The 51,344-nt window shown below is 71.1% G+C and carries 46 protein-coding genes and 1 pseudogene; 19 read left to right on the top strand and 28 right to left on the bottom strand.

Going from position 1 to position 51,344, the window contains the following annotated elements:
- The first annotated feature begins 293 nt into the window (after positions 1 to 293).
- Positions 294 to 710: a hypothetical protein gene (locus ABGB14_RS33790; RefSeq protein WP_347647902.1), complete on the top strand. Its 417-nt coding sequence runs from the start codon at positions 294 to 296 to the stop codon at positions 708 to 710.
- Positions 711 to 767: 57 nt separating this feature from the next.
- On the opposite strand, the gene ABGB14_RS33785 is transcribed toward ABGB14_RS33790, so the two are convergent.
- The 12 genes from ABGB14_RS33785 to ABGB14_RS33730 all read right to left on the bottom strand — a co-directional run bounded on the left by ABGB14_RS33785 (position 768) and on the right by ABGB14_RS33730 (position 13,329).
- Positions 768 to 2,189 (bottom strand): aspartate aminotransferase family protein, encoded by a 1,422-nt coding sequence (locus tag ABGB14_RS33785; RefSeq protein ID WP_347647901.1) that lies wholly within the window; start codon positions 2,187 to 2,189, stop codon positions 768 to 770.
- A gap of 23 nt (positions 2,190 to 2,212) precedes the next feature.
- Positions 2,213 to 2,842, bottom strand: a complete 630-nt coding sequence (locus ABGB14_RS33780; protein ID WP_347647900.1) for a TetR/AcrR family transcriptional regulator — start codon at positions 2,840 to 2,842, stop codon at positions 2,213 to 2,215.
- A gap of 120 nt (positions 2,843 to 2,962) precedes the next feature.
- Positions 2,963 to 3,433, bottom strand: a complete 471-nt coding sequence (locus tag ABGB14_RS33775) for a hypothetical protein (protein WP_347647899.1) — start codon at positions 3,431 to 3,433, stop codon at positions 2,963 to 2,965.
- A complete protein-coding gene (locus ABGB14_RS33770) occupies positions 3,430 to 4,062 on the bottom strand; it encodes a nucleotidyltransferase domain-containing protein (protein WP_347647898.1) in 633 nt (210 codons plus the stop codon). Before ABGB14_RS33770 ends, ABGB14_RS33775 begins: the two co-directional genes overlap by 4 nt.
- A 76-nt stretch (positions 4,063 to 4,138) precedes the next feature.
- The gene (locus tag ABGB14_RS33765) at positions 4,139 to 5,317 is read right to left on the bottom strand and encodes an ABC transporter permease (protein WP_347647897.1); all 1,179 of its coding nucleotides are present in this window, start codon (positions 5,315 to 5,317) and stop codon (positions 4,139 to 4,141) included.
- A complete protein-coding gene (locus ABGB14_RS33760; RefSeq protein ID WP_347647896.1) occupies positions 5,317 to 6,018 on the bottom strand; it encodes an ABC transporter ATP-binding protein in 702 nt (233 codons plus the stop codon). Before ABGB14_RS33760 ends, ABGB14_RS33765 begins: the two co-directional genes overlap by 1 nt.
- Positions 6,011 to 7,798 (bottom strand): peptidoglycan-binding protein, encoded by a 1,788-nt coding sequence (locus ABGB14_RS33755; RefSeq protein WP_347647895.1) that lies wholly within the window; start codon positions 7,796 to 7,798, stop codon positions 6,011 to 6,013. Before ABGB14_RS33755 ends, ABGB14_RS33760 begins: the two co-directional genes overlap by 8 nt.
- Before the next feature lie 7 nt (positions 7,799 to 7,805).
- Entirely contained in the window at positions 7,806 to 8,705 is a 900-nt protein-coding gene (locus ABGB14_RS33750) for a hypothetical protein (RefSeq protein ID WP_347647894.1), read from the bottom strand.
- 33 nt (positions 8,706 to 8,738) lie between these two features.
- The gene (locus tag ABGB14_RS33745; protein WP_347647893.1) at positions 8,739 to 9,650 is read right to left on the bottom strand and encodes a hypothetical protein; all 912 of its coding nucleotides are present in this window, start codon (positions 9,648 to 9,650) and stop codon (positions 8,739 to 8,741) included.
- Positions 9,647 to 9,970, bottom strand: a complete 324-nt coding sequence (locus ABGB14_RS33740) for a PadR family transcriptional regulator (protein ID WP_132511346.1) — start codon at positions 9,968 to 9,970, stop codon at positions 9,647 to 9,649. The genes ABGB14_RS33745 and ABGB14_RS33740 overlap by 4 nt, the downstream gene beginning before the upstream one ends.
- 48 nt (positions 9,971 to 10,018) lie before the next feature.
- The gene (locus ABGB14_RS33735; protein WP_347647905.1) at positions 10,019 to 12,517 is read right to left on the bottom strand and encodes a glycoside hydrolase family 9 protein; all 2,499 of its coding nucleotides are present in this window, start codon (positions 12,515 to 12,517) and stop codon (positions 10,019 to 10,021) included.
- Positions 12,518 to 12,684: 167 nt separating this feature from the next.
- Positions 12,685 to 13,329, bottom strand: coding sequence for a TetR/AcrR family transcriptional regulator (locus ABGB14_RS33730; protein WP_347647892.1), 645 nt, complete (start codon positions 13,327 to 13,329; stop codon positions 12,685 to 12,687).
- Between the two features lie 131 nt (positions 13,330 to 13,460).
- Here ABGB14_RS33730 and ABGB14_RS33725 point away from each other — a divergent pair, with 131 nt between their 5' ends.
- Positions 13,461 to 13,883, top strand: a complete 423-nt coding sequence (locus ABGB14_RS33725) for a Dabb family protein (RefSeq protein WP_347647891.1) — start codon at positions 13,461 to 13,463, stop codon at positions 13,881 to 13,883.
- Between the two features lie 45 nt (positions 13,884 to 13,928).
- On the opposite strand, the gene ABGB14_RS33720 is transcribed toward ABGB14_RS33725, so the two are convergent.
- Entirely contained in the window at positions 13,929 to 17,192 is a 3,264-nt protein-coding gene (locus tag ABGB14_RS33720) for a BTAD domain-containing putative transcriptional regulator (RefSeq protein ID WP_347647890.1), read from the bottom strand.
- A gap of 170 nt (positions 17,193 to 17,362) precedes the next feature.
- On the opposite strand from ABGB14_RS33720, the gene ABGB14_RS33715 reads away from it, so the two are divergent.
- A complete protein-coding gene (locus tag ABGB14_RS33715; RefSeq protein ID WP_347647889.1) occupies positions 17,363 to 17,839 on the top strand; it encodes a hypothetical protein in 477 nt (158 codons plus the stop codon).
- Between the two features lie 56 nt (positions 17,840 to 17,895).
- Here the strand turns inward: ABGB14_RS33715 and ABGB14_RS33710 are convergent, their stop codons facing one another.
- Positions 17,896 to 18,492: a GNAT family N-acetyltransferase gene (locus ABGB14_RS33710; protein ID WP_347647888.1), complete on the bottom strand. Its 597-nt coding sequence runs from the start codon at positions 18,490 to 18,492 to the stop codon at positions 17,896 to 17,898.
- A gap of 153 nt (positions 18,493 to 18,645) precedes the next feature.
- On the opposite strand from ABGB14_RS33710, the gene ABGB14_RS33705 reads away from it, so the two are divergent.
- Positions 18,646 to 19,449 (top strand): N-acetylmuramoyl-L-alanine amidase, encoded by an 804-nt coding sequence (locus tag ABGB14_RS33705; protein WP_347647887.1) that lies wholly within the window; start codon positions 18,646 to 18,648, stop codon positions 19,447 to 19,449.
- A gap of 238 nt (positions 19,450 to 19,687) precedes the next feature.
- Here ABGB14_RS33705 and ABGB14_RS33700 read toward each other — a convergent pair whose 3' ends face one another.
- The gene (locus tag ABGB14_RS33700) at positions 19,688 to 19,873 is read right to left on the bottom strand and encodes a hypothetical protein (RefSeq protein WP_347647886.1); all 186 of its coding nucleotides are present in this window, start codon (positions 19,871 to 19,873) and stop codon (positions 19,688 to 19,690) included.
- Between the two features lie 328 nt (positions 19,874 to 20,201).
- Between ABGB14_RS33700 and ABGB14_RS33695 the strand changes: the two genes are divergently transcribed.
- Positions 20,202 to 21,041: an SAM-dependent methyltransferase gene (locus ABGB14_RS33695; protein ID WP_347647885.1), complete on the top strand. Its 840-nt coding sequence runs from the start codon at positions 20,202 to 20,204 to the stop codon at positions 21,039 to 21,041.
- Positions 21,042 to 21,059: 18 nt separating this feature from the next.
- Here ABGB14_RS33695 and ABGB14_RS33690 read toward each other — a convergent pair whose 3' ends face one another.
- Entirely contained in the window at positions 21,060 to 22,577 is a 1,518-nt protein-coding gene (locus ABGB14_RS33690; RefSeq protein WP_347647904.1) for an MDR family MFS transporter, read from the bottom strand.
- 180 nt (positions 22,578 to 22,757) lie between these two features.
- Positions 22,758 to 23,942, bottom strand: coding sequence for a transposase (locus ABGB14_RS33685; protein ID WP_347647884.1), 1,185 nt, complete (start codon positions 23,940 to 23,942; stop codon positions 22,758 to 22,760).
- Between the two features lie 179 nt (positions 23,943 to 24,121).
- Here ABGB14_RS33685 and ABGB14_RS33680 point away from each other — a divergent pair, with 179 nt between their 5' ends.
- Both ABGB14_RS33680 and ABGB14_RS33675 read left to right on the top strand, forming a co-directional pair.
- Positions 24,122 to 24,700 (top strand): TetR/AcrR family transcriptional regulator, encoded by a 579-nt coding sequence (locus ABGB14_RS33680; RefSeq protein ID WP_347647883.1) that lies wholly within the window; start codon positions 24,122 to 24,124, stop codon positions 24,698 to 24,700.
- 115 nt (positions 24,701 to 24,815) lie between these two features.
- Positions 24,816 to 25,532: a hypothetical protein gene (locus ABGB14_RS33675; protein WP_347647882.1), complete on the top strand. Its 717-nt coding sequence runs from the start codon at positions 24,816 to 24,818 to the stop codon at positions 25,530 to 25,532.
- Positions 25,533 to 25,545: 13 nt separating this feature from the next.
- On the opposite strand, the gene ABGB14_RS33670 is transcribed toward ABGB14_RS33675, so the two are convergent.
- Together ABGB14_RS33670 and ABGB14_RS33665 are read right to left on the bottom strand one after the other, a co-directional pair.
- On the bottom strand, positions 25,546 to 26,562 hold the full coding sequence (locus ABGB14_RS33670; RefSeq protein ID WP_347647881.1) for a LacI family DNA-binding transcriptional regulator: 1,017 nt from the start codon (positions 26,560 to 26,562) through the stop codon (positions 25,546 to 25,548).
- Between the two features lie 90 nt (positions 26,563 to 26,652).
- Positions 26,653 to 27,687, bottom strand: coding sequence for a LacI family DNA-binding transcriptional regulator (locus ABGB14_RS33665; protein ID WP_347647880.1), 1,035 nt, complete (start codon positions 27,685 to 27,687; stop codon positions 26,653 to 26,655).
- Positions 27,688 to 27,863: 176 nt separating this feature from the next.
- On the opposite strand from ABGB14_RS33665, the gene ABGB14_RS33660 reads away from it, so the two are divergent.
- Positions 27,864 to 30,224, top strand: coding sequence for a glycoside hydrolase family 2 TIM barrel-domain containing protein (locus ABGB14_RS33660; RefSeq protein ID WP_347647879.1), 2,361 nt, complete (start codon positions 27,864 to 27,866; stop codon positions 30,222 to 30,224).
- On the opposite strand, the gene ABGB14_RS33655 is transcribed toward ABGB14_RS33660, so the two are convergent.
- Together ABGB14_RS33655 and ABGB14_RS33650 are read right to left on the bottom strand one after the other, a co-directional pair.
- On the bottom strand, positions 30,213 to 31,694 hold the full coding sequence (locus tag ABGB14_RS33655) for a long-chain fatty acid--CoA ligase (RefSeq protein ID WP_347647878.1): 1,482 nt from the start codon (positions 31,692 to 31,694) through the stop codon (positions 30,213 to 30,215). The genes ABGB14_RS33660 and ABGB14_RS33655 overlap by 12 nt on opposite strands.
- Positions 31,681 to 33,051, bottom strand: coding sequence for a helix-turn-helix domain-containing protein (locus tag ABGB14_RS33650; protein WP_347647877.1), 1,371 nt, complete (start codon positions 33,049 to 33,051; stop codon positions 31,681 to 31,683). Before ABGB14_RS33650 ends, ABGB14_RS33655 begins: the two co-directional genes overlap by 14 nt.
- A gap of 178 nt (positions 33,052 to 33,229) precedes the next feature.
- Here ABGB14_RS33650 and ABGB14_RS33645 point away from each other — a divergent pair, with 178 nt between their 5' ends.
- The 5 genes from ABGB14_RS33645 to ABGB14_RS33625 are packed head-to-tail and all read left to right on the top strand — an operon-like array spanning position 33,230 to position 37,888.
- The gene (locus ABGB14_RS33645) at positions 33,230 to 33,988 is read left to right on the top strand and encodes an ABC transporter ATP-binding protein (protein WP_347647876.1); all 759 of its coding nucleotides are present in this window, start codon (positions 33,230 to 33,232) and stop codon (positions 33,986 to 33,988) included.
- Complete coding sequence (locus tag ABGB14_RS33640) at positions 33,985 to 34,701, top strand: ABC transporter ATP-binding protein (RefSeq protein ID WP_347647875.1); 717 nt, start codon at positions 33,985 to 33,987, stop codon at positions 34,699 to 34,701. The genes ABGB14_RS33645 and ABGB14_RS33640 overlap by 4 nt, the downstream gene beginning before the upstream one ends.
- 3 nt (positions 34,702 to 34,704) lie before the next feature.
- Positions 34,705 to 35,586 (top strand): branched-chain amino acid ABC transporter permease, encoded by an 882-nt coding sequence (locus ABGB14_RS33635; protein ID WP_347647874.1) that lies wholly within the window; start codon positions 34,705 to 34,707, stop codon positions 35,584 to 35,586.
- On the top strand, positions 35,583 to 36,611 hold the full coding sequence (locus tag ABGB14_RS33630) for a branched-chain amino acid ABC transporter permease (protein ID WP_347647873.1): 1,029 nt from the start codon (positions 35,583 to 35,585) through the stop codon (positions 36,609 to 36,611). The genes ABGB14_RS33635 and ABGB14_RS33630 overlap by 4 nt, the downstream gene beginning before the upstream one ends.
- Before the next feature lie 5 nt (positions 36,612 to 36,616).
- Positions 36,617 to 37,888 (top strand): ABC transporter substrate-binding protein, encoded by a 1,272-nt coding sequence (locus tag ABGB14_RS33625; protein ID WP_347647872.1) that lies wholly within the window; start codon positions 36,617 to 36,619, stop codon positions 37,886 to 37,888.
- A gap of 4 nt (positions 37,889 to 37,892) precedes the next feature.
- Here the strand turns inward: ABGB14_RS33625 and ABGB14_RS33620 are convergent, their stop codons facing one another.
- Positions 37,893 to 38,852 (bottom strand): NAD-dependent epimerase/dehydratase family protein, encoded by a 960-nt coding sequence (locus ABGB14_RS33620; RefSeq protein ID WP_347647871.1) that lies wholly within the window; start codon positions 38,850 to 38,852, stop codon positions 37,893 to 37,895.
- 90 nt (positions 38,853 to 38,942) lie between these two features.
- Between ABGB14_RS33620 and ABGB14_RS33615 the strand changes: the two genes are divergently transcribed.
- Complete coding sequence (locus ABGB14_RS33615; protein WP_347647870.1) at positions 38,943 to 39,866, top strand: AEC family transporter; 924 nt, start codon at positions 38,943 to 38,945, stop codon at positions 39,864 to 39,866.
- Between the two features lie 17 nt (positions 39,867 to 39,883).
- On the opposite strand, the gene ABGB14_RS33610 is transcribed toward ABGB14_RS33615, so the two are convergent.
- Positions 39,884 to 40,525, bottom strand: coding sequence for a maleylpyruvate isomerase family mycothiol-dependent enzyme (locus ABGB14_RS33610; protein WP_347647869.1), 642 nt, complete (start codon positions 40,523 to 40,525; stop codon positions 39,884 to 39,886).
- A gap of 246 nt (positions 40,526 to 40,771) precedes the next feature.
- Here ABGB14_RS33610 and ABGB14_RS33605 point away from each other — a divergent pair, with 246 nt between their 5' ends.
- The gene (locus ABGB14_RS33605; protein ID WP_347647868.1) at positions 40,772 to 41,968 is read left to right on the top strand and encodes a cytochrome P450; all 1,197 of its coding nucleotides are present in this window, start codon (positions 40,772 to 40,774) and stop codon (positions 41,966 to 41,968) included.
- 88 nt (positions 41,969 to 42,056) lie between these two features.
- Here ABGB14_RS33605 and ABGB14_RS33600 read toward each other — a convergent pair.
- The 5 genes and pseudogenes from ABGB14_RS33600 to ABGB14_RS33580 all read right to left on the bottom strand — a co-directional run.
- A pseudogene (locus tag ABGB14_RS33600) lies at positions 42,057 to 42,215 on the bottom strand (NAD(P)H-dependent oxidoreductase); the annotation flags it as partial.
- A gap of 26 nt (positions 42,216 to 42,241) precedes the next feature.
- Complete coding sequence (locus ABGB14_RS33595; protein ID WP_347647867.1) at positions 42,242 to 42,586, bottom strand: response regulator transcription factor; 345 nt, start codon at positions 42,584 to 42,586, stop codon at positions 42,242 to 42,244.
- Positions 42,587 to 42,693: 107 nt separating this feature from the next.
- Complete coding sequence (locus ABGB14_RS33590; RefSeq protein WP_347647866.1) at positions 42,694 to 44,154, bottom strand: RICIN domain-containing protein; 1,461 nt, start codon at positions 44,152 to 44,154, stop codon at positions 42,694 to 42,696.
- A complete protein-coding gene (locus ABGB14_RS33585) occupies positions 44,151 to 45,587 on the bottom strand; it encodes a pectinesterase family protein (RefSeq protein ID WP_347647865.1) in 1,437 nt (478 codons plus the stop codon). The genes ABGB14_RS33590 and ABGB14_RS33585 overlap by 4 nt, the downstream gene beginning before the upstream one ends.
- A gap of 106 nt (positions 45,588 to 45,693) precedes the next feature.
- The gene (locus tag ABGB14_RS33580) at positions 45,694 to 46,707 is read right to left on the bottom strand and encodes a LacI family DNA-binding transcriptional regulator (protein ID WP_347647864.1); all 1,014 of its coding nucleotides are present in this window, start codon (positions 46,705 to 46,707) and stop codon (positions 45,694 to 45,696) included.
- A 184-nt stretch (positions 46,708 to 46,891) separates the two neighbouring features.
- On the opposite strand from ABGB14_RS33580, the gene ABGB14_RS33575 reads away from it, so the two are divergent.
- From ABGB14_RS33575 to ABGB14_RS33560, 4 genes are read left to right on the top strand one after another with little or no spacing between them, the layout of a single operon-like run.
- A complete protein-coding gene (locus ABGB14_RS33575; RefSeq protein ID WP_347647863.1) occupies positions 46,892 to 47,806 on the top strand; it encodes a sugar ABC transporter permease in 915 nt (304 codons plus the stop codon).
- Entirely contained in the window at positions 47,803 to 48,624 is an 822-nt protein-coding gene (locus tag ABGB14_RS33570) for a carbohydrate ABC transporter permease (RefSeq protein ID WP_347647862.1), read from the top strand. The genes ABGB14_RS33575 and ABGB14_RS33570 overlap by 4 nt, the downstream gene beginning before the upstream one ends.
- A complete protein-coding gene (locus ABGB14_RS33565) occupies positions 48,621 to 50,042 on the top strand; it encodes a glycoside hydrolase 43 family protein (RefSeq protein ID WP_347647861.1) in 1,422 nt (473 codons plus the stop codon). Before ABGB14_RS33570 ends, ABGB14_RS33565 begins: the two co-directional genes overlap by 4 nt.
- A gap of 6 nt (positions 50,043 to 50,048) precedes the next feature.
- Positions 50,049 to 51,344, top strand: coding sequence for a sugar ABC transporter substrate-binding protein (locus tag ABGB14_RS33560; RefSeq protein WP_347647860.1), 1,296 nt, complete (start codon positions 50,049 to 50,051; stop codon positions 51,342 to 51,344).

Here is a 51,344-nt window from a genome sequence, read left to right as displayed (position 1 = left end):
CCCGTGGACCCGGCACCACCGGCGTGACCGCCGACCCACCCCGCTGCCCAGAAACCCAATTGAAGATCCACAAATCATCCAGCCGTCACGCTGGGCGAAGCCACCCAAACCCGTGAATCATCGAGGTAGGTGCTGTGCTAATTGCATGTGTAAGCACTGCCAACGACAAATTCAATAGTTCATGGCACCCTGGCTCGTGGGTCAAAGAACAGTCGGACGGCTGGACCCTTGAATCGGCCTCGACATAAAGGCTGCACGCTGTCCGCGCCACGCCTCGGAGTGAAGGATTGTCCATGAAATTGCTGACAGGCGTCGTCGGCGGTCTGTTTGTTGTGTCCGCGCTCACCGTAACCACTGCTTCGTCGGCGGTCGCAAGCAGTCTCCCAGCGGGGGCGACCATGGCGACAGCGGCCGTAACGGCCACACATGCAGAGCCCAGAGACGTTCTACGCAAAAAATTCGACTGCAAGTCTCCCAAGGGAAAGAAGCTCAGTGTCTCTTGGGGGACCGGCGGCAATGTCTCGACGACCATCTACTTCAACAACCACTGCGATCAGAAGCGCCGCATTCAAACGTGGGTCGACGGTGCAGGCATCCCTGAGCCTGTAAAGGGAAAGTGCCTCACCGTGAATCCACATACAAAAGGAAAGAAGAAGATCTCCACGGTCGGTCGTGACGTTGTGAAGGTGACGTCGCCGAAGAAGTGCTGACGCGCACGGGAATCCCGGATAGCCAGCTCATACAGCACGTCAGCGATGCCGGGCAGGCTACGAGCCGTAGATGACCGACAGGAAGCGCACCAGCACCGCCTCCCTGGCCGGAGCGGGGAGCGCGTCCAGGACGGCGTTGACCGTCGCCATCTCCGGCTGCCCCGCCCCCGGCCGTAGGTCCACGCCCACCGACGCGGCCAGCTCCGCGAACGCGGCGTCGTCGAGGGCGTCCAGGTCGAGCCCCGCCACCAGCTCCACCAGCCCGTCGGGCAGCATGACCGGGCCGCGCAGCCGGGCGGACTCGGCCGACTCGGCGATGACCTTCAGCATGGCCTCCACCCCTGCCATCGTCACCCCCGTGACCGTGATGTGCAGGTTGGCCGGGATGCCGGCGTAGGAGAGCTGCGGTTGCAGGAACCAGCCCCGCGCCCGGGCCTCGTCCGCCAGCACGAACACGTCGATCCCGTCCCCGGCGAACGCCACCAGCGACGACTCGGGCTCGCCCAGCACGCGCAGCCCGGGGATCGCGGTGATTCCTTCGCGCAGCCTGGCCGTCGCCTCCAGCGTGGCCCGGCCGAGCTCGACGTACCCCTGCCTGCCGAGCGCCTGCAGCGTGGCCCACGCGCCGCCGAGCGGGCCCGCCGACCTGGAGCTCTGCACGGTCGCGTTGATGATCGTGTAGCCGGGCCAGGCGGCCGAGGCGAAGTACGCCCTGCGCCGCATCGCCGGGTCGGCGAACAGCACCACGGAGGCGCCCTTGGGGGCGTACCCGAACTTGTGCAGGTCGCAGGAGAGGGACGTGACCCCGGGCACGGACAGGTCGAACGGCGGGACCGCCGCCCCCGCCTCCCGTAACCACGGGAGCAGCCACCCGCCGACGCACGCGTCCACGTGGCACGGAACGCCCGCGCCCGCGGCCACGGCGGCGACCTCCTCGATCGGGTCGACCACCCCTTGGGGGTAGGAGGGCGCGGACACGGCCACCAGGATCGTGTCCGCGTCGATCGCGGCCTCGACGTCGCGGGCCCGCACCTTGTACGTCGCCAGGTCCACGGGCACCGGCACGACCTCGATCCCGAGGTAGTGCGCCGCCTTGTGGAAGGCCGGGTGGGCGGTGACCGGCAGCACGAGGTTGGGGCGGGAGCTCCGTGCGGCGTCGCGGGCGGCCTTGACCGCCAGCATGATCGACTCGGTGCCGCCGCTGGTGAAGATGCCGTGGCCGCCGCCGAGCAGGTCCGCGACCGCGCCGACGACCTGCCGCTCCATCTCGACCACGCTGGGGAACGCGGTCGGGTCGAGGCAGTTGACCTCCAGCATCTCGGCGTACGCCCGCGCCGCCGCCTCGCCGATCTCGGGCCGTCCGGTGTCGTAGACGTACGCGGTCACCTGGCCGCCGCGCACCGGTAAGTCGTTCCCCTTGAGCCTGGCGATCTCGCTCAGCAGGTCCTCGGCCGTCCGTCCGGTCAGGGGGAGGTTCACGCGGGCTCCTTCGGGGGCGAAGCTCACCGGGGGTCGCCGGGCAGGCTGAGCATGCGGTGCAGGGTCAGGTGCAGGTGGGCGCGGAAACGGCGCAGCACGGCCCGGTCGCCGGCTCCTCTGCGGCGGCCCTGGTCGTCGAGCACTCCGCCCTTGGCGAAGCCGTGCACGGACCAGACGACCGTCCACATCGCGTATTCGAGGTCCACTCTCGCGTCGATCAGCCCTGACTCGGCGATGGGACGCATGGTGGCGGCGACCGCGGCGAAGAGCGGCTGCACGTAGCGGCGCTCCAACTCGGTGATGTCGCCCGCGTCGGAGAGCCATCGGTGCATCCACAGGGCGGGCACCTCGGGGTTGTCCACGCAGAAGTCGAGGTAGTCGTCGACCAGCCGGTGGATCCCGGCGGCGGGGTCGTCGCCGGGCAACCGGTCGAGCGCCTGCTCCAGGGCTGCCTTCTCCGCCAGGTGCGCGCGTTCCATGACGGCGAGGTAGAGCTCGCGCTTGCCGCCCACGTGGTAGTTGACGGTGGCGATGTTGAGCCCGGCAGCGTCGGCGATCTGGCGCGTCGAGGTGCCGTCGTAGCCCAGCGCGGCGAACAGCTGCGTCGCGACCTTGAGGATCTGCGCGACCTGTGCGTTCTCTCCGGGTGGCATGCTACCGAACGTAATTCGGCTGCCACAGCTCAGTCAATCACTTGATGGGGAAATCTACCTTCGGCCGCCGTGGCTCGGATCAGCCCTATGGGGCGCGAGCGGGTCGCGTTCAGCTTGTCTTCATGGCACGAACGGCGAAAGGTGGGGAAGCGCTCTTCCCGCAGCTTCAACGACAGCTGTCGCCGCCGAAAGGTCGTCGCGAACGGTATCCTCGTCGATCCAAGTGGAGGGCGTTGGATATTCGCTTTCGTGGCGAGTCGTACGAATGCGGTCGATCGGCCGGAGGATCGCCCCCATGGACGTGCCGAACTGTGCTCGAGCGGCATGTTGGATCGCAAGGTGGCCGCCGGTTGTCGTCGCACGTAGGCCCTGCATCTGCAGAAGCGCCGCCAATGACTTGCGTACCGCGTCGTGCAGGGCCGCGTAAGCGAGGTGTGGATCTGTGCTGGCCAGTGCCTCGGCGCTGACCAAGTGCTGCCGGGCGGTTGCGATCAGGCGTTCGGCGAGCTCAGAGTCTGCGGTGACCTGGGTGAGTTCGCGTCGTTGTAGCATGCCGACGATCTCGTCCCGCCCTCGCCCCCAACTCGTCATTCGTTCTCTCCGTCGACAATCGGTACGTTCGCCAGCGGGCGCTTGTGAAGCTCACGGATGAATCCGTCTTCGTTCGCTTCCCACCGTGTGCGAGTGACGACGACGGTGTTGACCTGGCGGGCAAGCCTTGATCCGGCGCGTCCCGTGGCGTCGTGGAGATCGTCACGATCCGGTCGGCCGACGACGAGGAGGTCGATGTCCACTGGTGCGGGACCGGCCTCTCCCTGTATGCGTGCCGCCCATGAACCGAATACGGCGGCTACTTCGATGCCTTCGACGTCGGCCAGTTCCTCTGCGAGGACCTGTACTGGACCCAAGGTGATCGTGACGAGGTCGAGCAACGGTCCGTAGAAAGGGGCCGTTTTATTGGCGTGCACCAGTTTGGTACGGCCGACATGCCGACTACCGAGTACTGCGGCTTGCTCCAGCCTGGATACCTCGCGCGCCATCGTGCCACTGTCGGTTTGGGCAATTGCGGCCAACTCGCTGACTGAGGTCTCCCCGCCGCCCAAGTACGTGTGGGCGAGCACCGTACACGTGATCTTGGAGCGGAAGATGGGAAAGACAGGAGGCGGAGGATGTTGCATGCCTGCGTCCTTGGTCGAGGGCATGCGTGACATGTGGATCACGCTCTGTAGTTTACTGTCAAAACGCCAGCATATCCTGGCTCTTTGCCAGAATACCTGGTCGGAGTCATGGTGTGCGTCACCTCAGGGCGTCCACCGGCTCCATTCTGGCCGCGCGCAGCGCCGGGTAGAGCCCGGCCAGCAGCCCCACCACGGCGCCCGCGACGGGCGCGGCGATCGCCAGGCGCACGTCCAGGAGCGGCGTCCACTGCTTGGCGGCCGAGACGGCGACCACGGTGACCACGCCCAGGCTGGCGCCGATCACGCCGCCGGTCAGCCCGATCAGCGTCGACTCCAGCAGGAACTGGGCGGCGACGTGCCGGCGGGCGGCGCCGAGCGCGCGGCGCAGGCCGATCTCGGGTACGCGTTCCATGACGGTGACCAGGGTGACGTTCGCGATGCCGACGGCCCCCACGACAAGAGAGACCAGGCCGAGGATGAGGAAGAGCGCGTTGACGTCGTCCTGCGCCTGGTCGCGGGCCCTGGTGGGGCTGGGCGGGGCGACCACCTGGAGCATGTCGCCGTTCCCCGGGCTGAGCGCGGCCGGCGCCTGCCCGGCGATCAGCCCGGCGGCGCCCAGGGTGGTGTTGACCAGCACCCGGGTGACGTCGCGCAGCCCGAACTGCCGTCCCGCGGTGGGCGGCACGATCACCGCGGTGCTCAGGTTCCGCTCGCGGCGCAGGTCGCCCATGACGCCGATGACCGTGTACGCGTGCTTTCCGATGAAGATCGCCGGTGACCGGTCGAGCCGGGTGACGCCGAGTGCCCGAGCCGCCTGGTCGCCGATCACCGCCACGCGGTCGCCCCGCCGGATGTGTCCCGTGTCGTAGAAGCGGCCCTGCACCATCCGGCCGCGCGCCGCCTCCGGCAACCCGGTCGTCGCGGACAACACGGTCAAGGACTGCGTGGTGACCCTGGTCGGGTCCACGATGTCGTTGGAGCGTACGGACAGGTTCGTGCTGTCCTTGCTCTCGGACACCGCGGCGGCCGACTCCACGCCGCGCAGCCGGGTCAGCCGGTCGATCGCGTCCCACTCCACCAGCGGCTCGAACTCCGACTCGGGCACCTCCACGGTGATGGCCGTGGCCACCAGCGCGTCGAAACGGCCGACGATCTGGTTGCCCGCCGTCGCGGCCACGCCGAGCGTGACGACGAGCGTGGTGATGCCGAGCACGGTGCCGAGCGTGGTGAGGGCCGAGCGCACCGGCCGGGCGAGCATGCCGGCGACGGCCTCGCCGATCAGGTCGCGTACGCGCATCAGCCCTCCTCGACCAGCACACCGTCGGTGATGCGCACCCGTCGCCCGGCCCGCGCGCCGACCTCCTGCTCGTGCGTGATGACCACGATCGTCAGCCCCTGCCCGCGCAGCTCGTCGAACAGGCCGAGCATCGCCTCGGTGTTGCGGCTGTCGAGGTTGCCGGTGGGCTCGTCGCACAGCAGCAGCGACGGCTCGCCCATGAGGGCTCTGGCGATGGCCGCCCGCTGGCGTTCGCCGCCTGACAGCAGGCCGGGCAGGAAGCCGGCGCGGTGGGCGACGCCGACCCGCTCCAGCGCGGCCATCGCCCGTTCGCGCCTGCCGCCGCGCCCCTTCCTGATCGTGCTGACAGCCGTGCGGGAGCGGTAGATCTCGGCGAGCATGACGTTCTCCACGACGCTGCGGTGGGACAGCAGGTGGAACGACTGGAAGACGAAGCCGATCCGGTCGCCGCGCAACCGGGTCCTGGCGCCGTCGCGCAGGGCGGTGGTCTCGGCGCCGTCCAGCCGGTAGCTGCCCGAACTGGGCCGGTCCAGCAGCCCGAGCACGTTGAGCAGGGTGGACTTCCCGGAGCCCGACGGGCCGGTGACGGCCACGTAGTCGCCCCTGCCCACCCTGAGCGTGACGCGGTCGAGGGCGCGGACCGGCGGCAGGGCGGGGAAATCCCTGCACACCTCCGTCAGCTCGATGACCGGTTCAGCCACCGCTGACCACCACCCGGTCGCCCTCCTCGAGCTCGCCGGTGACCTCGACGTTCCCGTCCGCGGTCAGGCCCGTGCGCACCTCGACGTCCTTGGTCCTGTCGGGCGCGTACTCGACGCGTACGCGGGCCCTCCCGTCCGCCGAAGTGATCACCGCGGCCACCGGGACCACCAGCACGGGCTCCTCGGTCGCCCCTACGCTGACCCGCGCCGTCACCGCCGTCCCCGCCCTGAGCCCTTTGCCCTTGGTGGGAGTGAGCAGGATCGGTACGGTGCCGCCATCCTGTCCCGCGGCGGGCTCCTCGCCGCCCGGCACCTTGGCCTGGTCGCCGGTCGCGGTGAGCGTGGCCTGGTACGTTTTCCCCGTGTCGAGCTCGATGCTCGCCTCCATGCCCGCGCGCAGCAGCTCGGACTCCGCCGCCTCGACGCTCGCGGTCACCATGAACGACGAGCTGGTCACCGTGGCGACCTCGTCCTCGATCCGCTGCCCGGCCTTCACCGACACCTTCTGCACCCGGGCGGGCAACTTCGGCAGGAACACCACCTCGCCGGGCGGGACGGAGGTGCCGTACGTGCGGGCGTACTCGGCCAGCATCGCCCTGGCCGCCGCCACGTCCTTCCTGGCGCCCGCCACCTTGAGCCTGGTGGGGGAGAGCTGCCGGGCCTGCCGCAGCGCCTGCCGGGCCGTGGCCAGCGCCTCCTTGGCGGTGCGCACGGCCTTGCGCAGCTCCTCCAGCCGCTTCTCCCTGGCCTGGCGCGCCTTCTCCAGGACGCGGCCGCGCGCCTCGTGGGCGGCGGCGAGGTCGGCCCTGGCGTTCTCCACCCTCATCCGCAGCACGCTCGTGTCGGCCGGTGGCTGGGTCGCCGCGACGACGGACGTCCCGGACGTGGGCGTGGCCGTGGGGCCGGGGGTCGCCGTGGGCCCGGGGGTCGGCGGGGTCCTGGCCGCCTCCAGCGCCTGCTCGGCCGCCGCCAGCTTCTCCTCCGCCGCGCGCACGGCCGCGTCGGCCGCCGCGAGCTCGGTCTCGTCCTCGGGCGTCAGCCGCTGTTCCTCGGCCTTCTTCAGCGCCCGTTTCGCCGACGTCATGTCCGCCTCGGCGTTGTCGAGCTTGACCTTCAGCGGCAGCACGTCGCGGCCCTGGTCCAGCGCCTTCTCCTCGGTCGCGAGGGTCTCCCGCGCCGTCTGCACGGCCTTGCGCAGGGTGTCGTACGCCTGCCGGTCGGCCAGCGTCGGCTCCTGGGCCTCGTACCCCTTCTTCGCGTACATCCTGGTGAGCGCGGCGATCGTGGCGCGGTCGAACACGCCCGTCAGCGGGCCGCCGAAGCCCAGCCGGCGCAGCGCCCGCTGCAGTTGCCTGACGTCGTCGCCCTCGCTGCCGGGCGCGATCGTGCGGTGCATCGGCACGGAGCCGCGCAGCGCGAACACCGGGCGGCCGTTGACCTCCATCAGCACCGCGCCCTCCTTGATCCGGCCCTTGCGCGGAGCCCGGGTCGCCCGTTGCAGCCCTGACGCGCCGCCGACCGGGTCCGCCACTGGGCCGCCGACCGCGCCGGCCAGGCTGATGGGCAGGGGCGAGCCGTACTCCAGGGTGCCGCTGGTCGTGACGGTGCTGACGAGCTTGCGGCGCTCGACGGCGGCGGTGACGAGCGAGGGCCTGGGCGCGGCCCTGCGGGCCGCCTCGTCGGCGGGAGAGCGGAGCCGGGTGCTCAGCGCCCAGCCCACGGCGGCGATGACGACGACGCCGGCGATGACGCCGGCCATGAGCCTGCGTGGCGACTTCATGGGGGCTTCACATGCCGAACTGGTCGTTGACCTGCTTGTTGATCGCCTGCTCGCGCGGGAGGTAGGCGGGGTAGAAGGCCCTGCCGCACTCGAGGTCGTCGAGCGCCGCCTTGATCTCCCTGTTCAGGTAGGGGCGGGCCTCCTCGGGGGTGAGGGTCGGCGCGTAGGTCATCGGCACCTCGTCCTCCTTCGGCGGAGGCGCGACGTCGGGCACGTCGTCCCGCTGCGCCCGGCCCAGCCTGTCCTCCTGGGCACGGAACTTCTCCGGGCCGCGCTCCGCCATGGCCAGTGGCGTGGTGTCGCTGATCGCGTGGCCCTTGCCCTTCAGGCAGGCGGCCATGGCGCCGGCGAGCTCGATCAGCTCTGGATCGCTGTTGACGCCGCTCTTGAGCGCGCGCCGGCGGGCCTTGTTCTGCTCGGCGTGGTAGTCGGCGCCCGGCTTCAGCTCCAGGCCGAGCACCTGGCCGGCCGCCGTGGCCATGCAGGCGTCCAGCGCCTTGCGGTAGGCGCCCATCTGGGCCTTGGAGAGGGAGGACTGGATCTTCCAGTTGGGATTGATCTCAGGGTTGTCGGGCTTGACGGCCGGGTTCCCCATCTCCTTCGGGTAGACGTACAGGGCGAACACCCCGAACCCGTATTTTTCGCGATATTTCCGCAACGTTTGGTAGTCGCCTGCTGCGCGCTTGCGGCTCTCGTCGGTGTCCGGCACCTGAAGGCGCGACACGTGCGGGACGTACTTGAAGCCCTTCTGCTTCATGCAGTCGGCCTTGGCCGCTTCGAGCCGGTGTTTCTTGTCACTCGTCGCGCTGGGCGAGGGCCCGGCGGTCCCTGCGGCGCCCCCGCAGCCGCAGAGCAGGGCCAGGGCGGCCAGCGGCAGGAGCGTGCGCACGTGGAGTCTGTACGGCATGGCGGAGAACATACTCCGTTCAACAGAGTATGGTCAATCCAGGCAGTGCCGCCGTTGCCGGAAGGGCGCGCCGGCGGCCCAGAGCGCCAGCACCGCGAGCACGCCCCAATAGGCCAGGTGCTGCCTGGTCAGCTCGGCGGAATGGGCGGCCAGGTCACCCGACGCCACCGCCAGATAGATCCCCGCCCCCAGCGCCCACCGGTAGTCGCGCGCCAGGTAGCCGCCCCCCGCCGCCAGCCCGAACGCCGCCGCCTCCACGGCCATCCTGCTCAGGGAGAGGGAGAACGTGCTCTCCTCCGCCATCCACTGCGGGCCCGACCACGCGGCCGCCACGGCCGCCGCGCACCACCACCACGACCTGGCCCGCAGCGGCCGCCCGCGCGTGGCCAGCACCCCCAGGCCGGCCAGCGTGACCGCGTAGCCGCCCGCCACCACGTAGGGGCCGCTGTCGGCGAACAACGCCTGATCGCCGAGCGGCGACGGGTAGACGGGCAGCAGCGTGAGGTCGAAGATCTGCCGGCCGCCCGCGATCGCGACCGCCTTCATGCCGACGACCAGCGTGAGCGGGATCGCCGCCCACGCCCACCCGCGCAGGACGGCGACCAGGGCGAGCGCCGACGCCGCCGTCCACAGCGGCATCGCCCCCGCGTACGGCAGCAGCGCCGCCAGCTGAGCCGCCGCCAGGGCCGTCACGCCCAGGTGCAGGCCGTCCTTCCACGGGTTGCCCGTCGCCAGGTGCACGATGCGGCTGCGCACGCCGCCCGACAGCAGGCCCCACGCCTCCCTCGGCACCGGCACGGTCCTGCCGGGGCCGGCCGACTCCAGTAACACGTCGAGCAGCTCGTCACCGTGCGCCGCGCGGTAGGCGCGCGGATAGGCCCGCAACAACCTGCGGTAGCGGCGCTCCAGAGCACTCATGGCGGCCGCGGGCGGGGCGGCGGTCATGTGCTGGACGGCCGAAGGACGAGGGAGGCGGCCTCCTGCATCCGCCTGGCCTCGGCCTCCACGAGCGCCTGGCCCTCGTCGGTGATCCTGAAATAGCGGCGGTTGCGGCCGTTCACCGTCTCCTCGCGGTCGACGGTGATCACTCCGCGCTCGTTCAGCCGCTCCAGGATGCCGTAGAGGGTGCCGACCGAAGGCTGCACCCTGCCCGCGGACAGCTCCTTGATCGACTTGCTGATCGCGTGTCCGTGCAGCGGGCCCGCGCGCAGGGCGGTGAGCACGAAGTACATCGGCTCGCTGACTTCAGATGTTCCCCTCGGCATGGGGCGACAGTATTCCGTTCAACGGAGCGTGTGCAACGGCTCCACCCGTCACGCGCAGCGCTCGCCGTTCAGGTGGAAGACCTCGGGGGCAGGATCCGGGCCCGCGCCGCGGGTGCCGGCGAACCCGAACGTCACCGACCTGCCCGGCTTGATCCGGTCGTTCCAGCCCAGCCCTGTGGCCGTCACCACCGAACCCGACTGCGCCAGCTTCACGCCCCAGCCCTCCTTCACGCGCTGGCCGCCGAGCCACGACCAGCGCAGGCTCCAGCCGTCCACGCTCTGCCTGCCGGTGTTCTCGATCACCACCTGGGCGATGAACCCGCCAGGCCACGAGCCGTGCCCCGAGTAGCGCACCCGGCAGTCGGAGCGCCCGCCGCCGTCCGCCAGGAACGCCGCCACCCACGCCAGCGGGGCGTTCCAGTTGATGGTCAGCTCGTTCGTCGCCCACGACTCGATGTCGTCGATGTAGCAGAACTGCGGCTTGCAGCCCTGCAGCAGGCGTTGCGCGACCGGGTCCTGGATGGCGGAGTTGGGGCCGCCGGCCAGCGTGCCGCGCGGCGGGTTCGGCAGGGCGGGGTCGAGCTGGCGGGCGTACCAGCGGCTGTGCTGGTTCTTCGAGGCCACCTCGCCGTAGCCGGTCACGTACGACTGGTTGAGCGCGTTACGGCCCAGGAGGTAGTCCATGCCCTCGCGTACGGCAGCCAGGTACCTCTCCCGCCCCGTCAGGTCGTAGGCCGTGGCCACGACGACCAGGTTGTTCAGCACCAGATTGTTGGAGCCCCAGTCGAAGTCCGGCGGGTTGTACGGCAGCCCGTACGGGTGCGCCTTCTGGACGGCGAGATACTTGTCCGCCCCCTCGATCACCGACTTGCGCACCCGGCCACGGTCGGGGATGGCGTTCGGCACGGTCGCCAGCTCCAGCCGGCCCAGCTGCGCGGTGTTGCCCCAGTCGAACCCGCGATCGCGCCAGACGTCGCCGGTGTGGTGCGGCGATCCCAGCACGAACTCCTGGAACTCCTTCTCGCCCGTGGTGATGAACAGCTCCGCCGCCGCCCAGTAGAACTCGTCGCTCACGTCGGCGTCGTTGTAGGCGCCGCCGCCCACGCCGTCGGCCGGATCGGCGTACCGCTCCGGGTTCGCCTTCGCCGCCGCCCACGCCCTGCGGGCCGCCTCCAGGTTCCTGGCGGCGAACGCGGCGTCGTACGGCGCGAACAGCCGCGCCGCCTGCGCCGCCGTCGCGGCCAGGTTGAGAGTGGCGGCGGTCGACGGCGGGTGCAGCTCACGCGGCTGCGGGTCCAGGTGCGGCAGCAGCGGCAGCCCCGTCCAGTTCTGGTCGTGGATCTTGTGGTGGGCCATCCCCGCGTCCCGCTCGCCGTCCGGCACCTGCATGCTCAGCAGGAACTCCTGCTCCCAGCGGGCCTCGTCCAGCACGTCGGGAACGCCGTTGCCGCTCTCCGGGATGGCGAGCTGCCGGTCCGTGAACGCCGCCTTGTTCCGTTCGTACGCGGACATGAGCTGGTGCACCGAGATGCCGCCGTTGACGACGTACTTGCCGTGGTCGCCGGCGTCGTACCAGCCGCCCTTGACGTTCAGCGTGTAGTCGCAGACGCCCGGCTGGCACGGCACCTCGACGTCGCCCTGGTTCGGCGCGACTCCGGCGTGGCCGGCCGGCCTGCCGTAGCCGGGCCGGAGGGCGTCGAGGATCTCGATGCCGCTGCGCTGCGTGTAGTAGAACTTCAGCGCGTCGGCCGGCAGCTCGTCGTAGAGGCCGGCATCGATGTCGAACGGCCGGCTGGTCTCGCCGTCCGCCGTCACCGTGTAGCCCTTGCCCGGCTTGCGGTAGGAGCTGAAGTCGAGGGTGTGCACGTTCTCGCCGGAGCTGGCGTCCACGCCTCTCGGCGTGGTCCTGCCCCTGGCGACGGTCTTCTTGTCGGTGTCCTTGAGCTCCCACTCCAGTGCCGTGGTCTCGGCGGTGACCACGGTGGCCTTCTTGGGGCCCGCCGGGAGGTAGCCGACCATGTTCACGCGCACGCGCGGTCCGGTGTCCGGTTCGTACTCCTCCGGCTCGGCACCGCCCTTCAGCGAGACGTCGTCCATGCAGAACCTCCATGGCTCGGCGCTGCCGCCCAGTTGGAAGACGACCTGGGCGTCGGGCAGCGACACGGGTGCGGTGAACGTGTAGGAGTAGTCGTCACCCGAGACGCTGAGCTCGGGGGCGGCCGACAGATACTGCGTCCACGGGTCGACCGGGAGCTGGATCAGCGCGCGGCCGACCTTGGCGGGGGTCGCCGAGGCGGCGAAGCGGTACGCGTACGTCTCGCCCTCCACCAGCGGGATGCCGTCCTGGCCGATGATCACGTCCCACGGGTTGGCGGTGCCGCCGGGGATGTCGGCGCACAGCCGGCCCTCGTCCACGGCGAGGGTGAGGTTGGCGGTGCCCCACCAGGGAGCGGTGCCGGCGTCGAAGGCGCCGTTCACGATCTGCTCGGGTCCCTCGTCGGCGTGCGCCGCCGTGCCCGGGTGCGCGGCCGGGGACAGGGCGACCATGGTGAGGAGGGCCAGCAGGGCGGCCCGGCATCGGGTCATGGAGGTCCTTCGATGGAGGGTGGGAGCGCTCCCAAACGGCGCGCGCCCTGATACTGCTTTCCCGTCCGCCACCTCGTCAACGCCCCGGCGACGCCCGGCGCCATCGCCCCCGGAAGGCCGTGAAACTTTCAGCCCTGGCTGATGCCCGCCGTCTGGGCGCCGGCGCCCTTGAGGACGAAGTCGGCCGTCTTCTCGAGGAACGCGTCGTCGAGTGGACGGCCGAGCATGAGCAGGCGGAAGTAGAGCGGTCCGGAGATCGCCTCCAGCAGGAAGTCGGGATCGGTGCCGGGCGGCAGCTCGCCGCGTTCGACGGCGCGTACGAGCATCGCACCCGACGCCCGGAAACGTGCCGGCCAGAAGGCGTCGAGGAGTTGGTACAGGTCGGAGTTCTCGGCGGTGCGCGGCCCGGTTTCGCGCAGGAGCGCGGCGATCCAGGGGGTCTGCAGCCCGAGCCGGATCTCCTTGAGCAGTTCGAGGAGGTCGCCGCGCAGGGTGCCGGTGTCGGCCGGGGGGAGGAGCTCGCCGCGGCGCTCGATGAGGGCGGTGGACACGAGGCCGACCTTGTTGCCCCAGCGGCGGTAGATCGTGGTCTTGTTGACGCCCGCGCGTTCGGCCACGGCGTCGATGCGTAGCGCGCCGTAGCCGACCTCGGCCAGTTCGGCCAGGGTGGCGTCGATGACCGCTTCGCCGACGCGTGCCGTGCGGCCTCCTGGCCGGACGGTCGCCGCGTCGGCGTGCAGGTGCTGGACGTCTTCGAGCGGATCTCCTGCCACGGGGACAGGTTAGGGCGCCGGCCGCCATAGGGACAAGTTAATGCACCAATGGGTTGCGCTAGCGAGGGTGACGATCTATGGTCTACAAACGCAACAGCAGGTTGCATCAAGGTTCGCGTGAGGAGAACGCCGTGATCTACCACCAGGTCCGTATGGCCATGAAGCCCGACGCCCCCGCCGATCAGGTGCGGCACGCGCTCGACCTGATGCGCGAGCTCGGCGAGAAGCTCGACGCCGTCGAGTTCCACCTGGTCGGGTGCGACTTCGGCGGTGAGTTCGACTACGGCGCCCTGTACGCGCTCAAGGACATCGACGCCTACCGCACCTACATGTACGACCCGCTGCACCGCCGGATCGACGCGCTCGGCCTGCCGCTGGTGGCCGACATGGTCTCCTCGGACCTCACCGACGACCCCGACCCCGACATCGGCGCCAAGATCGCCCAGGTGCACGCCGACCGCTTCAGCGATCACCCCGAGCTGCGCCACCTGGTCGAGAACCTCGGCTCCTACGAAGGCAGCGGAGTCGACGACGGAGGCCCCGAGCCCGCGTGAGCAGGCGGACGCCGGCCGTGCCCCCCGATCAGGAGTGACGTCCCGTCAGCGGCGCGTGGGGGCGAGGCGCCGGATCAGCTCCGTCGCGCGGTGGCGGTCGTAGGGCACGGCCAGGCGCTCGGCGGCCGCCCCTGCCTCGATCGCCGCCTTCCTGGCCGCGCGCTCCCTGCCGGCGGCGGCCAGCACGAGCGCTCGGGCCCAGCCGATCCTGGCCGCCGCGCCCGGCGTGCGTGACAGGTAACCGGCCAGGTGGGCGTGGAGCCGGTGCACGGCCGCACGATCCGGCCACGGCGCGAGCTCCCACAACACCTCGGCGAGCCCCGCCCAGCACTCGAACATGCCGGGCTGCGCGGCCGGCAACCCCTCCGCCAGCCGCAACGCCTCCGCCAGCGCGGCCCGTGCCACTGCCCGAGGGCTCTGCGGCTGCGCCACCGCGGGTCGCGGGGGTCCGTCCGCGGTCGGAGCGCGTCCCTCCGCCGCGGGAGCGCGGAGGGCGAGGCGGGCCGCGACGGTGAGCAGGCGCATCTCCTGGACCGCCTGCCTGACCGGCCCGTCACGGAGACCCAGCTCCCTCTCATGCGCACGGCGCCGGTCGGCGGACGCGCGGGCGCCCGCCAGCACCTCGCCGATCCGCTCCGCCGCCACCCCGTCCATCCGCAGCAGCGCCTCCGCCCGGCCCGTCAGGCACCAGTGGCGGCCGATGTCGTCACCGCCCACGCGCTTGACAGCCAGGTCCTCCGTCGTGGCGAACAACTCCGCCGCCTCCGCGAAGTCACCCCGCCACAGCGCGGTCTCCGCGAGCATGCCCGCGCAGTGCTCCGCGATCCTGGGATCGAGCGTCCTGGCCCGGCCCTCGGCGAACGACCTCCTCGCCGCCACGAACGCGCCCGCATGGAGCTGGTCGAGCCCTCTGGCCAGCCGGGCTCGGTTCGCGGCGTCCGTCGGGTGCCGGATGCCGGCGAGCGCGCGGTCGGCGAGCACACCGTAGCGGGCGGCCAGCCGGCCGCGTCCGGCGATCCGGACGATCGTGGTGAAGTTCGCGTACGCCTCGGCTCTCAGCGCGGGGTCGGTGGCACGTTCCGCGGCGTTGAGCTGGCGGAGCGAGGTGGCCAGCATGGTGGGGAGGTCCTGCTGGAAGTACGCGAGCCTGGCCAGCAACGTCAGCGCCTGCGCGGCTTCAGGACCGGCGGCGTCCGTCCGCTCCCACGGCAGCAGGCGGTGCGCGGCCTGCCGGACGGCGGCGGCCAGCGCGGCGGCCGCGAGACCGGTGGGCGAGGCGGGCAGCGGCTCGCCCAAGGTCTCCAGCGCCTCCCTGGCCAGGCGGGTGGCCTCGGCCTCCCTGGCGAGCTGGTGCGCGCTCACCGCCGCCATCCAGAGCCGGCGGGCACGCAGGTGCGGGGCCTCGCGCGTACGGGCGAGGTGGCGCAGGACGATGGCGCCCGACTCCTCGTACAGGCGTAATCGCAGGCAGAGCGTCCAATAGTGGTCCAGGAACCGGGGTTCGCCGGACGCGGCCCAGGCCAGCTGGATGTTGTCCAGCTCGGGGCCGAGCACGCGGGTGACCTCCGTGTCCGAGGCGTCCTGGAGCGCGGCGGCGTGCTGGTCGAGCAGGCGGGCGAAGTGAGCGGCGTGCCGCCTCCGTACGGTCCCGCACGTCTCGGGGTCCTCCTCCAGGTGGGAGGCGGCGAACTGCTGGATGAGGGGGTGGAGGGCGTACCTCCCCGAGGGGGTGAGGGTGATCATGCTGTGGTCCACGAGGTGGACCAGCACCTGCGAGGTGGTCCCTGCGACCTCCAGCGCCGCGTCCAGCGTGCACCCGTCGCGGAACGTCGACAGCGCCGCCAGCGCCCGCTGCCCCGCCGCGTCCAGCAGGCGCCAGGACGTCTCGAAGACCGTGCGCATGCAGGCGTGCCGCGGGCGGGCGGCGGGCCCGGCGGCGGCCAGCAGGCCGGTGTCCACGCCGAGGCGCTGGGCCAGTTCCGCGATCGGCACGGCCCGCAGCAGGCCGGCGGCCAGTTCGATGGCCAGCGGCAGCCCGCCGGTGGTGGCGCAGATCGCGGCCACGAGGGGCGCCTCGCGATCGGGGTCGAACGCCGGCCGGGCCGCCGGCGCCCGCTCCGCGAACAGGGTTTCCGCAGCCGGTGGCGCCAGCCCTGCCACGGGTACGGCCACCTGGCCGGGCACGTCGAGCCGCCGCCGGCTCGTCGCCAGGACCCGCACCCGGGGCGCCACGCGCAGGACCTCGCCGATGACCGCGTCGAACGAGGGAAGGTGTTCGAGGTTGTCCAGCACGAGGAGGAAGGAGCGCCGGGCAAGGGCCGACAGCAGGAGCTCCAGGGCGGGACGCGGCGGCGAGAGGTCGACGCCCAAGCGGCGGGCCAGCAGGGTGACGGCCGCCTCCTCCCGCACGCCGGCGAAGGACACGAACGCCGTCTCCGACCCGGTGACCGGGGCGGCGTCCGAGGCGGCGGCGATGGCCAGCCGGGTCTTGCCCACGCCGCCCGGCCCGAGCAGCGTGACCAGGCGCTCGCGGGCCAGCAGCCGCCGCAACCGCCGCACGTCCGCGTCCCGGCCGATCAGCTCCGTGCCGGGTACGGGCGGCGCCGCGCGGCGGGGCTGCCGGGGCCGCGGCACGAGCTCCTGCCGGACGGCCAGGGTCTCGGGGGCGGGTTCGACGCCCAGCTCGGTGGCCAGCCGCCGGCGCAGCTGCTCGTAGCAGGCCAGCGCGCCGGCCCGGTTGCCCGCCCTGGCCAGCGACGTGATGAGCAGCCTGTGCGCCTCCTCGTCGTACGGATCCAGCGCGGCCACCACCCGCGCCAGCCGGAGCACCTCCGCGGAACCCGCGGGCGCGGAACGTACGAGCAGGTCCCGCAGCAGCGTGCGCACCCGTACCCGCTCCGACTCCAGCCATCCGGAGAAGGCGGGCGCGTCGCAGAAGGAGACGCCGTCGAGGAACTCGCCGCGCCACAACCGCAGCGCCTCGGCCACCGCCTGCGCCTGGACGAGCCGGCGGTGGTCCACGAAGCAGCCGTCGTTCTCGCGCAGGCACACGTGGTCCCGGGTGATGTCGAGCCAGCGGCCCACCTCCCTGCGCAGCTCGGTGAGCGCGAGGCGCAGGCTGCCCCTGGCGTTGGCGTCGGGGCGCTCGCCCCACAGCAGCCCGGCCAGCTCGGCCCGCGAGCGCGGCCCGGGCGTGGCGGCGAGGTAGCAGAGCAGGGCTCTGGACTTGGCGGAGCGGATGCCCACGGGCTCCCCTCCGATGGCCATTTCAGGCGTGCCGAGCAGCAGGAGCGTCAGCGAGTCCCTCATAGCGGGCAGGCTAGGCGCGATCCGTTCCCCTGACTGTGCCAAACGCTACGGATGGCGTGTGCTCTGCACTACTGACCTGGGCGCTCACGATGCGCTCACGCCGCCTTCCGCACTCTGACGGCGCGTTCCGCGAAGGTCGCGAGACGTCAGCACATCGAGGAGAAGGCAGCATGCGCTCTCACAAACTGATCGCCGCGTTCGCCCTGGCCCTGGGCATGGCGGCACCCGCGGTGCTGGTGGCGAGCCCGGCCACCGCCATGGCCACGTCGTGCCTGGTGGAGCTCTACGACATCGACGCCAGCAACGTGGCGGAACAGGACGGGCGGGACGAGCTCCGCTTCCTGGTGCAGGGCAACCTGTTCCCCAACAACGGCGCCCACAACATGAGAAGCGGGGACGACGCGAACCCGAGCGACTTCGGCTACCCGACCGGGGCCATCAACAACGGCGTGAACGTGGCCTTCAACCTGCGCGAGGTCACGCGGCCGGCCCTCGGGCAGGGCGACAGTCTCGGTTCGGCGGTCGCCGAGGCCGCCACCTGCACCGGGCTGAGCGTCGGCCAGACCCACATCGACACGGACATCATCTCCGGGACGGACGAGACGGCGTACTCGTACACCGTCAAGCTCAAGCTGACCGGGCTGTAGCCGTACCTGACGCGGGCCCCGCCGTATCACGGCGGGGCCCCGCGCCGCGCGCCGGGTCAGGGCGCGGCGGGCCGCCACATCGGCCAGAACACCGTGCCGTCGGGCAGCGCGAACGTGCCGCGTCCCTGATAGCCGTTCCTGGCGTACAGGTCGCGGTTGCGCGGGTCGTTGGCCTCCAGGTACGCGGGCGCGCCGTCCAGCCGGGCGTGCTGGTACCGGAGCAGCGCGGTGCCGAGCCCCTGCCGCTGGCAGTCGGGGTGGACCGCGAGGAAGGCCAGGTAGTCGCAGGGCTCCGCCGGACGGTGCTCTTCGAACAGCCCGTCGAGCACCCGGAACCGGTCGGCCCACTCGCCGGTCGCCTCGGCCAGGCGGCGGTCGTACGCTGACGGCGGGGACGGCGGCGAGACGTGCGGGAACCAGACCGCCGCCGCGGGGCCGTCGTCGATGAGGTGCACCTCGCCGTGCTCGATCGCGTGGTCGACGAGGATGCGGTGGTGGGCGGCGATGACCTTGTGCCGCTCGCGGCGTTCCGGCACCAGATATCTCACGACCCTGAGCTCGGCGAACGCGGTAGCGATGAGCTCCGCGACCTGCCCGGCGTCGTCGGCGCCCGCGTGGCGGACGGCCGGTCTCATCGTGAACGTCTTTCCCACGGCCCAGGCTCCTCTCGTCGCGTGCGGTGTCCTGGGCGGCCCCGCGCCCCTCCTGAGGGTAGACCTCCGTTCGCCCGTGTGGGAAGACGACACGAAATCCCAGGTCATAGCCGGTATTGGGCTTGATGTCCGACGCCGGGTACGGTCGGTCCCATGGGCGCCTTCCTCACGGGATCCGCGGTGCTGGCCACGCTGGCCGCGCTGTCGGTCGCGTGCGCGGGGGCCGTGCCCGCCGTACGCGAGGCGAAGGCGCCGGCAGCGTCGGCGGCGGCAGATCCGTCGCCCACCGGTCGCGGAGGGCCGCTGGCGGGGAAGGTCGTGGTGATCGACCCCGGCCACAACGGCGGCAACGCCGCGCACCGCGAGGAGATCGACCGCCTGGTCGACGTCATCACCGGTCGCAAACCCTGCAACACGATCGGCACCCAGACCCGGGCCGGCTACCCCGAGCACGCCTTCACCTGGGACGTCGCCGGCCGGCTCAAGCCCCTGCTGGAGGAGATGGGGGCCAAGGTCGTGCTCACCAGGCCCGACGACAAGGGCGTCGGCCCCTGCATCACCGAACGGGCCGCCATCGGCAACGAGGCCGGGGCGGACGCGGTCGTGTCCATCCACGGTGACGGCGCCGCCGCGAGCGGGCACGGCTTCCATGTGATCATGCCGGGGCTGATCGCCGGGCACAACGACGCCATCATCAGGCCGTCGCGGCGGCTGGGGCTGGCGATCCGCAAGGCGTACCGGGTGGGGACGCGCATGCCGTACGCCACCTATGCCGGGCGCGACGGCCTGCAGACCCGTACCGACCTGGGCGGGCTCAACCTGTCGAAGCGGCCGGCGGTGTTCGTCGAGTGCGGCAACATGCGCAACAGCCGCGACGCCGCCAGGATGTCGAAGCCCGCCTTCCGGGAGCGCATCGCCACCTCGCTGGCGGCCGGGCTCAGGCAGTATCTGCGCTAGCGGGGCCCAGCGGGATCCATACGAGGTGCGGTCGAGGTCGGGGAGACGTTCGGCGTCGGATCACCAGCCGCAGCGGTTCGGGACGCAGGATGGCGCCAAGGAGCCGCCAGGCCGGCAGTGCGGGAGGCGGCCGACAGGCTCGTCGAGTCAGGCGAGGAGCGCGGGCTCCAGGTGGCCGTCCACCGGGACGGCGTGCGGATCGTGGACGTGGTCGCGGGCGTGGCCGACCTCCGGGAGGTCAGCCGTCACGGCAGAGCGGCTTGCCGCCGACGACGCAGGCGATGTCGTCGAGCTGGCAGCTGAGCAGGGTGCCGTCCATGCCCTGTACGACCACCAGGTCGCGCCGTGACCGGTGAGCCAGCATGACCCTGCCGACGACGCCGTTGTCCAAGATCACGGTCGGGCGGCCTGCCGCGTTCTCCATACCCTTGTGACTCCTCTCAGGTGCGGAACAGGCCTCACGCCGGATCCGTCACCACCAGCATGCACAGGCTTGTGCCGTAAGCGCATCGGTCATGCGGTTGTATTTCCGGATCCACCAGGGAAGGGCGGTGCCTCAGCGGCTCACGAAGAAGCCTCGCGGATGCGGTCGGAACAGGCCGGGAGCCGGCGCCGCGGGACCTGAAAGGGCTGCGGGCGAGAACCTGTTCTGCCCGCACGTTCCTGCCGGTCCGGTGCGATGCCCTCTGCTGGGACGGTGTGCCCGCGTAGTATGACGACCAAGTCCTACGAGGCAGGGAGGAAGGCCCCTAGTGACCGAGCTAGAACGTGTTCCGCCCGGGGTTGACCCGAATGTTCCGAGTTCTGCGCGGGTGTACGACTATCTGCTCGGTGGCAAGGACCACCTCGCCATCGACCGGGCCGTGGCGGAGAAGCTCCTCGCGGTCGCGCCCGACTCCCGTCTCGTGGCCAGGGCCAACCGCCGCTTCCAGGTGGCGGCGGTGCGCCACCTGGCAAGGCAGGGCATCCGGCAGTTCATCGACCTCGGCACCGGCATCCCCACCTCGCCCAGCATCCACGAGGCCGTCCGCGAGGTGCACCCCGCCTGCCGGGTGATCTACGTCGACTACGACCCCGTGGTGCGGATGCACGCCCAGGTGCTGCTCGCCGACTCGCCCGGCGTCGAGGGCATCCAGGCCGACCTGCGCCGCCCAGAAGAGGTCCTGGCCGACCCCTACGTCATCGGGCTGATCGACTTCGACCAGCCGGTGTGCGTGCTGATGGTCGGCGTGCTGCACTTCGTCATGGACGAGGAAGACCCGGCCGGCATCGTGGCCGCCTTCAGGAAACGCATGGCGCCGGGCAGCCATCTCGTGCTTTCCCACGCCATGGCGGAGAGCGACCCCGAGGCGGTCGCCCAGCTCACGATGGCCACGGCCGGCTCGCCCGCGCAGGCCAGGTTCCGCGCCCACCACGAGGTGCTCACGTTGTTCGACGGGTTCGACCTGGTCGGGCCCGGCCTCGTGCCGGTGCAGGACTGGCACATCGACGCCGACGACGCCGCGATCCCGCTGCTCGACCGCACGCCGCAACTACGCATCGACGGCGGGGTCGGCCGGCTCAGCGCGGGCTCGCCCCCGCACGGTCCGTGACGTCGAGGCGGGCCGCCGCTACCGGGCGACGGGCTCCTTCGGCTGCTCGGGGGCGGGCAGGTCGAGGCTGTCGCGGAGCTTGACCGGCTTGAGGAAGAGGGCGGCGATCACGCCGACCACGGCGATGGCCGCCGAGAACAGGAAGATGTGGCCGGTGGCGTCGCCGTAGGCGGTGCTCACGATGGTTCTGAACGGCTCGGGCAGCGCCTGGATGTCGAGCGTGCCGGTCCCGCCGGCCGCCTTGGCCGGGTCGATGCCCGCCTTGACCAGCCCTTCGTTGATGCCGACCATGACCCGGTTGGCCAGGACGGCGCCGAGCACGGACACGCCGATGGTGCCGCCGAGCGAGCGGAAGAACGTGATCGCGCCGCTGGCCGCCCCCAGCTCGCTAAGGGGGACGGTGTTCTGGATCGCCAGCACGAGGTTCTGCATCGACATGCCGACCCCGGCGCCGACCAGCACCATCGCGGCGGCGATGAGGAGCAGAGGGGTCTGGTGGTCGATTGTGGACAGCACGAGGAATCCGCCGGTGAGCACGATCGAGCCGACCACGATGTACGGCTTGACGTTGCCGCTCCTCGACACCATGCGCCCGCTGATCGTCGAGGAGACCAGCACGCCGAGCATCATCGGGATGGTGAGCAGGCCCGCCTCGGTCGGGCTGTATCCGCGGCCGGTCTGGAAATACTGGCCGAGGAAGACCGAGCCGCCGAACATGGCCATGCCGACCGCGAGGCTGGCGACGATGGCCAGCGCGGGGGTGCGCCGGCGTACGACGTGCAGGGGCACGACCGGCTCCTTGACGACCGACTCGACCCAGGTGGCGGCGACCAGCAGGAGCGCGCCGCCGCCGGCCATCGCGGCGGTCTGCCAGGAGAGCCACGCGAACGAGTTGTCCACGAAGGTGACCCAGATGAGCAGGACGCTGACGCCGGCGGCGATCAGGGTGGCACCCACGTAGTCGATCTTGACGTCGGGGCGGCGTACGGAGACCACGTGCAGCGTCTTGTGCAGCATGAAGAAGGCGATCACGGTGAACGGCACCGCGATGAAGAAGCACCACCGCCAGCCCAGCCAGGAGGTGTCGGCGATCAGGCCGCCGAGCAGCGGCCCGGCCACGGTGGCGACGGCCATGACGCCGCCGAGGTAGCCGTTGTACTTGCCGCGGTCCTTCGGGCTGATCATCGCCGCGATCACGACCTGCACCAGCACCTGGAGGGCGCCCATGCCGAGGCCCTGGAGCGCGCGGAAGGCGATCAGCTGCGCGGTGTCCTGGGCGAATCCGCAGGCCAGCGAGCTGACCATGAAGATCACGATGGAGGCCTGGAGCAGCAGCTTCTTGCTGAACAGGTCGGCGAGCTTGCCCCAGATAGGCGTGGACGCCGTGGAGGCGAGCAGCGACGCGGTCACGACCCACGTGTACTGCGACTGGGTGCCCTTGAGCGCGCCGACGATCTGCGGCAGCGCCACTGACACGATCGTTGCGCTGATCATGGCGACGAACAGCACGAGCAGCAGCCCGCTGAGGGCCTCCATGATCTGCCGGTGCGTCATCGGTTCCGATGCCGGAGCCGTGGGTGCGCTCACGCGCGACCTCCCCTAAGGTCTCGGGTAAATAGATGCCGAGTGAGCAACTTTTCTCATTGAGCATATATTCCCCGACGGTAGAGTGAGCGCATCGTGACTCCTCCGCTTTTGAAAGGAAGCGGCTTCTCGCTAAGCCGCTTGCGCAGCCTGGCGAAGGGCAAGCCCTGCCCTCAAGATGTTGACCGCCGCGTTCACGTCGGCGTGCGCGGCATGTCCGCACGCCGTACAGGCGAACGCGGCCTGGGTGACGCGATTCTCCCGTGCGCAGTGCCCGCAGCGGGCACAGGTGCGGGAGGTGCCGGCAGGGTTCACCGCGATCAGCTCTCGACCGGCGCTTTCAGCCTTGTGCGCGAGGATCGTCAGGAACACCCCCCAGCCCGCGTCCAGGATCGACCGGTTGAGGCCGGACTTGGCGGCGACGTTGCGGCCGGGGGCTTCGGTCGTGCCGGACGCCGAGCGGGTCATGTTCGCGATCCGCAGGTCCTCGTGCACGATCACGTCATAGGCGGTCACCAGGGCGAGCGCGGCCTTGTGGGCGTGGTCGAGCCGCTGGCGGCGGACCTTGGCGTGCAGCGCGGCCACGCGGGTCACCGCCTTGCGCCGCCGCTTGGAGCCCCGTTTCTTGCGGGCGAGGTCTCGCTGGGCGTCGGCCAGACGGCCGGCGGTGGCGGCCTGGTGGCGGGGGTTGGCCGCCCGGCCGCCGTCGGAGGTGGTGACGAGCGAGGCCACCCCCATGTCGATCCCCGCGACCGCGCTGGTGGCGGGCAGCGGTTCGGCGGGCACGTCGTCGCACGACAGCACCACGAACCACCGGCTGCCTTCCCGCTTCACCGCGATCGTCTTCACCCGGCCCTTGACCGCGCGGTGCCGGTGGACGCGGACGTGCCCGACGCCCTGCAGGCGCACGTAGGTGACGGTGGGGTGGCCGGGCTGGGAGTCCCACCGGCAGCCGTCGCCGTCCTTCGGCCACTCGACCGTGCCGAACCGGCCGCGCCCCTTGAAACGCGGGAACCCCGGCGCGCGTCCGGCCCTGACGCGGTCGAAGAACGCGCGAAACGCCTTGTCGAGCCGTCGCAGGGTGGCCTGCTGGGACGAGAACGACCAACGCCCCTGCCCGTCCGGGTCATCGGCGCGGATGTGTTTCAGCTCGGCCGACTGATCGCCGTACCGGACGCTCACGCCCGCCTTGGCGTAGGCGGTGCGGCGGTGCTCCAAGGCGGCGTTGTACAGCGTGCGGTGGTCTTCCAGGCACGCCGCGAGCGCCGCCGCCTGCCGGGCGGTGGGGCGCAGCAGGAATTTGAACGACCTGCGCACACCCACCTCCCGTCACGTTCGGTAACGACAACGCCACGATATCGGCTGGCGCCGACAAAACCAGGAAGGGCATCTGTGACGCGCGGACCCGACAGGTCAGGGCACGTTCAGGCCTTGACGGCCCTCCCGCTACCGATTCACCCGTCGCCTCAAGGCGACGGTCCCCTCGGGAGGATCTGATGGAGACCACGGTGGGGCTGCGCGAGCGCAAGAAGGCCGCGACGCGGCAGGCCGTGCACGAGGCCGCGCTGCGGCTCGTGGTCGAGCACGGGCTCGACCACGTCACCGTCGAGTCGATCGCCGACGCGGCCAACATCTCGCGCCGCACCTTCTCCAACTACTTCGCGGGCAAGGAAGACGCGGTGCTCTACGGGGAGGAGCAGCGTTTCCGCACCCTCGTACGGAAGGTCCGCGCCCAGCCGCCCGCCCTCAGGGCCTGGCCGGCGCTGCGCGGCGCGACCGAGGAGCTCTACCAGGAGATGGGCGAGCCCGAGCGGGAGTGGGCGCAGCGCACCCGGCTGGCCCGGCAACACCCGTCGCTGCTGGCCCGCCAGCTCGCCAACCACGCCGCACTCGAACGCGACCTGTCGGAGGCGCTCGCCGAACGGGCGAGCGGCATACCGCCCCGCGTGATGGCGGCGGCCTTCCTGGTGGGGCTGCGCATCGCCGCGAACGTCTGGAGCGACGAGCAGGAGTCCCGCATGCTCATCGACGTGATGAACGAAACCCTCGACCAGATCGCCCGGCCCTTCACCTGATCGCCGGGGAGCGCACCGTGCCGCGTCGCCGGCCGAAAGACTAGTGCGGGCTCCACCACCAGGTCTCGCCCGCGCGCCCGTGTGCACGGGCCGCGCCGCCGATTCACTGGTCGGCATGACGATCACACGGATGGTTCCCGGCCGCTGGGTGGAGGGCACGGGCGCGGTGCTCGGGCCGCCGCTGCTCATCGCGGGGGTGCTCACCCGGATCGGCGAGGACGACTTCTTCCCCGGCCAGCTCGCCGCCTACGCCGCCGATCCGGGGCGGATGGCCGTGTCCTACGCCCTGTTCACCGCCGGCGTGGTGCTGCTGTGGCCGGCGGCCACCGCGCTGGCCCGGCGGATCGCCGCCACGCACCCGGGCTGGGCCCGGTGGGGGGCCACGCTGGTGGTTCTCGGGCTGTTCGGGCGGGTCTTCCACGCCGGGGTGAGCCACCTGGCCTTCCAGATGGTGGACGAGCTCGGGCTGGAGGCGGCGCAGCGGGCGGTCGCGGACACGTACGGCGCGTTCCACGTCTTCAAGGCGGTCAGCGTCTGCATCGTGGCCGGCTGGATCGTGCTCGCCATCGGCGCCTACCGGGCCAGGGCGTTCGGCTCCGGCGCGTACGGCGTGGTCAGGTGCGTCGCGCTGGCGTTCGGGCACGCGCTGCCGCTGGGCGTGCTGAAGGGCGCCGCTGATCCGATCTCGCTGGCCGCCCTGGCCGGGCTCGCCGTCGCCCTGGTGCCTTTCGGCGTCGGCGTGCTGAAGGACGGGCCCGCGCCCCGATGGCAGGCCGTCGCCCTCACCGTCGTGCTGGTGCCGGTCGCGTACGTCCTCGGGATGTACGGCTGAGCGCCCGCCAGGGTCAGCGCGGGGCAGGGCCGGTGCTGGCGCGCGTCACGAGCTCGGCCGCCGGGGCCGGCACGTGACGCGGCTCGCCGCCGTCGAGCAGCTCGAACAGCAGGCGTACGGCCTGCGCGCCGAGCGCGTCCACGTCGCGGCTCAGCACGGTCAGCGCCGGGCGTACGGCCTGGCAGAGCGGGAAGTCGTCGCCCGCCACGAGGGACAGCTCGCCCGGCACGGCCAGGCCCATCTCGCCGGCCACGCTCAGCCCGGCGACCGCCATCACGTCGTTGTCGTAGACGATGGCCGTCGGCCGCGGCGTCGAGCTGAGCACGCGCCTGGTCACCTGCGCGCCCGCCTCGCCGGTGCGGTCGGTGGGGATGAGGGTGCAGGCCATGCCCGCCCGCTCGCAGGCGGCGGCGAAGAGCCCGGCCCGGCGCGCGGCCGGCAGCAGGCCGGCGGGCCCGCACACCCGCGCCACCCGACGGTGGCCGAGCGCGGCGAGATGGCCGGCGACCAGGCCGGCGCCGACGGCCGGATCGGACCAGAGGTGCGTCAGCCCGTGGGGCCCGCTCGGCTCGCCGAGGATCACGGCGGGCAGGCCCATGGACGCCAGAGCGCGCGGGCGCGGGTCGTCGAGCGCGAGGTCGGAGACGATGACGCCGTCGACGCGGCGCTCACCGTGCCAGCGGCGGTAGACGTCCAGCCCGTCGTCGTGGCCGGTGACGAACTGCAGCACGAGCCCGAACCCGCGGCCCGCCAGCTCGGCCTGGATGCCGCTGATGAGGCGGCGGTGGAAGGTCTCGACGGACAGGCCTGGCGACGGGCGCGACACCGCCAGCCCGATGGCGTGCGCCGCCGCGCCGTGCAGGGCCTGCGCGGGGACGCTGGGGAGGAAGCCGAGCTCGGCGGCGATGCGCAGGATGCGCTCGCGCACGGCGTCGGACACCCCGGGACGGCCGTTGATGGCGTAGGAGACCGCCACGCGGGAGACTCCGGCGCGGCGGGCGATGTCGCTCATGGTCGCCTGCCGCCCCATCGCACCTCCACCCGCCGGCCTACGGACATGCTAAGGGTGGCCCGCCGCCGGCGGGACGGTGGCGCGGTGCCGCCCAGGAAGGCCCCGCGGTCAGCGGGACGGCGGCGCGGTGCTGCCCCGGGGCGTGAGGTGGGCCGGCTCGTCGTGCACGTCACCGGGCCTGTCATCGGGCCCGTTGCCGGACCCGCTGTCCATGGCTGCCAGCAGCAGCCGGGCCGCGTGCACGCCGTAGGCGCCGATGTCGCGGGTGAGCGCGGTCAGCGGCGGGTGCAGCAGGTGGCAGATGGGAGAGTCGTCCCAGGCCACGATGGACAGGTCGGCGGGCACCGACAGGTTCAGCTCCTGGGCGACGGTCAGGCCCGCGATGGCCATGATGTCGTTGTCGTAGATCAGCGCGGTGGGCCGGTCGTCCGCGAAGAGGAGCCGCCTGGTGGCCTCGGCGCCGTGCTCGGCGCTGTAGTCGGTGGGCACGGTCACCGCGCTCACCCCGAGCCGCGCGCAGACGCCGGTGAACACCTCGGTGCGGATCGCGGTGTGCGCCAGCTCGGAGATGCCGCTGATCCGCGCGATCCTGCGGTGGCCGAGCGCCGCCAGGTATTCCACCGCCTCCACCATGGACACCCCGTCGTCGGACCAGATGCTGGCAAGCCCGCCCGCGGCCGACGGCGGGCCGATGACCACGGCGGGCAGGCCCAGCTCGCGCAGCGCGCTCACCCGCGCGTCGTGCACCCGCAGGTCGCAGACGAGCACGCCGCCGACCCGGCTCTCGCTCCACCAGCGGCGGTAGAAGCCGATCTCCTCGTCCTGGTGCGCCACCATCTGCAGCAGCAGCGCGTAGGAGCGGGTGGACAGCTCCGCCTCCAGGCCGCTGATCAGCTCCATGAAGAACGGCTCGACCCCGAGCGTGGCCGGTGGGCGCGGCAGGGCCAGGCCCACGACCTTCGCGGGGGCGCCGGCGAGGGCGCGGGCGGCGCTGTTGGCGCGGAACCCGAGCCGGTCGGCGATGGCCAGGATGCGCTGCCGGGTCTGCGGCGAGACGCCCGGCTGCCCGTTCAGCGCGTAGGAGACGGCCCCCTTGGACACGCCCGCCTCCTTGGCGATGTCCGCGATGGTCGGTCGCTTCACGGCTGGCCTCCCGGGTGACTTTCACGGTTCACCGATCGTACGGGCCGGGCGGGCTGCTGTCGCGGGTGTCGAGCCGGCAGCGGCCCTCGTGCTGCTGATGGACGTTGACGGTCATCGGGGGCCCACGTAGAGTCTGGCTCGCTTACTCGGTTTAGCTCCCAGCGTCAGGAGACCACGTGTACCGTCCGCTGCACGACGGCTGGACCCTCCGCCCTGACGGCGACACCCCGGTGGGCCCTGCGGTCATACCGGCCGCCGTTCCGGGCAGCGTGCACACCGACCTGCTCGCCGCCGGCCTGATCGACGACCCCTACCTCGACGACAACGAGACGCGGCTGGGCTGGATCGGGCGTACGGACTGGGTCTACGAGACGTCCTTCGAGTGGAGTGACGACGGTCACGAGCGGGCCGACCTGGTGTGCGAGGGGCTCGACACGGTCGCCACCGTACGCCTCAACGGCCACGAGGTCGGCGCCACCGCCAACATGCACCGGTCCTACCGGTTCGCCGCGCGCGACCTGCTGCGCGAGGGCGCCAACACGCTCCAGGTGTCCTTCCGCGCCCCCTACGCCTACGCCGAGGAGCAGCGCGCGCGGCACGGCGAGCGCCCCGGGGCCTACGACGAGCCGTACGCGTTCATCAGGAAGATGGCCTGCAACTTCGGCTGGGACTGGGGGCCCACGCTGGTGACCAGCGGCATCTGGCGGCCCATCGGCCTGCACTCCTGGTCCGGCGCGCGCCTGGCCGAGGTCCGCCCGCTCGTCCGCGGCGACGGCGTGGACGTGCACGTACGCGTCGACCGCACCGGCGACGCGCCGGTCACCGTCACCGCCGACGTGGCGGGCGTGCGCGCCGAGGCCAAACTGGCCCACGGCGAGAGCGAGGCCGTGCTCCGCCTCGACGTGCCGGGGGCCGAGCGGTGGTGGCCGCGCGGCCACGGCGCCCAGCCCCTCTATCCGCTCACCGTGCGCGCCGGCTCCGACCGGTGGCGGCGCGAGATCGGGTTCCGCACGGTCGAGCTCGACACGGACGCCTTCCGCCTGATCGTCAACGGCCGGCCGGTGTTCGTGCGAGGCTTCAACTGGATTCCCGACGACTGCTTCCCCGCCAGGACGACCAGGCAGGACCTGGAGGAGCGCTTCGACCAGGCCGCCGCCACCGGCGCCAACACGCTGCGGGTGTGGGGCGGCGGCGTCTACGAGTCGGAGGACTTCTACACCCTGGCCGACCGCATGGGCCTGCTCGTCTGGCAGGACTTCACGTTCGCCTGCTCGGCCTACCCCGAGGAGGAGCCGTTCCGCTCGGAGGTGGAGGCCGAGGCGCGGGAGAACGTCGCCAGGCTGGCCGCCCATCCCAGCCTGGTGTTGTGGTGCGGCAACAACGAGAACATCGAGGGTCACCAGCACTGGGACTGGCGCGAGCGGCTGGCCGGCCGGAGCTGGGGCGCCGGGTTCTACTACGACCTGCTGCCCGGCGTCGTGGCCGAGCTCGACCCGACGCGACCCTACTGGCCGGGCAGCCCCTACTCGGGTGCGCCCGACCGCGACGTGCGCGACCCCTCGACCGGCACCGTGCACATCTGGACCGTGTGGGGGCAGGGCCGCGACTACACGCACTACGCCGACTACGAGCCGAGGTTCGTGGCCGAGTTCGGCTACCAGGGCCCGCCCGCCTACGCCACGCTGCGGGCCGCCGTCTCCGACGAGCCGCTCGCTCCCGGCTCGGCCGGCGTCACGCACCACCAGAAGGCGGTCGACGGCAACGCCAAGCTGCTGTCCGGGCTCGGCGACCACCTGCCGCGGCCCGCCACGTTCGACGACTGGCACTACTACACGCAGCTCAACCAGGCCCGCGCGATGGCGTTCGGGATCGAGCGGTTCCGCTCGCTCATGCCCCACTGCATGGGCACGGTGGTGTGGCAGCTCAACGACTGCTGGCCGGTGACGTCCTGGGCCGCCGTCGACGGCGCGGGCCGCAGGAAACCCCTCTGGTACGCCCTGCGCCGCGCCTACGCCGACCGGCTCATCACCTGGCAGGACGGCGAGATCGTGCTGGTCAACGACACCGACGAGGAGTGGGCGGGCACGCTGGAGCTGGCCCCGCGCGACCTGGGAGGAAGGGCGCTCGCGGCGCACGGACAGCCTGTCGCCGTGCCCGCCCGTGCCACGCTGCGCGTCACCCCACCGGATGACCCGGCGGCCGGGCTGCTCACCGCGGAGCTCGGCGGCGAGCGCGCCCTGTTCGTGTTCGCCGAGGACCCGGCCGCCGGCTATCCGCCGGCCGAGTTCACCGCCGCGGTCGAGCCGGAGCCGGGCGGCGTCGCGGTCACCGTCACCGCCGCGACCATCCTGCGCGAGCTGGCGCTCTTCCCCGACCGGCTCGACCCGGCGGCGGCCGTGGACGACCAGCTGGTCACGCTCCTGCCGGGGGAGAGCGTCACCTTCCACGTCACCACCGGACGCGACCTGGACCCGGCGGCGCTGACCTCCTATCCGGTGCTGCGCTGCGTCAACGAGCCGCGGCCGTCACCCGCCTAGCGGGGTGCGGGCGAGCGCCCGCTTGAGGATCTTGCCCGTGGGGCTCATCGGCAGCTCGTCCACGAACGACAACCGCCGCGGGTATTTGTAGGCGGCCACGCGTTCCTTGACGAAGTCGCGCAGGTCCTCGCGGGTCACCGGGGCGCGCAGGGTGACCGCCGCCTCGATCTCCTCGCCGAGCTCCGGGTGCGGCACGCCGTACACGGCCGCCTGGCGCACGGCCGGGTGCTCGTACAGGACCTCTTCGACCTCGCGCGGGTAGACCGTGTAGCCGCCCCGGATGATCACGTCGCGGCGGCGGTCGACCAGGAAGAAGTAGCCGTCCTCGTCGACCCTGCCGAGGTCGCCGGTGTGGAACCAGCCGTCGCGGATGGCCTCGGCCGTGCCGGCGGGGTCGTTCCAGTAGCCCTTCATCACGTTGGGGCCGCGGACGACGACCTCGCCGATCTCGCCGGGCGGGGCCTCGGCGCCGTCCTCGCCGACGATCTTCATCTCGACGTCCCTGATGGGCCAGCCGATCGAGCCGGGCCGGCGGTGGGGTCCGCCGCGGTTGGTCGCGGCCACCGGGGAGGTCTCGCTGAGGCCGTACCCCTCGATGATCTCGCAGCCGAACCGCGCCTCGTAGGCCCGCAGCACGTCCAGCGGCAGCGCCGCCCCGCCGGACGCGCAGACCCGCAACATCGACAGGTCGGAGGCGCCGGGGTGGTCGAGCAGCGCGATGAACATGGTCGGCACGCCCTGGAAGACCGTCACGCCGTCCCGCCTGATGACCTCGAGCGCGCGGCCGGCCTCGAAGCGCCGCAGCAGCGTCAGCCGCGCGCCCGCCTGCACGGTCGCGTTGAGCGAGCAGGTCTGGCCGAACGTGTGGTAGAGCGGCAGCGCCCCCAGCACCACGTCGTCCACGCCGAGCGCGTGCATGCGGGCCACGGTCGCGGCGTTGCCGGCCAGGTTCGCGTGGGAGAGCTCGATGCCTTTCGGGCGCCCGGTGGTGCCGGAGGTGTAGTGGATGACCGCGGTGTCGTCGTCGCGCGTGCCGGCGACGTCGCGGTCGGGCGCCACCTGGCGCAGCAGCCTGCGGAACTCCTCGGGGACGACGAAGAAGCAGTCGGCCTTCGTGCCCGCCGACCCCGCCTCCGCCGTCTCCGCGAACGCGTGCCAGGCGATCAGCAGCCGCGCCCCGCAGTCACCCAGGTAGGCCGCGATCTCCCGCCGCTTCAGCAGCGGATCGAGCGGCACCACCACGGCCCCGATCCGCAGCACCCCGTAATAGACCACGCCGAACTCGGGCACGTTCGGCAACATGATCGCGACCCGGTCGCCGGGGCCGATGCCGCGGCAGCGCAACAGCCCCGCGAGCCGGGCGCTCAGCTCCGACAGAGCTCCGTACGTGAGCTCCGCCTCGTCCAGCGTGAGAACTGCTCTGCCGCCGAGCCGCTCGGCGGTGGTGAGGAGCCGGTCAGCGAGGTTCATGGAAAGACCGTACGTCCGCTCTCCCACGCCCCTCATTGGTCGCGGTGGCCAGTCTTTCCCGGCCGGAATTGGTCGGCAAAGCGTCCTGGAGAGCGATCGCGACGAGCAGGTCGACGAGATCGTTGATGGAGCGCAGGCTCCGGCCCGTGCGCTCCTGGATCCGGCGCATGCGGTACTGGGCGGTGTTGGGATGGATCTGCAACCGTTCTGCCGCGGCCCGCAGGTTGAGGTCGGCGGCGGCGAACGCCCTGATCGTGGCCGTGAGCACGCCGCCACGCGCGCGGTCCTCCGACAGCAGCGCCGAGATGCGCGGATCGACCAGGTGACGGGCGGTGTCGTCGGCCTTCAGCGCCAGATACTGGAACGGCGTGATCCGCGGCAGCGCGGCGACGCCGCCCTCCTCGGGCACGAAGTCCAGCACCGCCCTGGCCTCCTGGTAGGCCTGCGGGATCTGCGCCGGGCCCGCCGCCACGGTGCTGATGCCCATGGCCAGCCTGATGCCCTCGCCCGCCAGGCTCTCCAGCACCTCCTGCAGCCGGTCGCAGAGCCCTCCCGGGTCGGCGCCGGGGCCGAGCACGGGGATCGCCACGATCTCCGACTGGCGCACGACCGACAGCGTACGGGTGCCGTTGCCGCCGGTCCTGGCGATCGCGGCACAGGCCGCGTGGCGGGCGTCGGCGCCCCGGTCAGGGCCCGTCGTCACCGCCGAAGGCGAGCCGACCAGCACCGCGGTCACGACGAGCAGCGGCGTGCGGGACGCCAGGCCGTGCGCCTGCGCCGCGGCCAGTTCCCTGCCGCGCGTCGGCACGCCGCCCACCAGCAGCGTCTCCAGCAGGTCACGGCTCTCGCGGACCGCCTCGGCGGCGGCGTACTGCTGGAACTCCATGTACGCGTTGGCCGCGTGCGTGCTGGCGAAGTCGCAGTAGCGCATCAGGGGGGACGCCAGCGACAGCGCCGCCTCGCGGCCGGCCGGCGTGCGTCCGGCCCGGTCGACCACCGACTGCCAGAACACCTGCTGCCCGACCCTGAACGCGTTGATGTAGTCGGCCAGCGCCACCCCCGCCCTGGCCCGGCGCATCGCCGCCCGCCGGGTGAAGGCGATGTCCTCGAACGTGACCGTGCGCTCCTCCAGCAGCACGGCCAGCTTGGCGCGGTAGTGCTTGACCACCTGGTCGCGCACGTCCGCGTGGAAGTCGGGGCCCTGCGCCGCGTAGGCGGGGATCTCCTCCCGCATGGTGGCGAGCGCGGCGGCGGCCAGGGACGGGAGATCGTCGAGGAGTTCGGAGAGGATGCGCGCGCGTTGCGCGCGGACCGCCTCCGCACCAGTGAGCGTTTCCGTGCTGGAACCACTGGACATGCCGGGATGATCCATGGCCATGGGCGGGCGGTCAACGGGTCGTAACCGGTATGAGACCCACGCTGTGCTCAGAGGACAACTCGCCTGAGACATCTTGGGTCACCGTGCCCAATGCGGCGCTTCGCGGCCGGATCCTACGCTGAGCCCAACTTCAGAACATTGTTCTCCAGGAGGCCGGATGCTGGAGGTACACGATCTTACCGTTCGCTTCGGGGGCATCACGGCGCTGGACGGCGTCGGCTTCGACGTGGGGCGCGGCGAGATGGTGGGGCTCATCGGGCCGAACGGCGCCGGCAAGACCACCCTGTTCAACTGCCTGACCCGGCGGTACGAGCCCGGGTCGGGGACGATCGTGTACGAGGGCGGCGACCTGACGGCCGTGGCCCCGCACGCCATCGCCGGGCTCGGCATCGCCAGGACGTTCCAGAACCTCGGCCTGTTCCCGCGCCTGTCCGTACGCGACAACGTGCTCGTCGGCGCGCACCACCGGGGCCGGGCCGGCTTCCTGTCGGCCGGGTTGCGCCTGCCGGGCGTGCGCCGCGAGGAGCGCGCGTTGGGCGCCGACGCGGACGGGGTGCTGGAGCGGCTCGGCCTGACCGGGGTGGCCGGGCATCCGGCGACCGGGCTGCCGTTCGGCACGCTCAAGCGGGTCGAGCTGGCCCGCGCGCTCGTCGGCCGGCCCCGGCTGCTGCTGCTCGACGAGCCGGTGAACGGCCTCAACGCGGCCGAGGTCGAGGAGTTCGCGACCACGCTGAACGCGCTGCGCTCCGAACACGACCTGACCGTCATCGTCGTCGAGCACCACATGGGGTTCGTGATGGGGATCTGCGAGCGCATCGTCTGCCTGGACTTCGGCCGCAAGATCGCCGAGGGCCCGCCCGCCGAGGTGCAGCGCGATCCCGGCGTCATCGAGGCCTACCTGGGGACGGCGCCATGACGGATCTGGTGGTGGAGGAGCTGACGGCCGGATACGGCGACGCCCGCGTGCTGCACGGCGTGAGCCTGACCGTCGGCCAAGGGGAGATCTGCGCGATACTCGGGCCCAACGGGGCGGGCAAGACCACGCTGCTCAGGGCGCTGTCCGGCATGATCAGGGCGCGCGGCACCGCCACCCTGGGCGGCGCCGACCTGACCGGCCGCTCGCCCGACACGCTCGCCCGGCAGGGCATCGCCCACGTCCCCGAGGGGCGTGGCACGTTCGTGCCGCTCACCGTCGAGGAGAACCTGCGGCTCGGGGCCTACGTCCGCAGGCGCGGGGCCGGCGTGGAGGCCGACCTCGACCGCATCCACGGCTATTTCCCGGTGCTGAAGACGCGGCTCAAGCAGGCCGCGGGCAGCCTCAGCGGGGGCGAGCAGCAGATGCTGGCCATCGGCCGGGCCCTGATGTCGCGCCCTCGGCTGCTGCTGCTCGACGAGCCGTCGCTCGGCCTGGCTCCGCTGGTCACCCGGGAGCTGTTCCGCATCGTCCAGGCCATCAACGCAGAGGAGCGAACCACCGTGGTCGTCGTCGAGCAGAACGCCCATCTCGCCCTCGGCATCGCCCAGCAGGCGCACGTCCTGGAGACCGGGCGGATCGTCCTGTCGGGCACGGCCGAGGAGATCAGGGCCGACGAGCAGGTCGCCCGGTCCTACCTCGGATACCGGGTGTAGCCGATGGCCGGATTTCTGCAGCAGGTCGTCCAGGGGCTCGGCGCGGGCGCCATCTACGCCAGCCTGGCCCTGGCCCTCGTGCTGATCTACCAGTTCACCGGCATCGTGAACTTCGCCCAGGGCGAGCTGGCCATGTTCTCCACCTACGTCGCCTGGCAGCTCACGGCCGCCGGGCTGCCGTTCTGGCTGGCGCTGGTGGTCACCCTGGCGGTGTCGTTCGCCGGCGGGATGCTCATCGAACGGGTGATCATCCGGCCCGTCGAGGGCGCGCCCGAGCTGACCCTGGTGATCGTCACCGTGGGGCTGTTCATCTTCGTCAACGCCGCCGCCGGGTGGATCTGGACGTTCCTCATCAAGGACTTCCCGAACCCGTTCCCCGCCGGCGCGCTGGAGGCGGGCGGGATCAGCGTGAGCTTCTCCACGCTCGGCGTGCTGGCCGTCGTGGGCGCCGTCATGGGGCTGCTGTACCTGCTCTTCCGGCACACCAAGATCGGGCTGGGGATGCGGGCGGTGGCCACCAACCCCGAGTCCGCCCGGCTGGTCGGCATCCGGGTGGGCTGGACGCTCGCGCTCGGGTGGGGGCTCGCCTCGACCGTGGGCGCGGTGTCGGGGGTGCTCGTGGCGCCGCTGCTGTTCCTCGAGCCCAACATGATGGGCGGCGTCCTCATCTACGCGTTCGCGGCGGCGACGCTCGGCGGCTTCGACAGCCCGCTGGGCGCGGTCGCCGGCGGCCTGATCGTCGGCGTCGCGGAGACGCTCGCCGGGGCGTACGTCGGGTTCATCGGATCCGACCTCAAGGTGGGCGTGCCGCTGGTGATCATCCTCGGTGTCCTGCTGCTGCGGCCCCAGGGCCTGTTCGGGCGAGCGGTGGTGGAGCGGGCATGAGCGAGGCCACGAACGCCGCCCGGGCGCGGACCGCCACGCCGCCCCCGCCCCCCGCGCCGCGGCCCGCTGAATGGTGGCGGTCGGCGCGCTGGCGCTGGGGCGCGGCCGCGCTGCTCGCCGCGGCCGCCTGCTACGCGCCGTTCCAGCTGGTGCCGTTCCACGTCTTCCAGCTCACGATGGTGTTGATCTACGCGGTCGCGCTGCTCGGGCTCAACCTGCTGGTCGGGCACGCCGGGCAGATCTCGCTCGGCCACGGCGCGTTCTTCGCCATCGGCGCCTACACGGCCGCCATCCTGCTCGAACACTGGGCTGTGCCGTACCCGCTGACCCTGCCCGTCGCGGCCGGGGCGGCGTTCCTGCTCGGCCTGGCGTTCGGGGTGCCGGCCATGCGGCTGCGCGGCCTCTACCTGGCGCTCGTGACGCTCGCCATCGCGATCTTCCTCGTCCCGCTGCTCAAGAGGTTCGAGGAGCTGACCGGCGGCTCGATGGGGCTGACGCTGGCCAAGCCCGCGCCGCCCGCGTGGAGCGGCCTGGCCGAGGACCAGTGGCTGTACTTCCTCACCCTGGCCGTCGCCGTCGCCGCGTTCCTGCTCTGCGCCGGCCTGCTGCGCTCGCGCGTCGGCCGGGCGCTGCACGCCATCAGGGACAACGAGGGCGCGGCCGAGGTCATGGGCGTGCGGCTGTCGGTCCACAAGACGCTCGCCTTCGCCTGGAGCGCCATGTTCGCCGGGACGGCCGGCTGCGTCTACACGTGGGTGATCGGGTTCGTCTCGCCCGACTCGTTCACCGTCAACCTGTCGATCACGCTGCTGGCCGGCCTGGTCGTCGGCGGGCTCGGCTCGCTGTCGGGGCCCGTGCTCGGGGGCTTGTTCGTGATGTTCGTGCCCAGCCTCGCGCAGGACATCAACGACGCCGCGCCCGGCGTCATCTTCGGCCTGCTGATCATCGCGGTGATGTACGTGGCCCCGACGGGGCTGGCCGGGCTGGCCGGGCGCTTGATCAGGAAGATTCCCCGGAAGGAGTAAGAGGGATGCGAGTATCTGCGATCGGCTGTACGGCGCTGCTCGTGCTCGCCGTCGCCGCATGCGGGGGACGGGACCAGGGCGCCGCCACCGGCACGGCCACGTCGGGCGGCCAGTGCCAGGGGCAGCAGACGACCGGCATCACCGACACGAGCATCAAGCTGGGCGGCATCTACCCGCTGTCCGGCCCCGCCTCCGCCTACGGGGACATCCCCAAGGGCATCAAGGCGTACTTCGACTACGTCAACGCGGAGAAGAACGGCATCGGCGGGCGCAAGGTCGAGTTCGTCGTCCGCGACGACGGCTACCAGCCGCCGAAGGCCGTCGAGGAGGCGCGCAGGCTGGTCGAGCAGGAGCAGGTGTTCGCCCTGTTCCAGACGCTCGGCACGCCGTCGACCACGGCGACCTGGGACTACACCAACCAGCGCAAGGTGCCGCAGATCTTCGTCGCCACGGGCGCGTCGAAGTGGGGCGCCGACACCCAGCACCCGTGGACCATCGGCTGGCAGCCCAACTACATCTCCGAGGCCCGCGTCTACGCCCAGTACCTCAAGCAGGAGAGACCGGACGCCAAGGTCGCCGTCCTCTACCAGAACGACGACTTCGGCGAGGACCTGCTCGGCGGCTTCAAACGGGCCATCGAGGGCACCGAGGTCAAGGTCGTGGCCGAGCAGAGCTACGAGGTGAGCGACCCGAGCGTCGACCCGCAGATGCGCAACCTCGCCCAGTCGAAGGCCGACGTGTTCCTCAACGTCACCACGCCCAAGTTCGGCTCGCAGGCGCTGGCCGCCGACGCCAAGAACACCAAGTGGAACCCGCTGCACATCGTCAACAACGTCGCCGCCTCGATCACCGTGCTCAAGCCCGTCGGCTTCGAGAACGTCCAGGGCGTCGTGTCCAGCACGTACTACAAGGACCCGAACGACCCGACGTGGCAGGACGACGCGGAGATGAAGCTCTACAAGCAGAAGATGGAGCAGTACGCGCCGGGCGACGACCCCAACGTGCCGTACCACACCTTCGGCTGGGCCGTGGCCAGCAGTTTCCACAAGGCCATGGAGGCGGCCGCCTGCCCGACCCGCGAGGGGCTGCGTGACTCGGTGCGCAACATGAAGGGGATCGCGGTCGACATGCTGCTGCCCGGCGTGACGATGGACACCGCGCAGGGCGACGGGTTCCCGATCGAGTCGATGCAGCTCATGGAGTTCAAGGGCGAGCAGTGGGAGCTGTTCGGCGAGGTGATCGACACGCGCAAGGAGTTCGGGCCCCTGACCAACTGACCTGTCAGGTCGCGGCGACGATCGTGCCCGTCGCGACCAGCCGGTCGACCGCCTCGGAGATGGCCTCGAGCGCGGTGTGGCGGGGCCGGTGGCCCAGCAGCCGCGCGGCCTTCTCCATGCTGCAGTGCGGGCTGTGCGCGATGTGGTCGTACGTCACCCGGGCGTCGTCCTCCGTCACCGTGTCGCGCCACTGCTCCCACGGCAGGTAGGCCAGCCGCGCCTCCCGCCCGAACCAGCCCGCCACCGCCTCGGCGTAGCCGCGCAACGTCACGGCGGTGGTGGCCACGGAGTGGAAGCTCTCGCCCCTGGCGGCGGCCGGGCTCGCCATGGCGTCCATGAACAGTCTTGCCACGTCGTCGGCGTGCACGTGCTGGACGGTCTCCATGCCCAGGTTGGGCAGCGCCAGCTCGCCGCCGTCGGCCAGCGTCTGGAAGACGGCCGGGTTGACGTTGCCGGCCGGGTTGACCGGCACCCATCCCGGCCCGGTGATGTGGCCGGGATGGATGACCGTGGCGGGGAAACCGTGGCGGTGCGCCCGGTCGAGCAGGTAGGCCTCGATGGCGGCCTTCTGCCGGCCGTACTCGGCGATCGGCCGGCGCGGCCGGTCCTCGGTCGTCGGCACCCGCGTGCTGGGGCCGTGCACCCAGATCGTCCCGCAGTGCAGGAACTGCCGCACCCGCCCGTCCAGCGCCTGCGCGAGGTGCCTGGCGCTCGCCTCCGTGAAGCAGATCAGGTCGATGACGACCTCGCCGCCGAGCTCCGCGACGCGCCGCCCGAACGAGCCGTCGGCCTCCTCCGCCGTCCGGTCGGCGGTGACCTGCTCGACCCGCCGCCAGGCGGGGTGCGGCGTGTAGGGCTGCCGCTCGCCCCGGCTCACGGCGGCCACGTCGTGGCCCGCGTCGACGAGCCTGGGAATGAGATAGGTGCCGATGTGCCCGCTGCCGCCGATCACCACTACGCGCATGCGCACAGCGTAGACCTCCGTGGCGGGCCGGTCACCGTCGCCCTGGGCGGCCCAGATACGCTCCTGATGTCCAGTTTCGGAGGTTAGGGCTTGTCGGGGGTTGTCGCGGCGTTCGTCGCTCTGGTGTCCGTTGCCGTGCTCGGTTACCTCGTCGGCTGGAGCGGGCTCCTGCGGGCCAGCGACGAACTGGTCCTGTCGCGGCTGGCGTTCTTCGTGGCCACGCCCGCGCTGATGTTCGCCACCGTGTCGCGGGCGGACCTGGGCTCGCTGTTCTCGCCGGTGTTGCTGACCCAGATCGTCGCCGTGGCGTGCGTGCAGCTCGCGTACGTGCTGGTGGCGCGGGCGGTCTGGCGCAGGGACCGGCGCGAGGCGACGATCGGCGCGCTCGCCGCCTCCTACGTCAACGCGGGAAACCTGGGCATCCCCATCTCGATCTACGTGCTCGGCGACGGCGCGCTCGTCGCGCCCATCCTGCTCTTCCAGCTTGTCGTGCTCACCCCGGTCTCCTTCCTCGTCCTCGACAAGGGGGCCAGGTCGGTCCGGGCGGTGCTGCTGCTCCCGCTGCGCAACCCCCTCACCGTCGCCTCGCTGCTCGGGCTGGCGTTCGCGCTGACCGGGACCTCGCTGCCGGTCACGTTCATGCGCCCGATCGAGCTGCTCGGCGGCGCGGCCGTGCCCGTCGCGCTGCTGGCCTACGGCCTCAGCCTGTACGGCTCCCGGCGCGCGCCGGCGACCCCCGAGGACGGCGGCGTCGGGAAGGAGGTCTTCCTGGTGATCGCGCTCAAATCGTTCGCGCAGCCGGGCATCGCCTACCTGACCGCCCGCCTCGCCCTCGGGCTGGAGGGCGGCGACCTGCTGGCGGCCACCCTGTTCGCCGCGCTGCCCACGGCGCAGAACATCTACGTGTACGCGGTCACGTACGACACCGGGCGGCGGCTCGCGCGCAGCGCCGTGCTGCTGACCACGGGGCTGGCCATCCCGATCATGACAGCGATCGGCGCGGCCCTGGGCTGACTCCCGCGGTCGCCGGCTCACCCCCGGCCGCAGCGCTCGCGCAGGGTCGCGACGCCGTCGCCGTCGAGCTCGTCGCAGTGGGCGGTGCGCCCGGTCATCGCCATCACGAGCGCCAGCGTGCTGCCGGAGACGAGCGCCCCCGAGCCGGTCGTGAAAGGACCGTCGGTCGCCTCCAGCCGCAGGCCGCCGATCCGCCCCTTGGCGAGGACGACGAGATCGGAACCCCGGTAGTAGCGCGCCAGGCGGGTGAGCGTGCCGATCGGGTGGTCGCGGCGGATGCCCAGCGGCCGCCTGATGTCCTCCCCGTGCACGACCGTCTCGCCGAGTATCGCGATGGCGGGAAGCGGCGGCGAGGTCGTGCTCGTGACGGCGCGCCGGAAGCCCTCCAGCGTGTCCTTCGGGGTCGCGCCCAGGTGCTCGGCCAGCCGCATCGCCACCTGCTTGTCGAAGTCGAACCTGCAGCGGATCACGCCCGCCAGCCACCTCAGGGCAGTGAGGTTCGCCGAGGACGTGAGGTGGGCGAGCACCTCGCGCACGGTCAGCCCGGCGCACAACGACGGCGTCGCCCACTGATCGTCGGTCAGATCCGCCAGATCCGCCGCGAGTGCCGCCCGCTCCGCGTGGATCAGCGGCCAGACGTCTTCGCCGTGCTTCGTCATGCTGGGTGCTCTCCTGCTGTGGGTCCTGACTCGTACGGAGAGAAGACTCCCGGACGCGGACAAAGTCATCGCTCCCCCTGCCATCGCATCATCGCCATTTGGGGGCAAAAGGGATCTTAAATGTGAAACGTATATTTCGCCGCGCGACGCAGGGAGAACATTTACGTATACGCGTATGATCGCCCTAGAGGGCGCTCGCCCTGGTTGTTACGGTTCTCGCGATACCGCGACTATCCAGGGGGTTTCATGGGCGAGTCCTCGACCGTCCCGCTGCACATGCGGCGGGTGGGGTTCGATCCCGCGCCGGAGCTGACGGCCGCGCGCGACGGCGAGCGGGTCAAGCGCATCACGACGGCGTTCGGCGACGAAGCCTGGCTCGTGACCCGCTACGCGGACGTACGCGAGGTGCTGGGCGACTCCGAGCGGTTCAAGATCGCGCCGCAGGGCATCGCGCGGTTGCCCGGATCCCCCAAGATGACCGAGGAGCAGCGGGCCAAGGTACGCGCGGGCAACCTGCTCGGCGTCGACCCGCCCGAGCACACCCGGCTGCGCAGGATGCTCACCGCCGAGTTCACCATCCGCCGCATGCGCCGGCTCGAACCGCGGATCAAGCGCATCGTGGACGACCACCTCGACGCCATGGAGGCCGCCGGCTCGCCCGCCGACCTGGTGTCGTCGTTCGCGCTGCCGATCCCGTCACTGGTGATCTGCGAGCTGCTCGGCGTCCCGTACGAGGACCGCGAGACCTTCCAGCACCGCACCAGCAGGATGCTGGACATGACGGTGCCGGGGGAGGAGCGGCTGCGCATGCAGTTCGAGCAGCGCGCCTACATGGAGCAGCTGGTCGCCCGCATCCAGGCCGACCCAGGCGACGAGCTGCTCGGCATGCTGGTCCGCGAGCACCCCGACGACCTGACGACCGACGAGCTCGTCGGCATCGGCGGCCTGCTGCTGTTCGCCGGGCACGAGACCACCTCCAACATGCTCTCCCTCGGCACGCTCGCCCTGCTGCGCCACCCCGAACAGCTCGAACTGCTGCGCAAGGAGCCCGAGCGCATCGACGCCACCGTCGAGGAGCTGCTGCGCTGGCTCAGCATCGTGCACTCCGGCACCACCAAGATCACGACGTCCGAGGTCGAGATCGGCGGCCAGACCATCGGGCCGGACCAGCTGGTGATCTGCTCGCTGCCCTCCGCCAACCGCGACCCCGAGCTCATGTCCGGCGCCGACACGTTCGACATCACCCGGGGCGCGCCCGGCCACCTCGCCTTCGGTCACGGCGTGCACCACTGCCTCGGCGCCCCGCTGGCCCGCATGGAGATGCGCATCGCGTTCCCCGCCCTGCTCCAGCGCTTCCCCGAGCTGCGCGTCGCCGACTCGGGCACCAACTTCCGCTCCTTCAGCGTCGTGTACGGCATGACCGCGCTGGAGGTCGCCTGGTAAGCGCTCCTTCACCGGTCCGCTGATCGGCAGGGTGCACCCTGCCGCGCTGCTGCATGCCGAGATCTCCAGGGCGATCGGCAGCCACGGCGGCCTGCCACTCGTCATAGGCGAAGTCGATCGCCTGCTTGAGCGGGGCGGGGAAGCCGCGGTTGTACTCGGAGGTGACGACGACGAACGCGTCCGCGGCGCCGACGGCTCCGGCGAAGCGGCACATGGCCGGCGTCGCCTGTGCCGGATGGCGCGCGGGGGGTCCTGCGGAATCCCGTCCGGGTGTCAGCCGGCGGGCCTGATGGTGTAGCCGACCCCGCGCACGGTGTGGATCATCGGGGGGCGCCGGGCGTCGATCTTGCGGCGCAGGTACGAGATGTACAGCTCGACGACGTTGCCCTGGCCCGCGAAGTCGTAGGCCCACACCCGGTGGAGGATCAGCGCCTTGCTGAGCACCCGCCCGGGATGGTGCATGAGCAGCCGGAGCAACTCGAACTCGGTGGGCGACAGCTTGATCTCCACGCCCGCCCGTCGTGCCTCGCGGGTTCTCTGGTCGAGCGTGAGGTCGCCGACCACGAGCGCGGGCAGGCGTACGGCCTCGGACCACAGGGTCGGGATGGTCGTGTGCATGCTCGTGATGATGGCGTCCGCGCATGAGTTTTTGATGATGACGGTTTCGCAGTCCGCTGTGAAAGGCGGGGCGCCCGGCCGCGTCGCGGGCCGGGCGCCCGGGTGGCTCAGGTGCCGATGTTGCTCTGCGGCCCCGCGTACGTCCCGAGTATGGACGGCACGTCGGCGGCCGGGTCGAGCGTGTAGGAGTAGAACGAGCTCGGGTCGAAGGCCGAGCCGCCGGTCTCGCGCTGCCCGGTCGAGTTGACGACGATGCTGCCGCTCTGACGGAGCTGGGCGGCGTCGTCCTTGTAGTAGGGGTCTTTCACGTTGTCGTAATAGCTGTTCTCGATCACCATCCTGGTGGCGCCGCGCGAGTAGTTGCCGTAGCCGGTGATGTTCTGCAGGTGGTTGTTGTACAGGTGGGCGTAGGCGACGTTGTCGGTGCTGGGGTTGCGCGAGTTGGTGTCGTGGATCCAGTTGTGATGGATGGTCATGCGGGCGGTGACGTTGTCGGTCCAGCCGATGCCGAATGTCTTGTTGTTCTCGGCGAGGATGTTCCACGACACGGTGAGGTACGTGGTGTCCTTGCGGCTGTCGATCAGGCCGTCGTTCATCCGCATGAGCTTGTTGTGGTCGATCCAGATGTGGTCGGCGGTGTCGAGCTGGATGGCGTCGTAGTCGTACGCGTCGTCGCCGGGGTCGTCGTCGGCCATCCGGGTGTCGCGGATGGTGAGGTTGCGGATGATCACATTGCGGACGCCGGCGCCGACGAAGAAGCCGCCGCCCACGATCTGGCCCGACGTGCCCACTCCGACGATGGTCTTGTTGGAGCTGACGCGGATCTCGGTGCCGTACGGGGTGATGGGGATGGCGCCGCTGACTTTGATCACGTATGGGGTGCCGGCGGTGGCGTAGCGGACCAGGTCGGACTGGTTGGTCACGGTCACGGTGGGCCCGGCCGCGCCGCCGGTGGTGCCGTTCACGCCGCCGGCGTTGATCGAGGCGAACCCGTCGGCCACGTCCGGCCAGGTGCGTCCGGACGTCAGCGGGGTGAAGGCCCACTGTTTGTTGCTGTTGTGGGTGCAGGTTTCCTGGATGAGGGCGGCGCCGTTGGTGGTGGAGGCGTTCTGGTCGCTCATGCACAGGCCGCTGGCGATGCTGATGATCTGGTAGGTGCCGGTGCCGGTGCCGGTGCCGGAGGGTGCGAAGCGCCAGAGTTGGTTGGTCTTGTTGTGGTCGCCGCAGCCCCATTGCTGGAGTCGTAGTCCTTGGGTGGTGGCGCCGTTGGGGACGTCGATGCAGCGTCCGCTGTTGATGTTGGACAGGGTGTATCGGCCGTTGCCGGCGGAGGTGACCTTGAAGTGTTGCCAGGGGCTGTTGTTGTTGCAGGTCCACTGCTGGAGTTGGGCGCCGTTGACGGTGGAGTGGTCCACCACGTCGGCGCACTTGCCGCTGGTGGCCACGACGAGTTGGTAGACGCCGCCCGCGACGGGCTCCGCCACCGCTCCGGCGGGAGCCGGGGATGCCACCGGTGCGAGGGTCGCGGCCAGCATGGCGATCACTAAGTACCAGGGTCTCTTCGTCATAGGGGGTTCCATCCGTCTGATCCGGCCAGGTACTTCTGCGGGGTGTGGTCGGCGGCCTGGGCGTCGGTGAGCTGCGGCCGGTTGGAGTTGATCGTGGCGCCCGACCCGGTGTTGCGGTATTCGAAGAAGCGGGCGTTCCGCCAGTCGTTGTCGGACATGTTGGTCCACGGTGCCGACGTGTTGATCACTGAGCTGAGCGAGCACTCCCGGTAGAGCACCTGCGCGTCCGGACGCCAGGGGCGGCCCAGCGTGGTCGTGCCGGCGGCCGACGCGCCGGTGATCCGCGACCTGTAGAACAGGAAGCCGTAGGTCCGGCCGGCCGCCGTGCTGGCGGCGGTGATCGGGCCGCCGGTGCTGCGCTTCTCGCGGATGTCGCTGTCGTCGAACACGGCGATGCCGCCGCCGAAGATGAAGTCGACGGTGCCTTCCACGTACGAGTCCGAGATGTAGGCCCGGGCCGAGTCGTTGACCAGGAACGTGTCCTGATCGCCGAGCAGTCGCACGTTCGTCAGCCTGGCCCGATCGGCGCCCAGGTTGAGCGCCACCGCCTGGTGGCCGCTAGGGGCCGAGTTCTCGTCGAAGTCGTTGGAGATCGTCAGGTTCTCGGCGATGAAGTCGTGGCCGTCGATGAACGCGGTCGCGCTGCCGGACGTCCCGTATTCGCCCGCGTGGTGGTTGTTGACGATAACCGTTTGGGCCGCCGAGGAACCGAGGCCCTGGAGCGTCACGTACGGCTTGTTCGAGGGGATCCGGACGATCTCGCGGTACGTCCCGGGGGCGATGGTGATCGTGACCCGGCCGGCGTTTCCCGCCGGCACGGCGTCGACAGCGGCCTGCACGGTCCGGTAGGTGCCCGAGCCGTCCGCCGCCACGGTGGCTCTGCCGGTCGAGAGGGGGGTGAAGGCCCACTGTTTGTTGCTGTTGTGGGTGCAGGTTTCCTGGATGAGGGCGGCGCCGTTGGTGGTGGAGGCGTTCTGGTCGCTCATGCACAGGCCGCTGGCGATGCTGATGATCTGGTAGGTGCCGGTGCCGGTGCCGGTGCCGGAGGGTGCGAAGCGCCAGAGTTGGTTGGTCTTGTTGTGGTCGCCGCAGCCCCATTGCTGGAGTCGTAGTCCTTGGGTGGTGGCGCCGTTGGGGACGTCGATGCAGCGTCCGCTGTTGATGTTGGACAGGGTGTATCGGCCGTTGCCGGCGGAGGTGACCTTGAAGTGTTGCCAGGGGCTGTTGTTGTTGCAGGTCCACTGCTGGAGTTGGGCGCCGTTGACGGTGGAGTGGTCCACCACGTCGGCGCACTTGCCGCTGGTGGCCACGACGAGTTGGTAGACGCCGCCCGCGACGGGTTCCGCCACCGCTCCGGCCTGGGGTAACGGCCCCCAAGCCAGCATCGCCGCCGCTGCGAGCACGACGGCGCCCGCACGTCTGCGCTTGGACATCCGCGCTCTCCTTCCTCTCGGGCCATGAGGAAGCATCAGCACAGATATGTATGTCAAGTAAACAAACTAAAGCGGGGTCGAAAGGTCGAGGTGGGGCGTGAAAGTTTCATGCCGCGGCGGTGCTCGAACGCACGATCAGCGCCGTGGGCAGCTCCGTCCTGGCCGGCCGGCCGCCGGAGAGCAGCGCGGCAAGGGCGGCTCCGCCCAGCTCAGGCCAGGGCTGGCGGACCGTGGTCAGCGCGGGCGTGACGTGCCCGGCCGCCCACGAGTCGTCGAACCCGACCACGCTCACGTCGTCGGGCACCCGGTGGCCGTGCTCGCCGAGCGCCTGCAGGACGCCGACCGCCATCGAGTCGGAGCAGGCAAAGACGGCGCTCGGCGGCTCGGGGAGCCCGGCGAGCAACTCGCGGGTGGCCTCCAGGGCGCGCTCGCTCTGGAAGTAGCCGCACACCTCCCAGCGCGGGTCCACCCGGAGCCCGGCGGCGGCCATCGCCTCGCGGTAACCGGACAGGCGTTCGGCGGCGCACGGCACGCCCGGGCGGCCGGTCACGATGGCGATGCGCTCGTGCCCCAGTCCGATGAGGTGCTCGGTGGCGGCGCGGGCCCCGGCCAGGTTGGCTGACACGACGACCGGCATCCCGGGCGGCGGCTTGCGGCGCGGGTCGACGATCACCAAGGGGATCCCGTGGTCGGCCAGCCAGGTGCGCTGGGTCGCGGTCGGTGACGTGCGCACCAGCAGCGCACCTGCGCTGTCGCGGGTGCTGATCCGGTCCAGCCAGGCGGACGGAGGCTGGCCGTTCTTGGTGCTCCTCGCCGCCGCGGAGACCACGAGGTCAACGCCGAGCCGCCAGGCTGCCTCCTCCACACCACCGAGGATCGCCAGCGCGTACACCGAGTCCAGGCCCTGCATCATGACGTCCACCATGCTGCCGCGCGCGGGCTTGGCCCGCTGCCGGGGGTAGCCGCGCCGTTCCAGCACCTCACCGACCAGGCGGCGGGTGTGCGAGGAGATGTCGGGCCGGCCGTTGAGCGCTTTGGAAACGGTTGCAACAGACACGCCGGCCTCGCGGGCGATCACGGCCAGCTTGGGCAGTGGCGGGGGCGTTTCCGGGGCGGTCATGTCCCCCACTCTGCTCCGGTTGCCCCGGCCCAGGCCAGGTGGCCGCCGCGAAAATTTCGAGATTTCGGCATTTCGCCTGATAGCAGGGCTCGGCGCGTTCATCTGCCATTGACGATGCGTTCGTGCTCGCGCAACGTTTCCCTGCAACCGATTGCACAATCGACCACCCGAAGGAGTCGTGCACGTGGCCGTCGTCTCGGCGCGTCCTCCCAGTAAGAAGTCACGCCGTTCCGGCACGTGGACACCATATTGGCTGATCGCCCCATCAGTGATCGCGATGCTCGGGTTCCTCGTCTACCCGATGGCCAGCGTGATCTACTACAGCCTCCAGCACTACAACGTCACCAAACCCTGGGACAACGGCTTCGCCGGGCTCGAGAACTTCCGCACGCTGCTGTTCGAGGACCCGATCTTCTGGCAGAGCCTCGGCTTCAGCCTCAAATGGGTGGTCGTCCAGGTCACGCTCCAGCTCCTGCTCGGCCTCGCGCTCGCGCTGATCGTCAACGAGAGCTTCGTCGGCCGGGCTCTGTCGCGGGCGATGGTGTTCTCCCCGTGGGCGGTCTCGGGGGTGCTCACGACCGCGATCTGGGTGCTGCTCTACAACCCGTTCACGGGGGTGTCGCGCTATCTCGCGGACATGGGCCTCATCGAGTACGGGGCCGCGCCGCTGGCCGACCCGGACACCGTGTTCTGGGCCGCCGTGCTGGCCGAGCTCTGGCGCGGGGTGCCGTTCTTCGCGATCCTGCTCCTCGCCGACCTGCAGTCGGTGTCGAAGGACCTGTACGAGGCCGCGTCCGTGGACGGCGCCGGCCGGCGGCGCAGGTTCTTCCACATCACGCTGCCCCACCTGAAAGACGCGATCATCCTGTCGACGTTGCTGCGCTCGGTCTGGGAGTTCAACAACGTCGACCTGCTCTACACGCTGACCGGCGGCGGCCCCGCCCACCAGACCACCACGCTGCCGCTGTACGTGGCCTCGCTGGCCGCCCAGTCGCACGACTTCGGCTACGCCACCGCGCTGACCACCGTGGCGTTCCTGATCCTGACCTTCTTCTCCATCGTCTACCTGCGGCTCAGCAAGTTCGGGGTGAAAGCATGACCCTGAGGGCGAACCGGGTGTCCCGGTGGCAGATCTACCTCCCGCTCGGCCTGTACCTGCTGTTCACGCTGGTGCCGTTCTACTGGATGCTGGTCTTCGCGTTCCGGCCCAGGGGCTCCACGGCGATCGTGCCGTGGCCGATCACGTTCGAGCACTTCGACACGGTCTGGAATGGGATGGGATTCGCCGTCTTCTTCCGCAACAGCCTGCTCGTCGGCATCGCCTCGCTGATCACGACCACGGTGGTGGCGCTGGCCGGAGGTTATGCCCTGGCCCGTTACGCCTTCCGCGGCAAGGCCGCGTTCATGATCGGGATGCTGTGCACACAGTTCATCCCCGGCGCCCTGATGATCATTCCGCTGTTCGAGATCTTCCGGACGCTGACGCTGACCAACTCGCTGTGGAGCCTGGTCATCGCGGAGACCGTCTTCCAGCTCCCGCTCTCCCTGATCCTCATCAGCGGCTTCATCAGGAACATCCCGTACGAGCTGGAGCAGGCGGCCTGGGTCGACGGCTGCGGCAGGCTGCGCGGATTCCTGGCCGTCGTGCTGCCCCTCCTGCGCCCGGCGCTGGTGGCGGTCGGCTCGTTCGCCTTCATCCACAGCTGGAACAACTTCCTTTTCGCCCTCATGTTCATCAACGACCAGGAGAAATTCACCGTGCCCGTGGGCCTGGCCTACAACCTGGGCGAGAACAGCGTCGACTTCGGCGCCCTCGCCGCCGGCGGTGTCGTCGCCGCCCTGCCCGTCGTCATCGTCTTCGCGTTCATCCAGCGCTACCTCGTCCAGGGCATGTCGGCCGGGGCGGTGAAGGGATGAGCCGCACCTACCGCAACCCCGTGCTGAACGCCGACTGGTCCGACCCGGACGTGATCCGGGTCGGCGCGGACTTCTATCTGACGGCCTCCACCTTCACCAAGGTGCCGGGGCTGCCGATCCTGCACTCACGCGACCTGGTCAACTGGACGATCATCGGGCACGCGTTCACCAGCGGGTACGACGACGTACGGCCGGGCTGCGGGGTGTGGGCGCCGTCGCTGCGCCATCACGACGGCCGGTTCTGGATCTTCTACGGCGACCCCGACGTGGGGATCTGCGTGGTGAGCGCCGTGGACCCGCGCGGCCCGTGGACCGCGCCGCACGTCGTCAAGCCGGGTCTCGGGCTCATCGACCCCTGCCCGCTGTGGGACGACGACGGCCAGGCGTACCTGGTCCACGGCTGGGCGAGGAGCCGCGCGGGGGTCAACAACCGGCTCACCCTGCACCGCATGGCGCCGGACGCGCGGAAGGTGCTCGACGGCGGCACGCTGATCATCGACGGCGACCTGCTGCCGGGCTACCGGACGCTTGAAGGGCCCAAGCTCTACAAGCGCGACGGGACGTACTGGATCTTCGCTCCCGCGGGCGGAGTGGAGCAGGGCTGGCAGTCGGTGTTCCGGGCCGCGTCGATCTTCGGCCCGTACGAGGACCGGATCGTGTTGCGGCAGGGCGGCACGGACGTCAACGGCCCGCACCAGGGCGGCTGGGTGGACACCCCGTCCGGTGGGCACTGGTTCATGCACTTCCAGGACCGCGGTCCCTACGGCCGGGTCGTCCACCTGCAGCCCATGGAGTGGAACGGCGGCTGGCCGGTCATGGGTACGGACGGTGAGCCGGTGCCCGGAGGCCCGGTGCCGGTCGAGGGCGGCGGGCCGGGCGCGCCCGCGACCTCCGACGACTTCGCCGGACCCAGGCTCGGCCTGCAGTGGAGCTGGCAGGCCAATCCCGACCCCGCCTGGTGGGAACTGCGGGACGGCAGGCTCCGGCTGGCCTGCGTGCCGGGCCCGGACGACCTCGGGCAACGCCCGTCCGTGCTCGGGCAGCGGCTGCCCGGCGACCCCTGCACGGTCACCACGAGCCTCACGCTGGACGGCGAGGGCCGGGCAGGGCTGGCCGTCATCGGGACCACCTCCGCGTGGGCCGGGCTGGAGCGCACCCGAGGCGGGACGGTGCTGGTGTGCGGGGACATGGAGCCTGTGCCGGTCGAGCACGGCTCGCCCGTCACCGTCGGCGCGCGGGTCGGCGACGGCGCGATCGTCACGTGGCTGGCCGACACGGGGGCGGGGCCGCGCGAGATCGGCGCCCCCTTCCAGGCCACGCAGGGCCGGTGGGTGGGGGCGGTGCTCGGCCTGTTCGCCGCGGGCAGCGGCACCGGTCAGGCGATCTTCGACGCGTTCACCGTGGACATCGAAAGGTAGCAGGCAATGACACGACGTGTGGCGGCGGTTTTCCTCGCTGTGACCGTTCTCGCCGGGTGCGGCTCCGACGCGGCCTCCGAGGGCACGACCGAGATCACCTTCTGGGACACCAACGCCGGGCCCGCGCGCACGCCGGTCTGGCAGCACGTGATCGCCGAGTTCGAGAAGGCCAACCCGACCATCAAGGTCAACTACGTGGGCGTGCCGATCGCGCAGGCCCCGCAGAAGCTCGGCACCGCCATCGCCGGTGGCGGCACTCCCGACGTGGCCGACGTTGCCACCTCTGGGCTCGGCATCCTCGTCGCCCAGAAGGCGCTGGAGCCGGTGGACGAGCGCATCGCCGCCAACCCCGCGCTGAACGGCAAGTTCAGCGAAGGGCTCATGGCCACCGTGAAGAACGTCGTGCCGGACCGCAAGGCGTACATCATCCCGACCTCCACCAACGCGGGCGCCTTCTGGTACCGCAAGGACTGGTTCAAGGAGGCCGGGCTGGAGCCGCCCAAGACGTGGAGCGAGTTCTTCACCACCGTGGACAAGCTCACCGAACCGGAGGAGAACCGGTACGGGTTCACCATCCGCGGCGGCTCCGGATCCATCGCCCAGATGCTGGAGGTCGTCTACGGCCAGTCGGGTCTCACCGCGTTCTTCGACCCCACAGGCAAGGCCACCCTCAACGACCCGCGCAACGTGACGGCACTGGAGAAGTACGCCGTCCTCTACAAGAGGAACACGCCCGAGGGGGACCTGCAGAACGACTACGTGAAGATGGTCGCCCAGTTCGACACGGCGGGCAACATCGCGGTCATGCAGCACAACCTGGGCTCCTACCAGGACCACATGAAGGCGCTCGGACCGGACAAGGTGGGCTCGTTCTCCGTGCCCAGGTCCGACTCCGGCACCCAGTCGGTGTTGTCCAGCCCGGTCAGCGGCGTGGCGGTGTTCTCGGCCGGCAAGCAGAAGGAGGCCGCGTTCGAGCTCGCGGAGTTCTTCGCCTCCAAGCAGGCCGACAGCTACATCGCCGAGAAGACCGGCGTCATCCCGGCCAACAAGGACGTCGCCGGCGAGCCGTGGTTGTCGGAGGCGGAGCACATCGCCGAGGCGCAGCGGGTGATGAACGACCCGGAGACCAAGGTCGTGCAGATGCCGTACCACCTGCCGGAGTTCAACGAGATCACCAAGACGTGGGCGGAGCCGCTGTTCCAGAAGGTGCTGCTCGGCCGGCTCGGCGCCAAGGAATTCCTTGACCAGTTCGCGGCCAGGCTGACCGAGGCCCAGGCCGCGTACAAGAAGCGGAACGGCTAG

The organism is Nonomuraea sp. B10E15 (assembly GCF_039871615.1).
GTDB lineage: Bacteria > Actinomycetota > Actinomycetes > Streptosporangiales > Streptosporangiaceae > Nonomuraea.
Note: the sequence above shows the minus strand (reverse complement) of the source record. Positions and strands in the feature narration are given on the sequence as shown.

Coding starts and splice junctions, on each gene's coding strand:
- ABGB14_RS33750 (WP_347647894.1), bottom strand. CDS start 8,705: ATGCCGTACAGACTCCACGTGCGCACGCTCCTGCCGCTGGCCGCCCTG.
- ABGB14_RS33735 (WP_347647905.1), bottom strand. CDS start 12,517: ATGGTCGCCCTGTCCCCGGCCGCGCACCCGGGCACGGCGGCGCACGCC.
- ABGB14_RS33635 (WP_347647874.1), top strand. CDS start 34,705: ATGGCCGGATTTCTGCAGCAGGTCGTCCAGGGGCTCGGCGCGGGCGCC.
- ABGB14_RS33700 (WP_347647886.1), bottom strand. CDS start 19,873: ATGGAGAACGCGGCAGGCCGCCCGACCGTGATCTTGGACAACGGCGTC.
- ABGB14_RS33610 (WP_347647869.1), bottom strand. CDS start 40,525: ATGACGAAGCACGGCGAAGACGTCTGGCCGCTGATCCACGCGGAGCGG.
- ABGB14_RS33790 (WP_347647902.1), top strand. CDS start 294: ATGAAATTGCTGACAGGCGTCGTCGGCGGTCTGTTTGTTGTGTCCGCG.
- ABGB14_RS33720 (WP_347647890.1), bottom strand. CDS start 17,192: ATGAGGGACTCGCTGACGCTCCTGCTGCTCGGCACGCCTGAAATGGCC.
- ABGB14_RS33765 (WP_347647897.1), bottom strand. CDS start 5,317: ATGCGCGTACGCGACCTGATCGGCGAGGCCGTCGCCGGCATGCTCGCC.
- ABGB14_RS33705 (WP_347647887.1), top strand. CDS start 18,646: ATGGGCGCCTTCCTCACGGGATCCGCGGTGCTGGCCACGCTGGCCGCG.
- ABGB14_RS33775 (WP_347647899.1), bottom strand. CDS start 3,433: ATGACGAGTTGGGGGCGAGGGCGGGACGAGATCGTCGGCATGCTACAA.
- ABGB14_RS33580 (WP_347647864.1), bottom strand. CDS start 46,707: ATGACCGCCCCGGAAACGCCCCCGCCACTGCCCAAGCTGGCCGTGATC.
- ABGB14_RS33625 (WP_347647872.1), top strand. CDS start 36,617: ATGCGAGTATCTGCGATCGGCTGTACGGCGCTGCTCGTGCTCGCCGTC.
- ABGB14_RS33565 (WP_347647861.1), top strand. CDS start 48,621: ATGAGCCGCACCTACCGCAACCCCGTGCTGAACGCCGACTGGTCCGAC.
- ABGB14_RS33590 (WP_347647866.1), bottom strand. CDS start 44,154: ATGACGAAGAGACCCTGGTACTTAGTGATCGCCATGCTGGCCGCGACC.
- ABGB14_RS33650 (WP_347647877.1), bottom strand. CDS start 33,051: ATGTCCAGTGGTTCCAGCACGGAAACGCTCACTGGTGCGGAGGCGGTC.
- ABGB14_RS33630 (WP_347647873.1), top strand. CDS start 35,583: ATGAGCGAGGCCACGAACGCCGCCCGGGCGCGGACCGCCACGCCGCCC.
- ABGB14_RS33620 (WP_347647871.1), bottom strand. CDS start 38,852: ATGCGCGTAGTGGTGATCGGCGGCAGCGGGCACATCGGCACCTATCTC.
- ABGB14_RS33560 (WP_347647860.1), top strand. CDS start 50,049: ATGACACGACGTGTGGCGGCGGTTTTCCTCGCTGTGACCGTTCTCGCC.
- ABGB14_RS33780 (WP_347647900.1), bottom strand. CDS start 2,842: ATGCCACCCGGAGAGAACGCACAGGTCGCGCAGATCCTCAAGGTCGCG.
- ABGB14_RS33740 (WP_132511346.1), bottom strand. CDS start 9,970: ATGCCGAGGGGAACATCTGAAGTCAGCGAGCCGATGTACTTCGTGCTC.
- ABGB14_RS33595 (WP_347647867.1), bottom strand. CDS start 42,586: ATGCACACGACCATCCCGACCCTGTGGTCCGAGGCCGTACGCCTGCCC.
- ABGB14_RS33645 (WP_347647876.1), top strand. CDS start 33,230: ATGCTGGAGGTACACGATCTTACCGTTCGCTTCGGGGGCATCACGGCG.
- ABGB14_RS33745 (WP_347647893.1), bottom strand. CDS start 9,650: ATGACCGCCGCCCCGCCCGCGGCCGCCATGAGTGCTCTGGAGCGCCGC.
- ABGB14_RS33605 (WP_347647868.1), top strand. CDS start 40,772: ATGGGCGAGTCCTCGACCGTCCCGCTGCACATGCGGCGGGTGGGGTTC.
- ABGB14_RS33715 (WP_347647889.1), top strand. CDS start 17,363: ATGCGCTCTCACAAACTGATCGCCGCGTTCGCCCTGGCCCTGGGCATG.
- ABGB14_RS33680 (WP_347647883.1), top strand. CDS start 24,122: ATGGAGACCACGGTGGGGCTGCGCGAGCGCAAGAAGGCCGCGACGCGG.
- ABGB14_RS33655 (WP_347647878.1), bottom strand. CDS start 31,694: ATGAACCTCGCTGACCGGCTCCTCACCACCGCCGAGCGGCTCGGCGGC.
- ABGB14_RS33670 (WP_347647881.1), bottom strand. CDS start 26,562: ATGGGGCGGCAGGCGACCATGAGCGACATCGCCCGCCGCGCCGGAGTC.
- ABGB14_RS33675 (WP_347647882.1), top strand. CDS start 24,816: ATGACGATCACACGGATGGTTCCCGGCCGCTGGGTGGAGGGCACGGGC.
- ABGB14_RS33755 (WP_347647895.1), bottom strand. CDS start 7,798: ATGAAGTCGCCACGCAGGCTCATGGCCGGCGTCATCGCCGGCGTCGTC.
- ABGB14_RS33690 (WP_347647904.1), bottom strand. CDS start 22,577: ATGGAGGCCCTCAGCGGGCTGCTGCTCGTGCTGTTCGTCGCCATGATC.
- ABGB14_RS33570 (WP_347647862.1), top strand. CDS start 47,803: ATGACCCTGAGGGCGAACCGGGTGTCCCGGTGGCAGATCTACCTCCCG.
- ABGB14_RS33640 (WP_347647875.1), top strand. CDS start 33,985: ATGACGGATCTGGTGGTGGAGGAGCTGACGGCCGGATACGGCGACGCC.
- ABGB14_RS33585 (WP_347647865.1), bottom strand. CDS start 45,587: ATGTCCAAGCGCAGACGTGCGGGCGCCGTCGTGCTCGCAGCGGCGGCG.